The organism is Chloroflexota bacterium (assembly GCA_026713825.1).
In the GTDB taxonomy this organism is placed as follows: Bacteria; Chloroflexota; Dehalococcoidia; order Lucifugimonadales; family UBA1127; genus UBA1127.
This window is the reverse complement of record JAPONS010000081.1, coordinates 1-56,006: the sequence shown is the minus strand read 5'-3', so window position 1 is coordinate 56,006 and position 56,006 is coordinate 1. Positions and strand designations below refer to the sequence as shown.

Annotated in this window: 58 protein-coding genes (1 of these 58 running past the window's edge); 30 read left to right on the top strand and 28 right to left on the bottom strand. The window is 66.6% G+C overall.

The window, feature by feature from the left end; translation table 11 throughout:
- The 5 genes from dnaB to OXC99_10700 all read left to right on the top strand — a co-directional run.
- A protein-coding gene (gene dnaB, locus OXC99_10720; GenBank protein MCY4625455.1) for a replicative DNA helicase crosses the window boundary here: on the top strand, positions 1 to 788 show its 3' portion. Its footprint begins 601 nt before the window's first position; only the last 788 of its 1,389 coding nucleotides appear in the window; its start codon lies off the left edge, out of view; it ends in the stop codon at positions 786 to 788.
- On the top strand, positions 788 to 1,456 hold the full coding sequence (locus tag OXC99_10715; GenBank protein MCY4625454.1) for a DnaD domain protein: 669 nt from the start codon (positions 788 to 790) through the stop codon (positions 1,454 to 1,456). Before dnaB ends, OXC99_10715 begins: the two co-directional genes overlap by 1 nt.
- Entirely contained in the window at positions 1,377 to 2,777 is a 1,401-nt protein-coding gene (locus OXC99_10710) for an ATP-binding protein (GenBank protein ID MCY4625453.1), read from the top strand. The genes OXC99_10715 and OXC99_10710 overlap by 80 nt, the downstream gene beginning before the upstream one ends.
- Before the next feature lie 290 nt (positions 2,778 to 3,067).
- Positions 3,068 to 4,213 carry a glycosyltransferase family 4 protein gene (locus OXC99_10705; GenBank protein ID MCY4625452.1) on the top strand — a complete coding sequence of 382 codons (1,146 nt, stop codon included), beginning with the start codon at positions 3,068 to 3,070 and terminating at the stop codon, positions 4,211 to 4,213.
- An 11-nt stretch (positions 4,214 to 4,224) separates the two neighbouring features.
- Positions 4,225 to 4,836 (top strand): CDP-alcohol phosphatidyltransferase family protein, encoded by a 612-nt coding sequence (locus OXC99_10700; protein MCY4625451.1) that lies wholly within the window; start codon positions 4,225 to 4,227, stop codon positions 4,834 to 4,836.
- A gap of 284 nt (positions 4,837 to 5,120) precedes the next feature.
- On the opposite strand, the gene OXC99_10695 is transcribed toward OXC99_10700, so the two are convergent.
- Positions 5,121 to 5,492: a hypothetical protein gene (locus OXC99_10695; protein MCY4625450.1), complete on the bottom strand. Its 372-nt coding sequence runs from the start codon at positions 5,490 to 5,492 to the stop codon at positions 5,121 to 5,123.
- A gap of 165 nt (positions 5,493 to 5,657) precedes the next feature.
- Between OXC99_10695 and OXC99_10690 the strand changes: the two genes are divergently transcribed.
- Complete coding sequence (locus tag OXC99_10690; protein MCY4625449.1) at positions 5,658 to 6,215, top strand: DUF488 domain-containing protein; 558 nt, start codon at positions 5,658 to 5,660, stop codon at positions 6,213 to 6,215.
- On the top strand, positions 6,167 to 6,895 hold the full coding sequence (locus OXC99_10685) for a hypothetical protein (GenBank protein ID MCY4625448.1): 729 nt from the start codon (positions 6,167 to 6,169) through the stop codon (positions 6,893 to 6,895). The genes OXC99_10690 and OXC99_10685 overlap by 49 nt, the downstream gene beginning before the upstream one ends.
- Here the strand turns inward: OXC99_10685 and OXC99_10680 are convergent.
- The gene (locus tag OXC99_10680; protein MCY4625447.1) at positions 6,855 to 7,616 is read right to left on the bottom strand and encodes a hypothetical protein; all 762 of its coding nucleotides are present in this window, start codon (positions 7,614 to 7,616) and stop codon (positions 6,855 to 6,857) included. The genes OXC99_10685 and OXC99_10680 overlap by 41 nt on opposite strands.
- An 833-nt stretch (positions 7,617 to 8,449) precedes the next feature.
- Here OXC99_10680 and OXC99_10675 point away from each other — a divergent pair.
- Positions 8,450 to 10,450 carry an ABC-F family ATP-binding cassette domain-containing protein gene (locus tag OXC99_10675; protein ID MCY4625446.1) on the top strand — a complete coding sequence of 667 codons (2,001 nt, stop codon included), beginning with the start codon at positions 8,450 to 8,452 and terminating at the stop codon, positions 10,448 to 10,450.
- Positions 10,451 to 10,634: 184 nt separating this feature from the next.
- Positions 10,635 to 11,384: a class II aldolase/adducin family protein gene (locus OXC99_10670; protein ID MCY4625445.1), complete on the top strand. Its 750-nt coding sequence runs from the start codon at positions 10,635 to 10,637 to the stop codon at positions 11,382 to 11,384.
- Between the two features lie 293 nt (positions 11,385 to 11,677).
- On the opposite strand, the gene OXC99_10665 is transcribed toward OXC99_10670, so the two are convergent.
- Both OXC99_10665 and OXC99_10660 read right to left on the bottom strand, forming a co-directional pair.
- A complete protein-coding gene (locus OXC99_10665; protein ID MCY4625444.1) occupies positions 11,678 to 13,222 on the bottom strand; it encodes a hypothetical protein in 1,545 nt (514 codons plus the stop codon).
- A 119-nt stretch (positions 13,223 to 13,341) separates the two neighbouring features.
- Complete coding sequence (locus OXC99_10660; GenBank protein MCY4625443.1) at positions 13,342 to 14,538, bottom strand: hypothetical protein; 1,197 nt, start codon at positions 14,536 to 14,538, stop codon at positions 13,342 to 13,344.
- Positions 14,539 to 15,050: 512 nt separating this feature from the next.
- Here OXC99_10660 and OXC99_10655 point away from each other — a divergent pair.
- The 6 genes from OXC99_10655 to OXC99_10630 all read left to right on the top strand — a co-directional run bounded on the left by OXC99_10655 (position 15,051) and on the right by OXC99_10630 (position 18,102).
- Entirely contained in the window at positions 15,051 to 15,374 is a 324-nt protein-coding gene (locus tag OXC99_10655) for a hypothetical protein (protein MCY4625442.1), read from the top strand.
- Between the two features lie 17 nt (positions 15,375 to 15,391).
- The gene (locus OXC99_10650) at positions 15,392 to 15,541 is read left to right on the top strand and encodes a hypothetical protein (protein MCY4625441.1); all 150 of its coding nucleotides are present in this window, start codon (positions 15,392 to 15,394) and stop codon (positions 15,539 to 15,541) included.
- A complete protein-coding gene (locus OXC99_10645) occupies positions 15,525 to 15,860 on the top strand; it encodes a hypothetical protein (GenBank protein MCY4625440.1) in 336 nt (111 codons plus the stop codon). The genes OXC99_10650 and OXC99_10645 overlap by 17 nt, the downstream gene beginning before the upstream one ends.
- Positions 15,841 to 16,101, top strand: a complete 261-nt coding sequence (locus OXC99_10640; GenBank protein MCY4625439.1) for a hypothetical protein — start codon at positions 15,841 to 15,843, stop codon at positions 16,099 to 16,101. The genes OXC99_10645 and OXC99_10640 overlap by 20 nt, the downstream gene beginning before the upstream one ends.
- A 159-nt stretch (positions 16,102 to 16,260) precedes the next feature.
- Complete coding sequence (locus tag OXC99_10635; GenBank protein MCY4625438.1) at positions 16,261 to 17,679, top strand: hypothetical protein; 1,419 nt, start codon at positions 16,261 to 16,263, stop codon at positions 17,677 to 17,679.
- A gap of 96 nt (positions 17,680 to 17,775) precedes the next feature.
- Positions 17,776 to 18,102 (top strand): HTH domain-containing protein, encoded by a 327-nt coding sequence (locus OXC99_10630; GenBank protein ID MCY4625437.1) that lies wholly within the window; start codon positions 17,776 to 17,778, stop codon positions 18,100 to 18,102.
- Between the two features lie 33 nt (positions 18,103 to 18,135).
- Here OXC99_10630 and OXC99_10625 read toward each other — a convergent pair whose 3' ends face one another.
- Complete coding sequence (locus OXC99_10625; protein MCY4625436.1) at positions 18,136 to 18,768, bottom strand: hypothetical protein; 633 nt, start codon at positions 18,766 to 18,768, stop codon at positions 18,136 to 18,138.
- Between the two features lie 488 nt (positions 18,769 to 19,256).
- Between OXC99_10625 and OXC99_10620 the strand changes: the two genes are divergently transcribed.
- The 5 genes from OXC99_10620 (at position 19,257) to OXC99_10600 (ending at position 22,753) form a co-directional block, all read left to right on the top strand.
- Positions 19,257 to 19,823: a hypothetical protein gene (locus OXC99_10620; GenBank protein MCY4625435.1), complete on the top strand. Its 567-nt coding sequence runs from the start codon at positions 19,257 to 19,259 to the stop codon at positions 19,821 to 19,823.
- Between the two features lie 177 nt (positions 19,824 to 20,000).
- Positions 20,001 to 20,621: an HNH endonuclease gene (locus OXC99_10615; protein ID MCY4625434.1), complete on the top strand. Its 621-nt coding sequence runs from the start codon at positions 20,001 to 20,003 to the stop codon at positions 20,619 to 20,621.
- A 122-nt stretch (positions 20,622 to 20,743) separates the two neighbouring features.
- Positions 20,744 to 20,869 carry a type II restriction endonuclease gene (locus OXC99_10610; protein MCY4625433.1) on the top strand — a complete coding sequence of 42 codons (126 nt, stop codon included), beginning with the start codon at positions 20,744 to 20,746 and terminating at the stop codon, positions 20,867 to 20,869.
- Between the two features lie 320 nt (positions 20,870 to 21,189).
- Positions 21,190 to 21,885 carry a cation transporter gene (locus OXC99_10605; GenBank protein MCY4625432.1) on the top strand — a complete coding sequence of 232 codons (696 nt, stop codon included), beginning with the start codon at positions 21,190 to 21,192 and terminating at the stop codon, positions 21,883 to 21,885.
- 157 nt (positions 21,886 to 22,042) lie between these two features.
- Complete coding sequence (locus tag OXC99_10600) at positions 22,043 to 22,753, top strand: hypothetical protein (protein ID MCY4625431.1); 711 nt, start codon at positions 22,043 to 22,045, stop codon at positions 22,751 to 22,753.
- Between the two features lie 367 nt (positions 22,754 to 23,120).
- Here the strand turns inward: OXC99_10600 and OXC99_10595 are convergent, their stop codons facing one another.
- Together OXC99_10595 and glmS are read right to left on the bottom strand one after the other, a co-directional pair.
- Entirely contained in the window at positions 23,121 to 23,822 is a 702-nt protein-coding gene (locus OXC99_10595; GenBank protein ID MCY4625430.1) for a peptidase E, read from the bottom strand.
- Positions 23,823 to 24,164: 342 nt separating this feature from the next.
- Positions 24,165 to 26,000 carry a glutamine--fructose-6-phosphate transaminase (isomerizing) gene (glmS, locus tag OXC99_10590; protein ID MCY4625429.1) on the bottom strand — a complete coding sequence of 612 codons (1,836 nt, stop codon included), beginning with the start codon at positions 25,998 to 26,000 and terminating at the stop codon, positions 24,165 to 24,167.
- A gap of 563 nt (positions 26,001 to 26,563) precedes the next feature.
- On the opposite strand from glmS, the gene OXC99_10585 reads away from it, so the two are divergent.
- From OXC99_10585 to OXC99_10570, 4 genes are all read left to right on the top strand, one after another.
- Positions 26,564 to 26,893: an antibiotic biosynthesis monooxygenase gene (locus OXC99_10585; GenBank protein ID MCY4625428.1), complete on the top strand. Its 330-nt coding sequence runs from the start codon at positions 26,564 to 26,566 to the stop codon at positions 26,891 to 26,893.
- A gap of 121 nt (positions 26,894 to 27,014) precedes the next feature.
- Positions 27,015 to 27,317 carry a hypothetical protein gene (locus tag OXC99_10580; GenBank protein ID MCY4625427.1) on the top strand — a complete coding sequence of 101 codons (303 nt, stop codon included), beginning with the start codon at positions 27,015 to 27,017 and terminating at the stop codon, positions 27,315 to 27,317.
- Between the two features lie 92 nt (positions 27,318 to 27,409).
- Positions 27,410 to 27,835 (top strand): GNAT family N-acetyltransferase, encoded by a 426-nt coding sequence (locus tag OXC99_10575; protein MCY4625426.1) that lies wholly within the window; start codon positions 27,410 to 27,412, stop codon positions 27,833 to 27,835.
- Between the two features lie 16 nt (positions 27,836 to 27,851).
- Positions 27,852 to 28,889 carry a hypothetical protein gene (locus OXC99_10570; GenBank protein ID MCY4625425.1) on the top strand — a complete coding sequence of 346 codons (1,038 nt, stop codon included), beginning with the start codon at positions 27,852 to 27,854 and terminating at the stop codon, positions 28,887 to 28,889.
- 167 nt (positions 28,890 to 29,056) lie between these two features.
- On the opposite strand, the gene OXC99_10565 is transcribed toward OXC99_10570, so the two are convergent.
- Positions 29,057 to 29,662, bottom strand: a complete 606-nt coding sequence (locus tag OXC99_10565; protein ID MCY4625424.1) for a hypothetical protein — start codon at positions 29,660 to 29,662, stop codon at positions 29,057 to 29,059.
- Positions 29,663 to 29,878: 216 nt separating this feature from the next.
- Positions 29,879 to 30,373: a hypothetical protein gene (locus OXC99_10560; protein MCY4625423.1), complete on the bottom strand. Its 495-nt coding sequence runs from the start codon at positions 30,371 to 30,373 to the stop codon at positions 29,879 to 29,881.
- A gap of 381 nt (positions 30,374 to 30,754) precedes the next feature.
- Between OXC99_10560 and OXC99_10555 the strand changes: the two genes are divergently transcribed.
- Together OXC99_10555 and OXC99_10550 are read left to right on the top strand one after the other, a co-directional pair.
- Entirely contained in the window at positions 30,755 to 32,029 is a 1,275-nt protein-coding gene (locus OXC99_10555; GenBank protein ID MCY4625422.1) for a histidine kinase, read from the top strand.
- Positions 32,016 to 32,672, top strand: coding sequence for a response regulator transcription factor (locus OXC99_10550; protein ID MCY4625421.1), 657 nt, complete (start codon positions 32,016 to 32,018; stop codon positions 32,670 to 32,672). The genes OXC99_10555 and OXC99_10550 overlap by 14 nt, the downstream gene beginning before the upstream one ends.
- 99 nt (positions 32,673 to 32,771) lie before the next feature.
- Here OXC99_10550 and OXC99_10545 read toward each other — a convergent pair whose 3' ends face one another.
- From OXC99_10545 to OXC99_10525, 5 genes are all read right to left on the bottom strand, one after another.
- Entirely contained in the window at positions 32,772 to 32,894 is a 123-nt protein-coding gene (locus tag OXC99_10545) for a hypothetical protein (GenBank protein MCY4625420.1), read from the bottom strand.
- A 225-nt stretch (positions 32,895 to 33,119) separates the two neighbouring features.
- On the bottom strand, positions 33,120 to 34,262 hold the full coding sequence (locus OXC99_10540) for a DUF1295 domain-containing protein (protein MCY4625419.1): 1,143 nt from the start codon (positions 34,260 to 34,262) through the stop codon (positions 33,120 to 33,122).
- Positions 34,263 to 34,433: 171 nt separating this feature from the next.
- Positions 34,434 to 35,021: a TlpA disulfide reductase family protein gene (locus OXC99_10535; GenBank protein ID MCY4625418.1), complete on the bottom strand. Its 588-nt coding sequence runs from the start codon at positions 35,019 to 35,021 to the stop codon at positions 34,434 to 34,436.
- The gene (locus tag OXC99_10530; GenBank protein MCY4625417.1) at positions 35,018 to 36,280 is read right to left on the bottom strand and encodes a hypothetical protein; all 1,263 of its coding nucleotides are present in this window, start codon (positions 36,278 to 36,280) and stop codon (positions 35,018 to 35,020) included. Before OXC99_10530 ends, OXC99_10535 begins: the two co-directional genes overlap by 4 nt.
- Positions 36,277 to 36,690 carry a hypothetical protein gene (locus OXC99_10525; protein ID MCY4625416.1) on the bottom strand — a complete coding sequence of 138 codons (414 nt, stop codon included), beginning with the start codon at positions 36,688 to 36,690 and terminating at the stop codon, positions 36,277 to 36,279. The genes OXC99_10530 and OXC99_10525 overlap by 4 nt, the downstream gene beginning before the upstream one ends.
- A gap of 80 nt (positions 36,691 to 36,770) precedes the next feature.
- On the opposite strand from OXC99_10525, the gene OXC99_10520 reads away from it, so the two are divergent.
- Both OXC99_10520 and OXC99_10515 read left to right on the top strand, forming a co-directional pair.
- The gene (locus OXC99_10520; protein ID MCY4625415.1) at positions 36,771 to 37,025 is read left to right on the top strand and encodes a ribbon-helix-helix protein, CopG family; all 255 of its coding nucleotides are present in this window, start codon (positions 36,771 to 36,773) and stop codon (positions 37,023 to 37,025) included.
- A 9-nt stretch (positions 37,026 to 37,034) separates the two neighbouring features.
- Positions 37,035 to 37,478 (top strand): type II toxin-antitoxin system VapC family toxin, encoded by a 444-nt coding sequence (locus OXC99_10515; protein ID MCY4625414.1) that lies wholly within the window; start codon positions 37,035 to 37,037, stop codon positions 37,476 to 37,478.
- Positions 37,479 to 37,583: 105 nt separating this feature from the next.
- On the opposite strand, the gene OXC99_10510 is transcribed toward OXC99_10515, so the two are convergent.
- The 14 genes from OXC99_10510 to OXC99_10445 form a co-directional block, all read right to left on the bottom strand.
- Positions 37,584 to 39,560, bottom strand: a complete 1,977-nt coding sequence (locus tag OXC99_10510) for a heme lyase CcmF/NrfE family subunit (protein ID MCY4625413.1) — start codon at positions 39,558 to 39,560, stop codon at positions 37,584 to 37,586.
- Positions 39,561 to 39,695: 135 nt separating this feature from the next.
- Positions 39,696 to 40,229, bottom strand: coding sequence for a cytochrome c-type biogenesis protein CcmH (locus tag OXC99_10505; GenBank protein MCY4625412.1), 534 nt, complete (start codon positions 40,227 to 40,229; stop codon positions 39,696 to 39,698).
- An 88-nt stretch (positions 40,230 to 40,317) separates the two neighbouring features.
- On the bottom strand, positions 40,318 to 40,884 hold the full coding sequence (locus OXC99_10500; GenBank protein MCY4625411.1) for a cytochrome c: 567 nt from the start codon (positions 40,882 to 40,884) through the stop codon (positions 40,318 to 40,320).
- 62 nt (positions 40,885 to 40,946) lie between these two features.
- A complete protein-coding gene (locus OXC99_10495; protein ID MCY4625410.1) occupies positions 40,947 to 41,459 on the bottom strand; it encodes a DUF3341 domain-containing protein in 513 nt (170 codons plus the stop codon).
- Positions 41,460 to 41,476: 17 nt separating this feature from the next.
- Entirely contained in the window at positions 41,477 to 42,856 is a 1,380-nt protein-coding gene (gene nrfD, locus OXC99_10490) for a polysulfide reductase NrfD (protein MCY4625409.1), read from the bottom strand.
- Positions 42,857 to 42,957: 101 nt separating this feature from the next.
- Positions 42,958 to 44,355, bottom strand: a complete 1,398-nt coding sequence (locus OXC99_10485) for a hypothetical protein (GenBank protein MCY4625408.1) — start codon at positions 44,353 to 44,355, stop codon at positions 42,958 to 42,960.
- Positions 44,348 to 45,046 (bottom strand): 4Fe-4S dicluster domain-containing protein, encoded by a 699-nt coding sequence (locus tag OXC99_10480; protein ID MCY4625407.1) that lies wholly within the window; start codon positions 45,044 to 45,046, stop codon positions 44,348 to 44,350. The genes OXC99_10485 and OXC99_10480 overlap by 8 nt, the downstream gene beginning before the upstream one ends.
- Before the next feature lie 74 nt (positions 45,047 to 45,120).
- Positions 45,121 to 47,376 (bottom strand): molybdopterin-dependent oxidoreductase, encoded by a 2,256-nt coding sequence (locus OXC99_10475; protein ID MCY4625406.1) that lies wholly within the window; start codon positions 47,374 to 47,376, stop codon positions 45,121 to 45,123.
- Positions 47,377 to 47,396: 20 nt separating this feature from the next.
- Entirely contained in the window at positions 47,397 to 48,368 is a 972-nt protein-coding gene (locus OXC99_10470; GenBank protein MCY4625405.1) for a cytochrome c3 family protein, read from the bottom strand.
- 70 nt (positions 48,369 to 48,438) lie between these two features.
- Positions 48,439 to 48,789, bottom strand: coding sequence for a hypothetical protein (locus tag OXC99_10465; protein ID MCY4625404.1), 351 nt, complete (start codon positions 48,787 to 48,789; stop codon positions 48,439 to 48,441).
- 387 nt (positions 48,790 to 49,176) lie between these two features.
- Entirely contained in the window at positions 49,177 to 49,674 is a 498-nt protein-coding gene (locus OXC99_10460; GenBank protein MCY4625403.1) for a carbonic anhydrase, read from the bottom strand.
- Between the two features lie 96 nt (positions 49,675 to 49,770).
- Positions 49,771 to 51,414 carry a SulP family inorganic anion transporter gene (locus tag OXC99_10455; protein MCY4625402.1) on the bottom strand — a complete coding sequence of 548 codons (1,644 nt, stop codon included), beginning with the start codon at positions 51,412 to 51,414 and terminating at the stop codon, positions 49,771 to 49,773.
- 68 nt (positions 51,415 to 51,482) lie between these two features.
- On the bottom strand, positions 51,483 to 53,825 hold the full coding sequence (locus OXC99_10450) for a SulP family inorganic anion transporter (protein MCY4625401.1): 2,343 nt from the start codon (positions 53,823 to 53,825) through the stop codon (positions 51,483 to 51,485).
- 245 nt (positions 53,826 to 54,070) lie between these two features.
- Positions 54,071 to 54,289, bottom strand: a complete 219-nt coding sequence (locus OXC99_10445) for a twin-arginine translocation signal domain-containing protein (protein MCY4625400.1) — start codon at positions 54,287 to 54,289, stop codon at positions 54,071 to 54,073.
- A gap of 285 nt (positions 54,290 to 54,574) precedes the next feature.
- Here OXC99_10445 and OXC99_10440 point away from each other — a divergent pair, with 285 nt between their 5' ends.
- On the top strand, positions 54,575 to 55,066 hold the full coding sequence (locus OXC99_10440; protein ID MCY4625399.1) for a nucleoside 2-deoxyribosyltransferase: 492 nt from the start codon (positions 54,575 to 54,577) through the stop codon (positions 55,064 to 55,066).
- Between the two features lie 81 nt (positions 55,067 to 55,147).
- On the top strand, positions 55,148 to 56,006 hold an 859-nt coding region (locus OXC99_10435; GenBank protein ID MCY4625398.1), incomplete at its 3' end, for a methionine synthase.

Here is a 56,006-nt window from a genome sequence, read left to right as displayed (position 1 = left end):
TTGGCGGGCTGCAGCGCTCCGACCTGCTGGTGCTGGCGGCGCGGCCGGGCCTCGGCAAGACGGCGATGGCGCTGAGCGTCGCGCGGAACGCGGCGCGCTACGGGGCGACGTCGGCGATCTTCAGCGTGGAGATGAGCCGCGACCAACTGGGGCAGCGGCTGCTGGCGGCGGAGTCCGGCGTCGACAGCTACCGGCTGCGGCAGCATCTGTACTCGGAGCAGCAGGAGCAGCGCATCGTCGACTCCACCGGTGTGCTCTCGGACCTGCCCATCTACATCGACGACACGCCGATGCTGACGGTCATGGACCTGCGCAGCAAGGCGCGGCGGCTGCACCTGGAGCGGAACGTCGACCTGATCATCGTCGACTACCTGCAGCTGATGCAGGGGACGGACACGCGGGGCAACACCAACCGCGTGCAGGAGGTGAGCGAGATCTCACGCTCGCTGAAGGCGCTGGCGCGGGACCTGAACGTGCCGGTGCTGGCGCTGTCGCAGCTCAGCCGGGCGGTGGAGAACCGGCCCTCGCACCGGCCGCAGCTCTCGGACCTGCGTGAGAGCGGGAGCATCGAGCAGGACGCCGACGTGGTCATGTTCATCTACCGGGAGGACATGAACTTCACGCAGGAGGAGTGGGAATCCCGGTTCGTGGACAAGCCGTACCCCCGGGACATCGCGGAGCTGATCATCTCCAAGCACCGGCACGGAGCGCTGGGTTCCCTGCATCTGCGGTTCGAGAGCAGGCTGGCGAAGTTTGTGAGCCTGACGGACCGCCCGGAGCCCTCGTGATGGCGGCGCGGTCGCCAGACGTGGTGCCGGTGCCGGCGGCGCTCTTCGGGCCGCTGCTGGAGCGGGTGACGGATGTGACGTCACTGAGGTGCGCGCTGCGGGCCGTCTTCGTGCTGCACCGGAAGCAGTCGGCTCCTACGAGTCGGGGGAGGCCCTCGATTGTGACGGCGGCGGAGCTGGCGGCGGACCCGGTGCTCGGCCTGGGCGGCGACGACGTCGTCACGGAGCGTGCGCTGGCGGAGGCGGTGGAGGCCGGGGCGCTGCTGCGTGCTGGGGCGGGGTACTGTCTTGACACTGCGGCGAACCGGCGCGCGGTGGCGGCGGGGGCCGGTTGGCGGGGCGGCTGGCGCGACGACGGCGTCGGGCCGTGGGATCCCGCTCCCGCCCCTGAGGCTGCTCCCCGCCCCAACCTGTTCAAATTGTACGAGGAGAACATCGGGGGCATCACGCCGATGGCGGCCGAGCGGCTGAAGGACATGGAGACTGAATTCCCGCCGGAGTGGATAGCCGAGGCGATTGCGGAGGCGGTTGTGAATAACGCCCGCAGCCTGCGTTACGTGGAGGTTGTGCTGCGGCGGTGGAGGGATGATGGCCGAGGAGATGGAGCGGCTGGGGGACGTGCTGGCGCGGTTCGAGCAAGCGAGATCGTCCGGCGCCCCGTACGATAGCCCGGAGGAGGAAGAGGCGCCTGTCTGCCCCTTGTGCAACGACACAAGGTGGGTGCGCGTCGACGTGCCCTTTGGGCACCCTCGATGGGGCTCCATCGACCCGTGCTCGTGCTGGGAGCAGGAGGGCGCGCAGGAGCGCCGTGAACGGCTGCTGCGGTACAGCAACCTCGGGGTGCTGGCGCGCTTCACCTTCGACACGCTGGACGAGGAAGGGCGCAGCGAGGACCCGGACGACCGGCGGCTGTTCAGCGCGGCCGTCGAGGCCGCCAAGGCTTTTGCGGAGTCGCCGACGGGGTGGCTGGTGTTCGCGGGGCCGAGCGGGTGCGGGAAGACGCACCTGGCGGCGGCGGTGACGCACCGGGCCGTCGAGGCAGGGACTCCGGCGCTCTTCATGGTCGCGCCGGACCTGCTGGACCACCTGCGGTCGGCGTATGCGCCCAACAGCGACACTGACTACGACCTCCTCTTCGACCAGGTGCGGAACGCGCCGGTGCTGGTGCTGGACGGGCTGGGCGCGCAGGCGTCTACGCCGTGGGCGCAGGAGAAGCTGTTCCAGGTGCTGAACCACCGCTACAACCTGGAGCTGCCGACGGTTGTCACCCTCGCGGCGCCGCTGGAGACGCTGGAGGAGCGGTTCCAGACGCGGCTGGCCGGGGCGGGCGCGGGCCCGGGATCGGGCCCGGGGGAGGTGCACACGCTGGCGCTGCCCCGCTCCTCGACGGGGCGGTCGCTGGGATCGCTGCCGGAGCAGATGCGGGCGATGACCTTCGACGCGTTCTCGGTCGCGGGCAACGGCGCGAACTCGCGGCAACGAGAGTCGCTGCAGGCGGCGCTGGCGGCGGCGGTCAACATAGCTGATCATCCAGAAGGATCCTGGCTCGTTTTGGTCGGGAGGACGGGCGTAGGCAAGACGCATCTGGCGTCGTCGATCTGGAACGACCGGATGCGGAAGGGACAACCCGCCTTCTTCGCCTTCGTCCCCGAGCTGCTGGACCACCTGCGCTATACCTTTGGGCCCAACAGCCCCATCACATACGACGAACTGTTTGAGCGGGTGAAGGGCGCGGAGCTGCTGGTGCTCGACGACCTGGGCTCCCAGGCCACAACGCCGTGGGCCAAGGAAAAACTCTACCAACTGTTGGTACACAGGCATAATGCCAGACTCCCTACTGTAATCACAATGCTGCCTGACGATGAACTGGCTCCCCCATTGGCTTCCCGCCTGAAGGACGACACATTCGTCATGGGACTAGAGATTGCCGCGCCGGACTTCCGGGGGGATTCTTCGCCGCCATCAGCGTCCCCGCGGCGCGCGCGGTAGAGCCGACCCAGCCACTTAACGGCCGCACATTTGCCGCAGACCTCCTGCGCCCGTGGAATTGGTGTGGCAACGGCGGCATTCACCCCGGCAGGAAACACCTTCCCGTGAGCCACCTGTAGAAGATTCTGGTCAAGCAGATCCTTACCCGCAAGGAACCGGTGTCAGGGGCTGAAGGGCGAGCGCTACTTGACGGCGGACGCAGGCCGTCGGGGCTGTTTGCGCGCGATGGGCTTTTGCTACAATGCGCGTGTTCACGTTGCCTTCCCGTTGTGATACCCCTTGGGGTGTGTATGAAGATAGCCCTGGTTTCCCCGTATGACTTCGCCTTTCCGGGCGGGGTTACGGTCCACATAGAGCAGCTGGCGCAGGAGTTCATTCGCCAGGGGCATGAGGCCTGGATCATTGCGCCTTCCTCTCAGCCGGCTGATGCGCTTCCCTTCGACCGCTTTGTGCGGCTTGGCGTGCCGGTGCCGGTGCCGGCTGGGGGGTCGGTGGCGCGGCTGTCGCTGTCGCCGTGGCTGCTGCGGAACGTGCGGGAACTGCTGGAGCGGGAGCAGTTCGACGTGCTGCACGTGCATGAGCCGCTGACGCCGCTGCTGCCGTGGCTGGCGCTGCACTGCTCCAAGACCATCAACGTGGGGACGTTCCACGCGTACCACGGGCACAGCCGGATCTACCCGTGGGCGGCGCCGCCGCTGCGGCACTGGTTCAGGAAGCTGCACGGGCGCATTGCGGTGTCTCCGCTGGCGAAGATGTTTGTGGAGCGGCACTTTCCGGGCGACTACCGGGTGATCCCCAACGGCATCGACATCTCCCGGTACCACGAGGGGGTGGAGCCCTTTCCGCAGTTCCTGGACGGGAAGGTGAACATCCTGTTTGTGGGGCGGATGGAGAAGCGGAAGGGGCTGAAGTACCTGCTGATGGCCTACAGCCGGCTGAAGTGGCAGTTCCCGAACCTGCGGCTGCTGGTGGTGGGGCCGGGGACGCCGGACAAGGACAGCTACCGGGTGCTGGGCGAGCACAGCCTGGGGGACGTCGAGTTCCTGGGCGGGGTGTCGCAGGAGGACCTGGTGCGGTTCTACCGGACGGCGGACATCTTCTGCTCGCCGGCGACGGGGAAGGAGAGCTTTGGGATTGTGCTGCTGGAGGCGATGGCGTCCGGGACGCCGATTGTGGCGTCGCGGCTGGAGGGGTTCGCGACGGTGATGGAGGACGGGATGCAGGGGCTGATGGCGCCGCCGAAGGATGACGAGGCGCTGGCCGAGGCGCTGCAGCGGATGATCCAGGACCCGACGATGCGCTCCGCGATGGGGGCGTTTGGGGAGCGGCGGGCGTACGAGTTCCGCTGGGAGCGGGTGGCCGGGCAGGTGCTGGAGTACTACGAGGCCGTGCGGGAAGAGGTTGAGGGCAACCGGCCGGCGACGGCGGCGGTGTAGGCGATGGTGACGTGCAGATAGACCGGGCGAAGCTGCGGGCAACCGTCGCGCGGTACTACGAGGAGCCGATAGCGCGGGCGCTGATATGGGCTCGCATCGGGCCGAACGCGGTGACGCTGATCGGGCTGGCGCTGGCGGGGGTGACGGCGTACCTGATCGCCATCGACTGGCTGCTGTGGGGCGGGCTGATGCTGATCGTGTCGGGCGGGCTGGACTCGATCGACGGGGCGGTGGCGCGGATGAGCGGGAAGGCGTCGAGCGCGGGTGCGCTGCTGGACTCGGTCGTCGACCGGGCGGCTGAGGGGGTCGTGCTGTTCGGCGTGCTGTGGCTGGCGGTCGAGTCGGACGACGGGACGCTGGCACTGCTGACGTTCGTCGCGCTGCTGGGGTCGCTGCTGGTGAGCTACGTGGTGGCGCGGGCGACGGCGCTGGGGTCACCGCGGGCGGTTGGGCTGATGACGCGGCCGGAGCGGGTTGTGGCGCTGGCGGTTGGGCTGGTGACGGGGTTCCTGACGATAGCGGTGGCGGTGATTGCGGTGCTGGCGACGGTGACGGCGGTACACCGGCTGTGGTACGGGTTGTCGACGCTGCGGGCGGGCGCCGACGAGACGCCGGGGGCGTAGGGGCGCGGCGGTCGCGGGCAGCCACGAGGGTTGCCGCAACGGCGTCAGGGTTGGCGAGCGAGCCGGGCTTTGAGCGCTGGGTGTTCAGGGGTCCCTCCTTGGTGTGATTTCCCTCTTTGTGATGCCGTGGCTGGCGTGCGCTCGCGGTGCGGGCGCTTCCACCATTTGTTTGGATTCGTCGCTGGATGGCCCGTAGCTGCGGCCGAGGTTGTTTCGCATTTGTTTTGTAGGGGAAGTGTCGCATTTCAGCTACAAGGCAATTTTTTTGCAAAACACCCCCCTCCTCAGGGGCCGAACCGTATGCGATCGTCGGCGCGGGCCATGTGGTGGAGGACGGTCATGGTCTGCAGGATGAGCTTGGGGTCGGAGGTCGGGTCTGCGAGGAGGTCGTCGAGCCTGACGCGCAGGAGGGCGACCTCCTCGACAAGGGCGTAGGCGCGCCTGGCGTTGTCGTAGACCTCCTGCTGCTCGGGGGTGAGCCGCCTGGAGTAGAGGCCGTGGGTGCGGGCGTTCTGGTTGCCGATGGGTGCGCCGCCCTTGTTGGGGGAGGCCGGGGCGCCTTCGCCGGCGTCGGGCTCGCGGTGTTGGGCGGCGGTCACGGCGGTGAGGGCCATGGCGGTGAGGTCCTTTTCGAGGTCCTTGAAGGGGTCCGGCATTGGTGTCCTCCCGTGTGTGTGATGGGAGGAGGGTAGGGAGGGGGGAGGGTTAGGGGCAAGGGGGATGTGTCAGGGTTGGGGGGGTGCGTTGTGCTACTATATTCTGACTAGACAAGTAACTGGCTTGAGACCGAGGGGCCACAGCCCTGTTGCAGGAAACTCTGCGTGACAACCGTTTTTACAATTGGTCACTCCAATCAGTCGGCGGAGGCGTTCGACGCGTTGCTTGCTGGCCACGGGATAGAGCTCTTGATTGATGTTAGGTCGAAACCGTACAGCCGGTTTAGACACTTTAATACCGACAGGTTGAGTCAGCGGCTAGTTGGTTCCCGTATCCAGTATGAGCATTTGCCGGACTTGGGTGGGCACCCACCAGAGGATGAGTTTTACGAACGTGGTAGGGTTGTATATGAACGCGTCGCCATGAGGCGACAGTTCAAAAGGGCTATCGAGCAAGTTATGGACTTAAGTGAACAGTTTCGCCTTGTACTCATGTGTACAGAAGAAAATCCGGCGCGATGTCACCGCGATCCACTTTTGGCTCGAGAATTGTCTGAACGCGGAATCGACGTGCAACACATACGAAAAGATGGTTCATTAGAACCAGCCAATGCCATGGTGACAGAGCCAAGTCCGCAGATGATGCTCTTTGCCGGAACAGGAGAGGATTCTACGTGGCGTTCACCAAAGCGAATTCGACCAAAAGGCCGCCAAGGCCAATAGAGGTCGGATTCGCTCCCTCAATCCATAACGCAGTTGTTTTTGGTCATCGCGATGCAGACGGCCATCTTGCCGCTGAACAGACTCGCGATTACTTGATCCAAAGGGAACTTGAAGTCACTCAAGTTGTGTCTTCAGTAACGCAGAACTATTGGTTCTGGAAGCGGTTAAGGGGCATTGACCTCACCAGCTATGACGTGGTCGTCGTTGTCGACATCGCCTTCAGATTTGGTAATCCTGAAGAATCACTCAATTACTTGCTTGAGGTTGCCGACAATCATCCTGACATACAGTTCATTGCAATAGACCATCACCCACTAGCCCAACCCAAGACGCACCGAGACAACTTGGAGCTGTACGCAGTTTCTGATCCCTACGATTGTTGCTTGGGCATTCCTGATCCCGACCTTATGGCCTTAGCGGCCTTGTGCGATGGTGCCCCGACAAGAATCCCCAGCACACCTGCCTTGGAGAAGCGCGCTCGGGGAATGCGCCGTGCTGCGGCCGATATCTATGGGATTGCAGGGGAACAGCTCTTGAAGCTAATCCGGCAACGCAATTGGGCAATCTTGGAGGCACTAGCTGATGAGGACATGGAGATGCACAAGACAGCTCGCGGAGTGCGACGAGCTGTGAGCCAACCTAGTCCCCAGCTACAACTTGCGAAGAGTATTGCCCTTTGAGGGCGTCCCAGATGGGAGCTTGGATAGTATAAGTTACTCCGGCCTTCGCACGCTGGTCGCTAGGTGTTCCAAGAATTCTCTTTCTTAGTTTGGGGGTATGAGTGCTGAATCGAACCCTAAACTCTTCATTGGTTAGGAAATCTATAGGTATGTCGGCCAAATGCGCCGCAAGGTAACCCCGTGACAATTTACTCCGCTTTGCACGCTTAGGGTCTGTCCTAATCTCTAGAGAAGTGACTGGGCTCTGGCGCGTGGTTGGGAACGTGGGGAACGGTCCCATACCCAACGTTTCGGCAAAGACCTTTTCCTTAATCTCGACCCTGAGCCCAACGAGCACAAGGCCCTTTTGCCAACGGCGATTTAACTCAGTCTTCCATCCTGGCTTGTTTCCAAGTTCCCAAGCCAACGTCGCTAAACTCTGGTCATCCAGAACCTGAGGCAACAGTACAGTTAGGGCCTCGGTTGAGGGATCTCTCACGGCTTCTGTTGCGAGGTCTGCAATCTGAGTGGCAAGTTCAATGGGCTTGCCCGCGCCGCTGGATCCACGAGCGACCACTGTCATAAACCCCGTTCGATGGATGGGGCGGGCAAGCAGTTGTGCGAAGACGCATCCTACCTGTGGCCGCAGGAGCCAATCAAGATAAACTGCTTCCGTAAGGATGTCGTCAGCAATGAATTCAGCTTCGCTTGCGATTAGGTCATGATGCTTCAACTGCTGCAAATAGTCCCGGCGTGTTGGGAATGCCATTGTGCGTCCGTTGTCGTCCGCATGGGGCAAAGGTGAACGCGGTGTCTGCTTGAGTAAGTCTCGCATGTTTGCAAATCCAAAAGAGATTCACACCGGACAAGTGCTACTTGCTTCAAATGCAGTAAGTGATTACCTGAAGAACTACACAATTCAAGTTGGTGTAATTGACTACGATACAGTTGCGAACTCTCTCGGCGCAAGTCATCTTTGAAACATTTGTCTTGGAGTTTCCCTCGGCATCTCGGAAAGCCGCTCTTGCTGGAATGACGGTGATGTTGGGTGGTGAGGGCGATGGGGTAGGGTGATGGCGTGCCCCTCGCCCCTGGATACCGGCCTGCGCCGGTATGGAGAGTTGGGGTTGGCGGGTTCTTCGGCGGGCTTATTGTGGACGGGGACTCCCCCATCCTAACCTTCCCCCTGAGGGGGAAGGGACTCCCCGCTGCCCCGCCCCTCTGGATTCCCGCCTGCGCGGGAATGACGGTAGCGTTGGGTGGGGAGGGCGAGGGGGCTGGTGGATGGCGTGCCCCGCGCCCCTAGATACCGGCTTTCGCCGGTATGGAGAGTGGGGGTTGCAGGGGGATTAGGGTGAGAGGACTCCCCGCGGCCCTGCCCCTCTGGATTCCTGCCTGCGCAGGAATGACGGGCGGTTCCCGCTGTGGCGGGACGGGCGTTTCGCGAAACGCCCCTACGGAGTTCGTGACGTGGGTGGGTTTGTCGGGGTTCCCCCGCCTTCGCGGGGGCAGGCTCTGCCTGCGCAGGAACGACTGGGGGTGGTGGGGATAGTATGATGGGTTGGGATTTGTGTGATGTTATTTGCTTCTGACATATCGAAGGGGTTTGGGGATAGGTCGCTTTTTAGCGGGCTTACTTTGAATGTTGATGGTGGGGACCGGGTGGCGTTGGTGGGGGCCAATGGGTCCGGGAAGACTACGTTGCTGGATATTTTGTCGGGGGAGATGGCGCCGGAGTCGGGCAGCGTTTCGTGGCGGCGGGGGGTGACTGTCGGGTATTTGAGGCAGGAGCCGGAGTCGTTCAGCGGCAAGGCGCTGCTGGACGAGGTGCTAGCGGCGCGGGCGGAGGCGAAGGCGCTGGTGGCGGAGATCGCGGAGGCGCACGAGGCGCTGGCGTCGGAGACGGACATCGAGCGGCAGGGGGAGCTGCTGGAGCGGCTCGCGGAGCTCGACGAGGCGCTGGAGGCGGCGGGCGGCGAGGACCGGGAGCACGAGGCGAAGGCGATCCTGTCAGGGCTGGGGTTCAAGACGAGCGACTTCTCTCGGCCGATGGGCGAGTTCAGCGGCGGGTGGGTGATGCGGGCGGGGCTGGCGCGGACGCTGTTCCGTAAGCCGAATTTGCTGCTGCTCGACGAGCCGACGAACCACCTGGACCTGGAGGCGAACCTGTGGTTCGAGCGGTACCTGTCGGGGTTTCGGGGCGGGGTGGTGATCACGTCGCACGACCGGGCGTTTTTGAACCAGACGGCGACGAAGGTGCTGGCCATCGAGCAGGACGAGGTGGCGCTGTTCGTGGGGAACTACGACGAGTACCTGGTGGCGCGGGAGAGCGCGCTGGAGACGAAGCGCGCGGCGGCGGCTCGGCAGCAGCGCGAGATCAAGAAGCAGATGCGGTTTGTGGAGGCGTTCCGGGCGAAAGCGACGAAGGCGAGCCAGGTGCAGAGCCGGCTGAAGCAGCTGGAGAAGATGGAGATCATCAAGCTGCCCCGGGTGACGAGGAAGGTGCGGTACTCGTTCCCGGCGCCGCCCCGGAGCGGCAACGAGGTCATATCGCTGCGCAACGTGGGCAAGTCGTACGGGGCGGTCGAGGTGTACCGGGGGATGGAGCTGACGCTGGAGCGGGGGGACCGGGTGGCGCTGGTGGGGCCGAACGGGGCCGGAAAGACGACGCTGCTGAAGATCCTGGCGGGGGTCGAGCCGATCGACGCGGGGGAGCGGAAGACGGGGCACAACGTGGTCACGAACTACTACGCGCAGCACGTGCTGGAGCTGCTGAACGCGCGGAACACGGTCATCGACGAGCTGATGCAGGCGGCGCCTCGGGCGTCCGAGCAGAATTTGCGGACGATCCTGGGCGGGTTCCTGTTCAGCGGGGACGACGTGAAGAAGCCGATTGGGGTGCTGTCCGGCGGCGAGAAGGCGCGAGTGGCGCTGGCGAAGCTGCTGCTGCAGCCGACGAACCTGCTGCTGATGGACGAGCCGACGAACCACCTGGACATCGCGTCGCGGGAGGCGCTGGCGGACGCGCTGGGGGACTACCACGGGACGATCTGCTTCATCACGCACGACCGGACGCTGATCCGGCAGGCGGCGAACAAGATCATCGAGATCGACGGCGGTCGACCGACGGTGTACCCGGGCGACTACGACGGGTATTTGTGGCGGAAGCAGTCGGAGGCGGGCGCGCGCGAGGGCGTCGCGCGGGGGAACGGGGCGCGGGGGAACGGCGCGTCGAGCGCCGCCGGCGACGGGCGGGGGCAGGCGCGGACGCGGACGGGGAAGCCGATCAGCGACGACGAGGTGGAGCGGCGGACGCTGACGTCGGAGGCGCGGCGGCTGGCGCTGGCGATCGAGCGGGTGAACGCGACGCTGGGGGAGCGGGAGGGGCGGATCTCGGAGCTGGAGGCGGCGTTCGCGCGGCCGGAACTGTACAAGGACCCGGCGCGCGTGGCGTCGTCGGGGGAGGAGTACCGGGCACTGAAGGCGGAGGCGGCGTCGCTGTGGGCGGAGTGGGAGCGGCTGGCGTCGGAAGCGGAGGACGTCGAGGGGCGGCTGACGGCGCTGCGGGGGGCGTAGGGGGGCGCCTTCCAGAGGCCCCCTACGGCAGGCTCAGGACAGGCTTCGACGGGCGTGTGCGTTCGCCGGGGTTCCCGCCCCAGTATCGGGGTACGGGACAGGCTTCGCAGGAACGACGGGGCGGCGCGAGGGTATAATCGCGGGCAGGCTGACGGCAGTTTGGCACGACGGTGAGGAGATGGCGATGGCGGCGTCTGCGGAGAGGAATCGAGGGTATTCGGCGGGGGAGTGGGGGGCCCGGGTGGAGCTGGCGGCGGCGTACCGGCTGACGCACCACTTCGGGATGACGACGCTCATCTACAACCACATCACCGCTCGGGCGCCGGACGCGGAGGGGCAGTTCCTCATCAATGAGTACGGGCTGGGGTACGACGAGGTGTCGGCGTCAAACCTGCTGAAGATCGACATGGACGGGAACGTGCTGGACGAGGGGAAGCACCGGATCAACTACACGGGCTTCGTGATCCACTCGGCGGTCCACGGGGCGCGGGACGACGTGTCGTGCGTGATGCATACGCACACGCCGTACGGGATGGCGGTGTCGACGCTGGAGGAGGGTTTGGTTCCGCTGCAGCAGGAGGCGTACCAGTTTCACGACCGGGTGGCGTACCACGAGTTCGAGGGGGTGGCGCTGGACGTGGAGGAGCGGGAGCGGCTGGTAACGGACCTGGGCGACAAGAACGCGATGATCCTGCGGAACCACGGGCTGCTGACGGTGGGGAGCAGCGTCGGCGAGGCGTGGACGCGGATGTGGATGCTGGAGCTGGCGTGCAAGGTGCAGGTGCTGGCGCAGAGCACGGGGCAGGCGATCCGGCAGGCGCCGGTGGAGGCGATTGAGAAGACGGCGTCGCTGTTTGACGGGGCGAACGCGGCGCTGGAGTGGGCGTGGCTGCTGCGGCGGCTGGACCGGGAGGACCCGGGGTACAAGGAGTAGGTAGCTCTCGGTGGTCCCTTGCATAAATAGGTGGGTGTGAGTCAAAGGGTTTCCGCTTGTCGGGGTTCCTGCCTTCGCAGGAACGACGGGTGGGGCCCTTTTTCTTTGGGTGGGTGGGGTGGTTGGTGGAGGGTGTGCCCCTCGCCCCTGGATACCGGCCTTCGCCGGTATGGAGGCGTAGGGGGTGTGGGGGGCGGGAATGACGGTAGCGGGGAGAGGGATGGCGCGGGTGAGGGTGTGGCTGCTGCGGCGGCTGGACCGGGAGGACCCGGGGTACAAGGAGTAGGGGGGAGTTAGGGCGACGAGGGGCCTACTTCCTCAGGCATGCAGGCTTGGATGTTGATGGACCTAGCCGGGATATTGCGCAGCCACGCCTGAAAGGCGGCGTCCGTGGGAACGCAGACGCCATCGTTGCCGTAGAAATAGAAATATTTCAAACCCGACAGGCCGGTGAGTTCGTGGGGGATTGCGCCGACCAGTTGATTTGAGACGACGTTCAGGTATTCGAGATTGGGCAGGTTGCCCAACTCCGGCGGTATGGTCCCGCTGAACTGGTTATCGGCCAGGTTAATCCACCTGAGGCTGGACATCTCCCCGAGAAACGGGGGGATGGTCCCGCTCATCCGGTTGCTATCCACTGTCAGGACTTCCAGATTGGACAGCCTTACCAACTCCGGCGGGATATTGCCGGTCAAGTGGTTCTGATAAATCTGCAGGGATTCCAAGTTGGACAGGTTGGCGAGTTCCGGAGGTATGGTCCCGCTCAGTTGGTTATCGAAGAGGTTGATGTCCACCAGGCTGGCCATGCCGCCCAGCTCCGCTGGAATGCCGCCGGTCAACTTGTTGCCGAATAAGGACAAGAATTGCAGGTTTGACAACGCCGTAAGTTCCGTTGGGATTGAACCGGTCAAATCGTTGGTGTTGAGGGACAGACGGGTCAGGTTGGTCAGGGTGGCCAGTTCGACGGGGATTTCGCCGGTCAGATTGTTGCCCATGAGGTCCAGCTCGGTCAGGCTGGAGAGGGTGGCCAGTTCGACGGGGATCTTGCCGGTCAGATCGTTGCCGCCGAGCCTCAGGTGGGTGAGGTTGGCGAGGTGGGCCAATTGGACGGGGATCTCGCCGGTCAACTCGTTTGAATGCAGGTCAAGCTCCGTCAGGCTCGTGCGGGAGCCGAGCTCCAGAGGGATTTGCCCGATCAACTGATTGCGCCCCAAGTTCAGCACCTTCAGGCCGGTAGGGTCACTGAGTTCCGGCGGAATGCTCCCGGTCAGCTGATTGCCCTTGAACGACAGGCGGGTCAGCTTTTCGAGGGCGCCCAACGCGCCGGGAATCCGCCCGCGCAGGTTGTTCCCATCGAGGACCAATTCGGTGACGCGGCCGTCGTCGCCGGTGGTGACGCCGTGCCATGTGCCGCGGGGCTCGTCGCTGAGCCAGTTGGTGTTGTCGGTCCAGTTGTCGCCGCCGGTGGCTTCGTAGAGCGCTATGAGGGGGTCAAGCTCGAAGGCGATCAGCGCGTCGGAATCGAATATGACGGTTGCGGCGGCGATGGGCGTGACGGTGGGGACTGGCACGGGCACGGGCGTACCGGTTGGGGCATCGGGAGCGGGCGTGGGGGTGAGGGTGACGTCGGGCGTGGGCGTGGGGACGGGGACGGGCGACGGCGCGGCGTCGGGCGTGGGCACGACCTCGGGCACCTGCGTGGTGACGGCGGTGGCCGTGGGCGTGAGCGCCGGGGTGGGCGTCGGCGTGGGGGTGTCGCCGGGCGGGCCGCACGCCGCGAGGAGGGCTGCGGCGCACGCGGCAGCGAGGAGCGGGAGGCTGCGGAGGACGTTTGGCATGGGGGGATTGTAGTTGATTCGGGCCGAGGTTGGCGGCATGGGGATGTTAGTGGGGGGGAAAGGGTGCCCCGCGCCCCGCCTGGATACCGGCCTTCGCCGGTATGGAGGGGGTGGGGCGGCTAGCAGGTGTAGGGGATGTGGCCGGGGTATTGGGAGGCGGTTGCGTTGGCGTACCAGCAACTGTAGTAGGCGGAGGCCGCCTCGGCCACTCGCCAGAGGGACTGGGCTTGCTGGCCGAGGGTGGTGGTGAGGGAGACGCTGCAGCGGTGGGGTTCGCGGTGGCCGCAGTTTGCCTCGATGGCGTCCAGGTAGGCCTCCCAAGCGGTGGTGTAGGCGGCCAGCGCTGCGTTGACGTTGTCGCGCAGCTCTGCGTTGGCCGGGACGGTGTTCTTGTGGAACTCGATGATGTAGCCGTTGACGGCGGTGTGGGGCACCCAGCAGCCATCGGGGTGGGCGTGGGCATCGCCCTTGGGCCAGTAGTGGTGGACGCCGTCGACGACCTGGATGTCGACCACGCGGTGAGCGGTCCTTCCGACGGCCGCATCGCCCCAGCAGGCGCTGTTGTCGTAGTTGATGACGGCGCCGACGACGATCTCCCCGGGGGCGAAGTCGCGCATCCACGTGGCCGTGTCGAGGCAGGTGAGCACCGGCTCCATGCTGCCGGTGCAGAGGAAGCCCTCGACCTGCTGCCGCTGCATGGCGAGGAATAGCGGGCGGCGACGCTCCTCCAGCTCGGCAATCTCAGTGCGCAGGTCACCGGCACGGGTTTCCAGCTCCGTGACGTCGCCGGCCGCCTGCCGCAGGCGGCGGTGCTGCGCCTGGAGGGCGGTGTAGCCGGCGTCGCTGGCCTCGAACCGCTGGGTCATTTCTCCGAGCAGACCTTCCACCTCTGTTTTCTCCCCCGACAAGGCCGATATTTGCGACTCCGCCGCGACCAACTCCCCTTGAAGCGCTGCGTGGGCATTCGCGGCGGCCTGCAGGTCGTCGGCGAGGGCGGCGTTCCGCTGCAGGGCACCGTTGAGGTAGCCGGCGAGGGCGTCCCTGTCGGACTGGAGGCCGGCCTTGTCTCGCCGGAGGGCGGCGTTGTCCTGCCGGAGCCGGCCGTTTGCCGCGGACCGGGCGGCGAGGGCCGTGCCGGCATCCGCGAGGGTTGCCCGAGTCTGGTGCAGGGTCTCGGCGGTGTCTTCCAAAGACGTCCGCGCCGCCCGGAGGCTGTCGTTGGCGCGATCGAGCTCCCGATAGAGGTAGACGGACGCGGACGCCAGCAGGACGGCGGCGAGGCCGGCAAGGGTGAACAGGATACGTGTCCGGGACATGGCAACCCTCTTTCAATGTTGTGCGGGGCCGGGCTATGGCGGGGGCGTTGGGCGCGAACGAGGCCGCCGCACCAATGGTAGCGCGGGCGGGTTTTGGCGTCACGATGGGGGCGGGGGCCCTTCGATTTCCCTCAGGACGAACGGCCACCCTTGCCCCTCCCCATATTCAGGGGCGTCAGCGTGCGTCCCGTTTGTCGGGGTTCCTGCCTTCGCAGGAACGACGGGGAGGGGGTTGGAGTAGGGAGGGTGGTTGGTGGTGAGGATGCCCCGCCACTGGATACCGGCCTCCGCCGGTATGGAGGCGTGGGGGTGTGGGAGTGGCGACGTTGGTTGGTGGTGCGGGTGCCCCGCCGCCGCGCCCCTCTGGGTTCCTGCCTGCGCAGGAATGACGCGCGTGTGGGGGAGGGGGTGGGGGATGCCATGAGTGTGCCATTTCCGGCTTGCGTGTGGCGAATGTATGTTCTATTTTTGTTCTCATTCAGCTACAGGACTGACGTCCGGAGGAGCAGGGTTTGGACTACTGGACAGGAGCCTTGCTCCTGGAACGCGCGCTCATCGTTCTTTCCGCGGGATTTAACTCGATGCACTTCGTGCGGGAGCTTTGGCGGTTGTCGCGGAGTGACGGGGTGGCGACGGCGCGGGGGCGGGCCCGGCGGGCGGCGCTCGCCGCGATGGTGGTGATCAACGCGGCGCTGGCGGTTGGGGCGATGCACCCGCTGGTGGCGTCGCGGTTCGGGGCGGTGGGGCGGAGTCCGGGGCTGGAGGCCGCCGCGGTGGGGATCTCGCTGGCGGCGGCGCTGTACATGACTGCGCTGGTGATGCGCGAAAGGAAGTGAGGCAGGAGATGGGATCGTTGGACAGCGTAATCGGGTCGGAGGACTGGGACAAGGTGGCGTACATGCTGGCAATCGCGGTGCTGCGGGTGGCGGAGACCATCCCGCCGGAATCGCTGTCGGCGCTGCTGGCGCTGCTGTCGGAGGACGGCGATGACTGGGATGAGTGAGCCGCACGGGGACGAGGGATTTTACGCGGCGGCGCTGACGGAGGCGGAGCGGCTGCTGCTGCCCTCGGCGCGGGTGGTGGAGGGCGTCGACGAGGAGATGGCGGCGCTGCGGTCGCGGCTGTTCTCGATGTTGCGGGAGAAGCCGGAGCGGCTGGACCTGCTGTCCCGGGGGATTGGGTCGCTGGTGCGGATGGCGGCGCTGCGCTACCGAATGTCGCCGCAGTCCGAGGAGGACCTGGCGGGGAGCCTGGCGGGGTTGGTCAACAGCTTCGGCGCGGCGCTGGGACTGGGGGAGTTCCGTGACGCGGCCGAGGGGTAGGGGGGCGCTGGAGCGGGCGTTGCGGCGGCTGCGGCCGCGCTTCGGCGGGCTGGGGTGGGCGCCGCCGCGGTTCGGGCCGGACGCGGAGCTGACGCCGGTGTCGGCGTTTGACGTGCAGATGCGCGAGCGGGTGCGGGGGCTGGAGGAGGGGTTGAAGGAGGTGAAGGACCGGGTGAACGGGCTGATCTTTCTGGTGGTTGGGGCGGTTGTGGTGCAGGTGGTGCTGCGGTTTGTGGCGTGAGGGGGGGGCGTCCGGCGTCCGTTCGCCCTTCGATTTCCCTCAGGGTGAACGGCCACCCCCCGGCCCCGCACCCCCCTGGATACCGGCCCCGTATCGGGGTACGGGGCATGCTTTCGCCGGTATGGAGAGTTGGGGTCAGAGGTGAGGAAGGGGGTTGGGGTGTCGGGGTTGCCGGTGTTGAGGCGGTACCAGTCGCAGGTTGCCTTTGCCGTGTTCGAGAGCGCGCGGGAACGAAAGGGGTTGACGTTCACTGTCGAGATTGCGCGGCAGGGGGGCAAGAACGAGATCAGCGCGCAGACGGGCGTGTGGCTGCTCTCTGGGTTCTCCAAGAGGGGCGGGAGTCTGGTGAAGGCGGCGCCGACGTTCAGCCCGCAGGCGCTGGTGAGCCTCCGGCGGCTGAGGGAGCGGCTGAAGGATGCCCGTCTGCCGCTGGGGTGGCGGATGGAGGGCGGGAACATCGTGCGGGTGGGGCGGGCGCAGCAGACGTTTTTGAGCGCGGAGCCCTCGGCGAACGTGGTGGGGGCGACGGCGGACGTGCTGCTGGAGATGGACGAGGCGCAGGACGTGGACGCGGAGAAGTTCTTCAAGGAGTTCCGGCCGATGGGGGCGACGGGCAACGCGACGACGGCGCTGTACGGCACGCCGTGGGACGGGGCGACGCTGCTGGAATCGATGGCGGCGGAGAACGTCGAGATGGAGCGGCGGGACGGGATCCGGCGGCACTTCGCGTTCGACTGGGAGGCCGTGGCGGCGGTCGACCCGCTGTACCGGGCGTACGTGGAGGGGGAGCGGGAGCGGCTGGGGGGGGGGCACCCGCTGTTTCGGACGCAGTACCGGCTGCTGCCGATAGCGGCGGGGGAGGGGATGTTCTCGCGGTCGCAGCTGGCGCGGCTGGAGGGCTCGCACGGGCGGCTGCGGGGGCCTCGGCCGGGGTGTTCGTACGTGGCGGGCGTCGACGTGGCGGGGGAGCCGTGGGGGGAGAGCTCTGGATTGGGTGCGGATCAGGCCTTTCGACAGGCTCAGGGCGAACGGCCGGCGGAGCGGGGCGGGCGGGACTCGACCGTCGTGACGATTGGGGAGGTTGAGTACGGGTTGCGGGCGGACGCGCCCGTCGTGCGGGTGGTCGAGCACTACCGGTGGACGGGGGAGCCGCACCATGCGCTGACGGGGTCGCTGGTGGACCTGCTGCAGCGGAGGTGGCGGTGCCGGCGGGTGGTGGTGGACGCGACGGGGCTTGGGACGGGGATCGCGAGCGGGCTCGTGCGGGCGATGGGCGGGGCGGTCGAGCCGTTTGTGTTCACGGCGGGGAGCAAGTCGTCGCTGGGGTTCGATCTGCTGGCGGCGGTGAACTCGGGCCGGCTGAGCGCGTACGCGGGGGACGGGTCGGCGGAGCACGTGGAGTTCCGGCGGGAGATGGAACTGGCGCAGGCGCGGTACCGGGTGAACCAGACGATGGACTTCTTTGTGGAGGCGTCGCGGGGGCACGACGACTACCTGATGAGCCTGGCGCTGGCGGTGCGGGCGGCGGGGAGCGCGCCGCGGGCCGCTCGTGGCCGGGTGGCGTTCGACGGGGGATAGGGAAACCAGATGCCTCCTCCGTTCACCCTTCGATTTCCCTCAGGACGAACGGAGGAGGGGGACTTGGCGCGCGGGAAGGCCGCGATGGAGAGATGCGTGAGGAAGGGGAGCGCCGTGGGACGAAGGCAACGAGAGCTGCGACCGGAGGTCCTGCCCGAGAGCTACCAGTACCGGGACGACGGGTGCGAGGTGTCGCGGTCGTGCCTGCGGTGCCCGCGGGCGGTGTGCAAGTACGACGACCCGGACTGGCGGCGGCGGGGGAAGCGGGACCGGCGGGACGGGGAGATCCTGGAGGCGCGGCGTCGGGAGCGGCTGCCGGCGTCGGCGCTGGCGCGCCGGTTCGGGGTGAGCGAGCGGACGGTGTGGCGGGCGCTGGCGCGGGGGCGGGAGGGGGCGCAAGCGTCGCGGAAGCGGGCGGCGTGACGGGGGGGTATCTGCAAACTAGAAATGCCCGGCTCAGTAAATCATCCCGCTCGGGACCCCAAGACTTGTCGCAATGTTCTCAATTACTCCGAACAATCGGAAAACCTTGGTGTGGTGAGCTTCCATCCATCTCATGTCGGCAACTATCTCCAACTCCACGAAGTCATCCTCACTTGCTTCTCCAAATGCCTTGATGTTTCGTGGAGCATATCTCAATCTGGCTCCGGATTGAGTACCACGGTCGATGTGCTGACCCGCTTGAATGTAGGCGTGTCCTAAGGCGTTACGTGTGTTCGCCATGAAGTTCAAGTCATGAACTGTTTCTTCCGAGAGATAGGTAGCAAACGCTTCTTGAAACTTCTTGATTAATGGACGCATGTCTGATGTACGTAGATGGTCGTGTACCGCAACTACATACCATTCGGGTAACAGGTTACCCCTAGCGCTGTTTGCTTGCACGAATTCTGAAATGCGGTCTCGATGCTGAAATAGAACGAGGAGCCGGATGATGACGCTCTGCAACCACACGCAATCCATGAAGGCTACGCCAGGGTTGACGAACAAAGTCAAGAATTTTGTATCGTTTTGCCATTCAATGCTCCAACCCGTCTCCCGTTCCCGTCTCCGACGGTCAGATCTGGTCTCGCGGTTGGGTCTTTCAATCATGTTGAACCCTCAACTGTGAATGCGTATTGGAGCCTGTAAGGGGGGAATGCGCCCACTATGTAGTATACGTCCCTCCAAGAGATGGACGTTCTTGGTGTAGGTACGTGGCCGTCATCAAGCCCTTCAACGGGCTCAGGGCAAGTGGGCCTCGCCGCCCCTGGATACCGGCAAAAGCCGGTATGACGCTAGCGGAGGGGGAGGTTGCAGTCTTCGCGGGAACGACGGGAGGGGGCGTGGGGGTGCGCGGCGTGAGGGGGCCCAAGGGCTATTGACTGTGATTGCCGCTCTCCTCTAGTGTGCCGACATTCTGTTGTGGCCCGGGCCCGGCAGATCGAGGGGAAGGTTACGGAGCAGAGGGGGAGGGCTTTCTTGGCGCTTGAGTCTGAGTCCCCTCGCAGGCGCGGCGCTGGGGTAGCGGACAGCGTGGGAGCGTTAGCCAAAGCTAAAGGGAGTGTTGCACTCTGAAGATCGTACTGAAAGGTTCCAACATGGCAATCTTGGCATACGGCAAAACTATGGGGGAGTTGGTTAACCAAGGCTGGATCATCATAACCAATGAAGACTCAGGTGAAATCGTCGGAATAAGATCTGTCATCCAGCACTGGACCTCTTTGACTTGGGCCGAGCGAACCTACTACACCGCGAAATTCGGGTTCGATGAGAAAGGCATTCTGGACATTGGTCTGTCCGATCTAACCACGGCAGTTGGCTGGCCTGATCTCTTCCTTCGTCCTGCGTTGGGTGGTGAAATTGTAGTTCCAGAACACAGCCTGCCGGGCTCCAATGATCGCTTGCTGACAATCCTGTCACGAAGCCGAGTCGCGGTTATAGGCAGCCGTTGCGACGATACCGCATTGGCGCACATTGGCCCAGATGGCACAGTGATACTTACCAATGAGTTCTTATGGGGACTGCCCGACCCCCGAGATGGCAGCTACACTGACGTGAAAGAAGGGTACATCTGCCACTGGGAGGTCTCGATTGCAACTTGGTGTCCCGATGCACCTTGGTGGGCCCTCGGTCCAGAAGCTGAGGAGTTGAGCCAATACCCCTAACCCTTGCAGTTTTCTTGAGGAGAGCTGGAGATGCCCACTCGGTTGTCTTGGACACGCCAACACTTACTTGTAGCGTTTGCTTTGTACTGCCGTTTGCCTTTTGGTAGGTTCCATAGCGGGAATCCTGAAATTGTTAGGCTTGCTGATGCACTTGGTAGATCACCCTCCTCCCTCGCAATGAAGCTCAGCAATATTGCCAGCCTTGACCCCGCCATTACGTCCACCGGGCGCGTCGGTCTCAAAAAGGCGACTGCCGCCGACCGGGAAATGTGGAAGGAAATGGAAGGCGACTCGGCAAACTTTGCCTTAGAGTGCCAAAGGGCTCTGATGGATGCAGAGGGTCTAGCGGCACCAACAAGTGAAACGCTGGAATACGAGGTCATAGACCGCGTTGGGGAAGACAAGATAGTGCAAACCACGGAGCGGATTGGTCAGAGCTTCTTTCGTTCTATGGTCTTGAGCGCATACAGCGGACGGTGTTGTATCACTGGGTTGTCAGTCCCCACCCTTCTTGTGGCAAGCCACATAGTGCCGTGGCGTTTGGAGAAACTTCACAGGTTGAACCCTAGAAACGGCTTGGCGCTGTCGGCCCTGCATGACCGTGCCTTCGACGCTGGTCTAATCACCATCGAAGAGGACTTGACCGTGCGGATATCCGCCAATCTCGCTGCAGAGCGCGATGAGTTCTTTGCCACGGCTATTGAGTCTTACAGGGGTAAGCCGATTCATCTCCCTAAGAAATTCGGGGTTGGGGAGGAGTTTCTCGCCTTCCATAGGGAGAATATCTTTCAACGATAGACGTAAAGCTCGTCCCGCGGAACAGTTGATGATGCTGGCAGTCAGGACTACAGCAAGGGACGACTGGCGTAAAGCATCTGTTTACACTTCAGGAAGGCGTGTCTGTGAATCAATTCCAGGAAATGCTTAGTGCCAACGTTCAACTTGTAGTTCCAGCCTCCCTGCACCAGAGGTACCCCGCCGCTATAAGGCCTTCACTTCAAACGCTTGAGAGTTTCATGGGGGACATCCGCTTGCTCAACCCCTAGAACCCGTTCCCTCCGCGCTGCCGTGCAATGCCCGTAAGAGTTGTCCATGTGCGATGGGGACCCGGGGCCAGTCAGACGGTGTCCTCAGCCTTGTAGTGAACGAACGACGGTGTGGGGGCTCCTGGAGTTCACTGAGCCAGGCGAGCATTGTGTTGAAGAGCTGTGCTCGCGGGCTGCGGAACCGCGCGCAGCGTGAAGGGGGAGAACCCTTGCGGGCTATTGACTGTGATTGCCGCTATCCTCTAGTGTGCCGACATTCTGTTGTGACCCGGGCCCGGCAGTTTGCAAGGTAGGTTATGTGACAGAGGGGGAGGGCATTCTTGACGCTTGAATCTGATTCCCTTCGCAGGACGGCGCTGGTTTTGGTGACCGTCGGGTTGGTGTGGAACCTGGTGGAGGCTGTGGTTGCGCTGTGGGCGGGTGCGGCGGCGGGGAGCGTTGCGATGCTGGCTTTCGGGCTGGACAGCATCGTCGAGTTCCTGGCGGGCGGGGTGCTGGTGTGGCAGCTGAAGATGCGGCTGGACGAGTCGCAGGCGGAGGCGGCGGAGCGGCGGGCGCAACGGCTGCTGGGGCTGAGCTTCTTCCTGCTGGCGGGGTACATCGTGCTGCACTCGGGGGCCAACCTTGTGGGGTGGCTGCCGGAGCCGCAGCCGAGCCTGGTGGGGATCGCAATCGTCGTCGCGAGCGCCGTCGTGATGTCGGCGTTGTACGTGGCGAAGATGCGCATCGCGGCGCGGATGCAGTCGCGGTCGCTGCGGGCGGAGGCGATGGAGAGCCTGTTCTGCGACCTGCAGGACGTGACGATCCTGGTGGGACTGGGGCTCAACAGCCTGTTCGCGTGGTGGTGGGCCGACCCGGTTGCGGCCCTGTTCCTGGTGCCCTTCTTCCTCAAGGAGGGCAGGGAGAATCTTTCTGGCCACGATGATGAGGATGAGGAGGGCGGGACCCGCGTGTGTTTCTGCCTGAGCTGTTTCTTTGGCATGCGCGCGTGCCGGACGGTGTGTTGCGCGGCGTAGGCTTCGCGGGAACGACGGGGTTAGGGTGATATCGTGAAAGGAACGTGTGCATTTGGCGCGTTGTGTGTATTGATTTCGCTGTAAGCGGGCTGTTAGATTGCGGGCGGGTTGATGCGACGGGCGTCGGGGACGCCAGGGTCAATCGATGGGAGGGGAGATGGGCGCGATGTCTGCGAACAAGCTGGCCGGCTGGGCGCTGGCGCTGGGCGGGGCGCTGATTGTGGTGGTTGGGGTGTTCTCGCCGAACGGGCCGGTGTTCGGGACGGGGTTCGACGCGGGGGCGCTGGCGCGGGTGAAGAACCTGGCGGAGTACGCGTCGCTGGCGCACACGACGGCGATACTGACGGCGGTGGGATCGCTGCTGGCGCTGACGGGGTTCTGGCACCTGTTCCGCTCGGTCGACGGCAAGACAGCGGCGAGCGTGCTGATGCAGGGAGGCATCATCGCGATCACGGTGGCGTTCGTCGGCGTGATCCTCGGGCGCGGGCTGAACCACATGATCGTACACCAGCTGACCCATGGGACCCTGGGCCCCGCCCAGCTGGAGTTCATGGCGGTGACGATACAGTCGGTGCAGGCGGGCATTCGCGTGATGGGGGGCTTCGTGGGGTTCGTGGGCGCGCTGGCGCTGGCGGTCGGCGTCTACGGCCGGTATGCCGGCGGCGCGAGCAAGTGGCTGGCCGTGGTGGCGGCGCTCGCGGCGATTGCGGGCGTGGTGTCGCTACTGCTGGCGGAGCACATCCACGACCTGACGATCATGTACCGGGTGGCGGTGTACGTGGCGCTGCCGGTGTACGCGTGGTACGCGTGGCTGGGGTTGAGCGTGGCCCGTGGCGACGCGGAGCTGGTGGGGGAGGACGCGGGGTAGCGGGCCTTTCCCAACGGGCGTGGCCTGTCCGTCGGGGTTCCCCCGCCTTCGCGGGGGCAGGCTCTGCCTCCGCAGGAACGACGGGGTGGGGGCTTCGACGGGTGCAGGGCGAACGGCCCCTTCCCTCCCAAGGGTTCCGGCCTGAGGGCCGGACGGGCGATTCGCGAATCGCCCCTACGATGCCGACAGGGTTCGCTCGTCGGGATTCCCCCGCCTTCGCGAGGGCAGGCTCTGCCTGCGCAGGAAGACGGGTTGGGGGCTTCGAGAGGCTCAGGGCGAACGGCAGCTCACCACCTCTGGATCCCGGCATTCGCCGGGATGACGGTTGCGGTGGGGGGCGGACGGCCTCCCCTCGCTGAGGGTTTGGCTACCAGATTGGGACGGGGTCCAGGGAGGTCTCCACTACTTGGCCGTCCCGCAATTCCACTCGGTAGGCGTTGGCGCCTTCCCTGCCGCTGACCGCACGGTGCGGCTGTGTGCCGATGAAGTGGATGGCGGCGCCGTCGTCGACGGCGTAGCCGGGCGGGAAGCCCTCGGCGATGAGGCGGTGGTAGAGGGGCCGGCGCTGGTCCTCGGCGTTGTAGTGGGGGCAGTGGGAGTAGGGGAGGAAGCCGAGGCCGTCGTGGAGCGGATGGAGCTGGTTCTTGTCGTAGGAGTCGGTGGTGCCGCACTCGAACCAGCAGAGGGAGCCCGCGCTGCCGCCGCAGAGCACGACGGCGGCCTCCCAGGCCTCGCGCAGTGCGGCGTCGACGCCGTGGACGCGCCAGATGGCCAGCATGTTCGCCGTGTTGCCTCCCAGGACGAAGATGACGTCCTGGCTTACGAGGAACTCGCGGATGTCGCGCACCGTGCGGTTGAATAGCTCGAGGTGCGTGGGCTCGCAGACGCTAGAATGGAAGATGCCGTAGTACCGCACGAGGTCGGCGGGCGAGTCGCCGGTGGCTGTCGGGATGCAGCACACCCGGGGCTTGGGCTTGTCGACGAGGGAGAGGACGTAGCTGGAGAGCTGGTCCATGGCGGCCCCGGCGGTCCTGACCGCTCCGAATGCGACGATTTGCTTCTCTGCCATGTTCTCTCCTCCCGGCTGGCGCTCTGGCCGTCGTGTGCGGTGAGGGGAGCGTACCACATCGTGGCGCGGGGGCGGCGTCGTGGGGGCTGAGGTCGAGATGGGTGGACTTCCGCGGGGGCTGAGGCCCCCCGTTCCCCCTTCGATTTCCCTCAGGGCGAACGGCCCCGCTCCGCCCCTGGATCCTGGCCCCGTATCGGGTTGCGGGACATGCCTCCGCCGGGATGGAGAGGGTGGCGGCGTTGCTCAGGGTGAGCGCGTGGGGTTGGGCTTGTCGGGGTTCCGGCCTGGCGGCCGGACGGGCGTTTCGCGAAACGCCCCTACGACCCTACCGGGAGGGCGCGGCTAGTGCACCGTGACGCTTTTGGCGAGGTTGCGGGGGCGGTCTATGGGGCAGCCCTTGGCTAGAGCGCAGTAGTAGGCCATGAGCTGGAGGGCGACCGTGCCGACGACGGGCGTGAACATCGGCTCCGTGGGCGGCAGGCAGACGACTGACTGCGCGATGCTCTGGAGCTCGGCGTTGTCGCAGTCGGTGAGGGCGATGATGGGGGCGCCGCGGGAGTGGACCTCCTCGACGGCGACGAGCATGCGGTCGTAGGTATCGTCGCGGGGCATGATGGCGATGACGGGGGTGTCGGGGCCGAGGAGAGCGAAGGGGCCGTGCTTGAGCTCGCCGGACGCGTAGCCCTCGGCGTGGAGGTAGGCGACCTCCTTGAACTTGAGCGCGCCCTCGAGGGCGGTGGGGTAGTTGATGCCCTTGCCGATGATGAAGGCGTGCTCGGCCGACGCGAGGCGCGTGCCGAGCTGCTCGAGCTGGGGGGACATGGCGAGGGCCTGCTGGACGGCCTCTGGGAGCTTGCGCAGGGCGGCGGCGAGCTTGCGGCGCGGGCGCTCGGCGGGCGGGTAGAGGGCGAGGCCGAGGAGGTAGAGGCCGGCGAGCTGCGCGAGGTAGGTCTTTGATGAGGCGACGCTGACCTCCTGGCCGGCGCGGAGGTGGTGGGTGGCGTGGGCCGTGCGGGTGATGCTGCTCTCCGGCACGTTGGTGAGGGCGAGGGTGAAGTGGCCGGCGCGGCGGGCGTCGCGGGCGGCGTCGACGGTGTCGGCGGTTTCGCCGGACTGGGAGACGAGGACGCTCCACGCGCCGGGGCCGCGGTGCCTGGGGCGCACCATTTCGGAGGCCACGAGGGCCTGGACGCGGGTGTCGGTGAGGGAGGCGAAGAAGGTCTCGCCGACCATGGCGGCGTGGGAGGCGGAGCCGCAGCCGAGGAAGAAGAGCTCCTCCGGCTGCGGGTGGCGGTCGAGATCGAGGTCAAGGGTGACGCGGCCGTCGGTTGTGATGCGGCCGGCGAGGGTGTCGCGCAGGACGCGGGGCTGCTCGTGGATCTCCTTGAGCAGGAAGTGCGCGTAGCCGCCCTTGTCGACGTCCTGCGGGCCCCAGTTGACGTGGTGGACGCGGCGGCGGACGAGCTCCCCGCGGTGGCGGATCTCGACCACCCCGGCGGTGACGGTGGCGATGTCGCCGTCCTCGAGGTGGACGAAGCCGTGGGCGCGGTCGAGGACGGCGGGGACGTCGGAGCCGACCATGTTCTCGCCGTGGCCGAGGCCGATGATGATCGGGCTGCCGCGGCGGGCGACGGTGATGGCGTCCGAGCCCTCGAAGAGGACGGCGATGGCGTAGGGACCGTGGACGCGGGCGAGGGCCTGGGCGACGCCGTCGGGGGAGCCGCCGGACTCCTCGAACAGGTGGGCGAGGACCTCGGTGTCGGTCTCGGAGCGGAAGCGGTGGCCGCGGGCGCGAAGCTCCTCGCGCAGTGGGTAGTGGTTCTCGACGCTGCCGTTGTGGACGACGGCGACGCGGCCGGTGCAGTCGAGGTGGGGGTGGGCGTTGAGCTTCGAGGGGGAGCCGACGGTGGCCCAGCGGGTGTGGCCGATGCCGAGGGAGCCGGGGACGGCCGCTGCGCCACTCGCGGCGCCGTTGGCGTCCTCGATGGCGGCGCGGAGGTCGTCGACGTAGCCGACGGCCTTGGCGGTTTCAATGCGCCCGCTGAGGATGGCGACGCCGCAGGAGTCGTAGCCGCGGTACTCGACGCGGTGGAGGGCGTTCAGCAGGACGGGCAGCGCTTCAGCCGGCCCGACGTACCCCGCGATTCCGCACACAGGCTTCTCCTTGGTCTCATTCACCACTCCGCGCATGGTGCAGGGGCGTGGAGAGTATGGCGGGAGTGGATAGGAGACCAGTGTACACCGTGGGGCGCGGGGGCGGCGAGTGGGGGCGGGGGTGGGTTGGGGAAGACCACGACGCGCCAGGTATGGCCGGCGAGACCCCGAAAATACCTCGCCTCTGTTCGCCATTGGTGTGGTACGGTGAGACAGAACCGAATGGACGATGGCCATGCGTAGAGGTGAGACCTCAAACAGTTGTCGGGAGTTAGAGAGATGTCGCAGGAGTCTCTGAGCGCTGAAGCCACAACTTCGGCTCACATTAGATTTGAATATGCTTGGCGATACTTTGCCTTCTGCAAATGGCTAAGCTAAGGTTTCTCGCACTAGAGACCACTAGTAGTTCACTTGACTCATTTTCAGCACCATCGATGACGTGAGCGGGTGGGGGGTGGCTGACCACGCCCAACGGCATGGAAGACCGGCCTGAGGATGCCGAACGGGGGTTGGAAGAGCTTGAGGCGTGGCAGGCCCACGCGGCTTGGGCAAGCTCCGAAATGTGGACGGGCAACAGGAGGACGACAATGAGCGTAGTCAAGATCAACGCGATCACCCCGGCGGAGGGCGCGGGGGCGGAGCTGGAGGCGCGGTTCGGCAAGCGGGCGGGGGAAGTGGAGCGGATGGAAGGGTTTGAGGGGTTCCAACTGCTGCGGCCCGTGGAGGGCGAGACTCGGTACTACGTGTACACGCGGTGGCGCTCCGAGGAGGACTTTCTGCGCTGGGTGAACAGCGATGAGTTCAAGCGCGGGCATGCCCGGTCGGACGGCGGGACGCCGGTGGCGACACACTCGTCGCTGCTGTCGTTCGAGGTGGTCGAGTGGCCGGTGGAGGCGCCCGTCGAGTCGGGGTCGTAGCGGGACGCTGGTTGGCCGGCAGAGGTTTTGGTGAGGCTTCCATCCCGCATGGGCTTCACCGGGGCCGCGGGACGTTCTATCCTTGCTGTACGACACAGTCGATGACAGTGGAGGACGGCCCATGACTACGACGAACGACATGGAAGACCGCTTCGAGGACGCCGAGCGGGGGTTGGAGTGGCTGGAGAAGCTGGAGGCGCTGCAGACGCGCTCGGCGTCCAACCGGGCGGCCTTCGAGGTGGCGGAGTACGTGATGAAGCTGCGGTCGGCGGTGACGGCGCTGGCCGGGGAGCGGCCGGCGCTGGAGCTCGCGGAGGCCGTGGGCGCGGAGACGGCGGCGCTCGTCGAGGAGCTGCGGCAGGCGGGGGACAGCGACTACTGGAACACGCGGATCCGGCCCGCGCTGCTGAAGTTGGAGGGGTGAGCGGGGGCGTTCGGCTGGGGTGATGCTCGCCGGCGGCGGGGCCGTTGGCGAGGGCGCGGGCCGTCGGGGAAGCTGCGAGGGTGGTTTTCGATATGTCGACAGGGGAAGTGACGATCAGGGATTGCCGCCGAGAAGACGTTGCAAGCGTCCTTGCTCTATGGGCCGCTTCGCCTGCTGCGCCTACCCCAACCGACACGCCTGAAGACCTCGAGCGCGCTGTGTCTGAGCCCGGACTCGAGTTCCTTGTAGCAGAATCGAATGGCGAAATCACCGGCACCATCATTGGGGGCTTTGACGGATGGCGCGGGTCAATCTACAGACTCACCGTTGCAGAACAGTATCAGCGGCAGGGCATTGGACGTGCGCTCCTGGAGGAAGTGAAGGCTCGCTTCGCGCTCAATGGCGTGAAGGTGGTGGGCGCGTATGTCCGAAAGGACCATCCGTGGGCGTTGGACTACTGGGATTCAGTGGGCTTCAAGCTCGACGAGCGTTTCGTGATATTCATGCATAGGATGTAGCGCCTTGCGGTGCGCTGTGGCGGTCTGCATCCTGCTGGCCGCTGCGTTGCTTGCGTGCGACGGCGGCGATGCTCCCACGGACGAACGGACTCAGGACGTCGGGAAGGCCGACGCCGAGGCGGAGTGGGACGCGCTCGACAAGGAGCAGTGGGCCGACGCCAAGGACGGGGAGAAGTCGCTGCCGGCGGGCGACGTGGTGGAGCGGACCGTCGCGGTGGTGGAGGCCTCGGGCGGCGAGGTGCACTACGTCGAGCACGCCGGACGTGGGGAGCGCGCGGCGCTGGTGACGCCGGTCGAGTTTGTCGACGGGGAGACGCCGCTGGTCGTGTCGCTGCACGGGTTTGGGGGCGACTCGGCCTGGCAGTCGGTGTCCGTGCCGCTGCACATGCGCGTGAACTCGGACGGGTTCGCGCTGCTGCTGCCGAACGGGGTTCAGGGCGCCGAGGGCAGCCGCTTCTGGAACCCCACCGACGAGTGCTGCGAGGGCGGAAAGTCGGGCGAGGACGACATCGCGTACCTGACGGAGCTGGTTGCGGAGGCACGGGAGGCGTGGAACTTCGGGCCGGTGTACTTCTTCGGGTACTCCAACGGCGGGTTCATGGCGCACCACATGGCGTGCAAGGGGCTGCCGGGCCTCCGCGCCGTGGCGAGCCTCGCCGGCACGAGCTACGTCGAGGAATCGAGCTGCGACGGCGCTCCACCGGTGTCGGCGCTGCACGTCCACGGGACGGCGGACCGCGTGATCATGTTCCAGGGCGACGAAACCGAGGCGGGCGCGAAGGGCGAGCGAGCGTTCTACCTCGGGGCGCGGGAGATGGTCGAACGCTGGAGCCGCAAGGCGGGCTGCGAGTGGCCCTCGGACGCGCAGCCGTACGCGGACGTCGACCTGGACGAGCACGTGCCGGGGGCCGAGACGCAGGCGTACCGCGTCGAGACGGGGTGCGCCGGTGGGGTCACGGTCGAGCTGTGGGCGTCGTCGGGGAGCGGGCATGCGCCGGGGTACGGCGAGGGCTTCGTGGCCGCGCTGGTGGCGTGGCTGCTGGCGCGGGGGTAAGGAGTGGGCGCGACACGCCTCTCGACCTCACGCAGGGCCAACAGACGTGCAACACTCTGGGCTCCCGCCTTGGCAGGAACCCAGAGTGTGCAGGAGGAGGGACGAGGGGTAAAGGGGCGCATTTACCCCCGGAACGTCATTTCTTCCGCCGGCTTCCTGGCCGGGACCTAGCCCTCCGTCACGAAGAACTCTGCCCACATGCCCTCGAGGAAGTGGGCCTCCGGGTGGCCGTCATCGCCGATCTCGTCCGCGTCGACGATGTTGCAGAGGAGGACGTAGCGGCCGGGCAAGAGCAGGTACTCGCCGGAAGCGGCCTGACCGACGTCGAACTCCTCAATCTCGGCGATGAACTCGACGCCTTCCACGCCCTCCTCGGGCAGGAAGCCGCGCTCGTCCTGGTTCGCCTCGGCGATGGCGAGCAACTGCTGGATGGAGAGGTCGGTCTTGAAGATCACCATCTCGTGCGGGTCTGCGGGCCCGCCGTTGGAGGCGGTGAACTCGATGACGCCGGAGGGGACGGTGTTAGGGGTCACGGTCAGCGACCACTCGCCCAGGGCGACGCCGACGTGCCGCTCCTCGGCTTCCATCATGGACAGCTCTGCCTGGTACTTGGCCTCGGCCTCTTCGTAGCCCTTCTCGAAGCCGTCCTGGTAACCGGCGGCGCGCGATGCCGACACGGCGGCGTTGTGCTCGATCTCGGCGATGCCGGAGCTGCACGCCATGGCCGATGTCATTGCGAGAGCCAGGACAACCAGAAATACGAATCTCACCATGTAGCGCTCCTACTGGTACACAGAGTCGCTGCCTGCAGGTCGCCCCTGGAGTCCGCTCAGGGCCAGGGGGACGGAGGCCGGAAGCTCACCCTGACAGCCGCCCGGAACACCTTGCCCGCGGGGCACAGGGGCATCACCACGAGGCTTGTGCTGAAGTCGTTTCGACTTCTTGAAAGGGCGGGCCGCCGGGACGCGACGGCCCACCCCCGGCGTCAGCTAGTTGACGGTGAAGGTCGTGTACATCCCCTCGAGGAAGTGGCTCTCAGGGTTGCCTTCCTCGTCCAGCTCTTCGGGCTCGACGATGTTGCAGATGAAGACGTAACTGCCGGCCGAGAGCTCAAAGACGCCGGTCATTGCCAGACCGACGTCGAACTCCTCAACCTCGCCGATGAACTCGACGCCGCTCACGCCCTCTTCGGGCAGGAAGCCGCGCTCCTCCGGGTTCGCGATGGCGATCCGCTCCAGCTCGTCCTTGGCAACGGAGGTCTTGAAGATGACCAGCTCGTGCGGGTCAGCGGGGCCGCCGTTGGAGACGTTGAACCGGACCAAGCCGGCCGGGACGCTGTTGGGGGTGGAGGTGATGCTCCACTCGCCGAGAGCTACGCCGACGTTGGATACAAGCTCATAGCCCTCGGGAACCTCGTCGTCGCCGCAAGCCATGGCCCCAAATGTCAGCAGGACCACCAAGACCAGTGTGATGCCTCTAATCATGTCAGCCTCCCTCCTGCTTGGATGCGTCACGCCTGGGGAGCGTCCCACTCACCGAGCGCCACGCATGCCGCCTCGCCCGACCCGGGTACGAGAGGTTGCCGGAAACCCCCTCGAAACGACCGAGTCAAGGGCTCCCCGCCTGGCCCGCGCGAGGCCCTTGATTGGCAGCGCCCAGCGGGCAGCCGGGGAAGTGCGTAGTCTGTCGCCAGACCGCCACCTTGGGAAGCAATCGTGACTCCACAGGTACAATTGCTCTATCAGCAGGGGCATTTGCATCTTGCGGACAGTTGTCAAAGTGGGTAGGTTGTTGAAAAGTGCGCTAATCACCCAGCCGGACATCGTAAGAGCGCTCGAGAAGCCGTCGTTGGGGTGGTAGGCGAGATGCTCCACGGAACACTCATCAACCAGGGCCGGTTCATCCTCACCAGGACAACCAGCGCCCTGCGGGCAAACGACTGGTCACGCAGCCAGAGCGATTCCGATGGTCTGCGGTTCCTTACGAGCATTGCGGTCTGGGGACACTGGGCCGGCGTGGCTATCTTTCTGTATGAGATCGTGCATCACATCGGCGACGAATTTGCCGAGTTCTTCCTGTATGCAGTGTTGGTGTTCACGTTGGCCGGGATCAACGGATCCCTCCACTACCGGCTCTGGTCCAACAGAACGCTTACCTGGGATTGGCTTCTGATCCTCTTCACGCTGGACGCGGTGCTGGTGTCTGTGTGGCTGGCTCTGAGCGGCGGCTTCGACCACCCCTTCATCCATCTCTTCTACTACCCCGTGCTGGCGGCCTTCGCGTTGAGCCTCGGTTCCTTCAGACACTCCATGGCCCTGATGACCACTGTGTCCGCCGTCTACGTGGGAATCAGCCTGACGGCGGGCAACGGAATAGACCTTGCGGCCAATGAACATGAGACCGTCCTTGCCCGGGTTGCCGTCATGTATGCGGTTGTCGCCGCAGTCACGCTGGCCATGAGGTTCGAACGAGTGGGGCGCAGGCGGGCCGAGGAGCACGAGCGGGCCCTCGAGCGCGAGCGCATGGAGCTGTCCCACACCATTCACGACACCGCAGCCCAGTCCGCCTACATGATCGGACTGGGCATCGACTCGGCCAGAAACCTGGCCGGCAACGCGAACCCGGAACTGGCTGCCACGCTTGAGGAGACCTCTCACATGTCCCGGTCCATTCTCTGGGAACTGCGCCACCCCATCAACATGGGAGGCATCTACGAGGGGCGGGGGATCGGCAGGACCCTCAGGTCACACGCAACCAGCTTCACCAATATCACCGGTGTCCCGGCCGAGTTGAAGCAGACCGGATTCGAGCCGGAGCTGTCAACGCAGCAGACGAGTCTGCTCTTCTCGATTGCGCACAACGCGCTCACCAACGCCTACCGCCATGCGGAGGCATGCAGGGTGGCTGTTGACCTTGCCTTCGGCGAGGATGACATCCGCCTGTCGGTGTCGGACGACGGGGCCGGGCTTTCCGAGGGCTACGCGGAGCGCGGCAGTGGCTTCGCAAACATGGCCAGTAGCGCGGAGCGCCTGGGAGGGAGCCTCATCGTGGAGGAACGAGGGGCCATGGGCGGGGCGAGCGTGACCTGCGTGATCCCCATGCAGCGCGAACGAGAGGAGCGCCGCGATGGCATCGGGTGAGCGCCTCCGGGTGATGATCGTCGACGACCATTCGGTCCTGCGGTTCGGCCTGAAGCAGGTCCTCGAGCAGACGGGGGAGTTCGAGGTGGTCGGACAGGCCGCGGACGGCGAGGAGGCGGTGCGGGTGGCCGCCGAGGTGCTGCCCGACACCATCGTCATGGACGTGATGCTGCCGAAGAAAGACGGTGTGGCGGCGTGCAGGGAGATCATGGAGGCCCATCCCGAGACGCGGGTGGTCATGCTGACGGCCTCCACGGAGGAGGACGCGGTGGTGGAGGCCGTGGCCGCGGGGGCGACCGGCTACCTCCAGAAGGAAACGGGCCTGGACCGGCTGCTGGCAGTCGTACGCGGCGTTGCGCAGGGGGAGCTTCACGTGCCTGCCGAGGTTGTGCGGCGCGTGTTCAAGGGTATGCGCGGTAGAGAGACAGGCGATGCCGCGCAGAAGGCCGGCCTGACAACACGGGAAAGGGAGATCCTCATCTCCTTTGCACGTGGCATGTCCTACGCCCGAATAGCGGAGGAGCGGGGGATCAGGCCGGTGACCGTTCGCAACGCCGTCTACGGCATTCAGCAGAAGCTGAACGTCGCGTCGATGCAGGAGCTGGTGCTCTGGGCGGCGCGGAACGGCCTGACGGAGGGGTAGGGCGGGGACGGTGCGGGGCACGCGCCACGCCGCGGGCTTCGAGGAGGCGCTGGTGGCGTGACTGCCGACGCAGGGGCAGGGAGGCGGCCGCGGCGGGGATCAGAAACCGAGGATGTTCAGGAATCGGCCGAGGGGCGTGTGGCGGCGTTCCACACGTCGCCTCTCCTTGCGCGCCTGCTTGTCGTGCCACTCGCGCTTGTCTTCCTCGTTGATTCCCATCATCGCATCTGCACTCTTATGGAGACCCATATCCCGCAGGTGCTGCGCAGAGTTCACTCTCCAACGAAACGGTCCCGAATACCGCCCGGGCCAGTGGAAGAACATTCGTGACCTCCTCCATGCGATGGGAATTCGACGAGTGCAATTGCGCGCGCATCCCCGGGACCACCATGTCATCGCAGCGTACAGAGAAACCGACCAATGCGCAAACTGAGCTCGGCCCCCCTCCTAGTACACCCCGGGGAAGATGCGGTACTTCACGCGTGACTTGTACTCCGCCCATTTCTCCGGGCCGTACTTTTCTGCGCAGTGCCTGTCGTCGTCGCGCTGGCGGAAGGTGAAGAGGGTGACGATGAAGACGAAGTAAGTCCATGCCCAGGGGACGTCGAAGTGGCCGAAGACCAGGGCGATGGAGAGCGAGAGGAAGCCCTCTCCCATGTAGTTGAAGTGGCGGGCGACGCCCCAGAAGCCGCTGTAGAGGATCTTGCGGTCGCCGGCCTCGATGTACTTGGGCTCGATGATGCCGAGAAACTTGCGGTCGGGCCATCGCTTGAACGTGTACTTCTGCAGGTTGGCGCCGCGCGAGATGCTCCAGCCGAGCAGGAAGAGGGCGCCGGTGCCGATGAGCCACACGTACGTCCAGCCCGTCGAGAAGCCGGGGTCCGGGTAGGCGGCCATGCCCCACAGCGGGAGGATGAAGAGCCACCCGTAGACCACAAGGCCGCCCCAGAAGAGCATGAAGCCGAGGCGCTCGTGGATGAGGTCGTAGGTGTAGAGCTGGACGCGCTCGAAGATGAAGTAGTCGAGGGTGTAGAAGGTGAAGAAGGCGGCGTAGAGGTAGATGCCGGGGTTGGCGTTGCCGCCGAACTCCTCGTAGTGCCAGGCGGCGCCGGAGAGGGCGTTGAGGGCGAGCATCGTGCCGCCGACGACGTAGAACCACATCTTCACGTCGAAGTTGAAGCGGTCGCCCAGGAACGAGATCTCGCGGACGCGGCCGGTCCAGAACGCGGCGATGGGGTTGAGCGCGGTCTTGGGCGCGCCGAACACGGCGATGAGGGCGAAGATGAAGGTGACGACGGTGCCGCCGGCGATGGCGTACATGGTGGAGCGGTAGAACCAGTCGCGGGGCATGCCGGTGATCTCGGTCGCCCACACGGCGATGGCGAGGAGGAAGACGAGGACCCCGTTGAGGCGGTAATTGCGGGGCTCGCCGGTGGCCTCGTCGATGACGTAGCCGGGGACGCGCCTCGCGGGCAGGATGATCTGCGCGAGGGCAAAGGCGGCGAAGATGATGAGGGGGGTGAGGAACCCCCAGACCGCCTCCGTGGTGGAGAGATCGAAAAGGTGTTCAATGCCCAGCCACTCGATCATTGCCGCACCCCCCTTCCCCAACTTGGGGGGCATTATGGGTATGGGGACGGAGGCGGGTCAATGGCGCTCCCGCTGCTGGATACCGGCATGCGCCGGTATGGCGGCGGGGCCGAGGGGGAGGGGCGCTCCCGCTGCTGGATACCGGCATGCGCCGGTATGGCGGCGGGGCGGCTATGGCGTGGCGAGGAGCTCCTGCAGGACGGTATTCAGGGCGTCTTCGCTCATGGGGCCGACGTACTTGCGGACTATGCGGCCCTGGGGGTCTATGAAGTACTTTTCCGGGATGCCGGTGAGGCCGTAGTCGACGCCTATGACGCCGCGGGTGTCGGCGCCGGCGGGGGAGGGTGCGCCGGACTCCTCGATGAAGCGGGCGGCCTCGTCCTCGACGTCCCATACGGCGACGCCGACGAACTCGACGCCCTGCGGCCGGTAGCGGTCGTAGGCGGCGGCGAGGACGGGGGCCTCCTCAATGCAGGGCGGGCACCACGACGACCAGAAGTCGACCATGACGTAGCTGCCGCGCAGGCCGGAGAGGCGCACGGTCTTGCCGTCGAAGGTGGTGAGGGTGAAGTCGCGGGCCACCTCCGTCTGGACCTCGGCCTCTCCGAGGGTGCTGTTGATGGCGACGCCGGCGGGGACGCCGCCGCTGCGGGACAGGGCGACGCCGAGCACCGCAAAGAAGGCAATGAGCGGCACGGCGACGATCGCCATGACGATGAGGCGCTGGCGGTTGGCCCGGCGGTCGGCGTCCTGCGTCATCGCGTCTTCCTCGCAAGCTCGACCAGCCCCGCGCGCTGAAGCTGGTAGTCCTCCCTCTCCACGAGGCCCGACTCAAAGCGCTCGTCCAGATCGGCGATGGCCTTGATGATGTCGCCGCGGGCCATGTCGAGGGCTTCCGCGTCCTCCTGTCGCCTTGCGGCGTCGCGAGACGCGCTGCCCCACCGGCGGCGCAGCAGGATGGCGCCGACGAGCACGACGAGCACGAGGCCGACGGCGCCGGGGAGCGCGCCCCGGCGGAAGCCGTCGCTGCGGACGGCGGACTCGGCGCGCTGGAGGAGCGTGGGCTGCGGGAGCCCGGAGAGCCTGACGGCGGCGCGCATGCCGGGGGCGAGGGGGCCCGCCTCGAGCACCTGGTACCCGGTTTCGCCGATGGCGATGTCGGCGGCGGGGCGCATGCCGGGACCGGAGCTCTCTGCCACCCCCTTCACCACCATGACGCGGTAGGACTCCGCGCCCATGGGGAAGTTGGGCGTGTACTGTTTGATGGAGGACTCGTAGGGGACGCGGTAGACGTAGAGGATGTCGTGGTCGCCGGGCGGGACGGGCGCGGTGAGGGCGAAGCCGCGGTCGACCTGCAGGACGTGGCCGCCGGGCAGCGACGCCTGCACGTCGAGGTCCGCCGCGCCGTCGGGGAGCGAGAAGCGCACCATGCTCATGGGGCCGTCGGTCAGCGTGTCGGCGCGGAAGGTGCGGTCGCCGGTGTTGCGGAGCTTGACGGCCTCCAGCACGGCGAACTGCCGCCGGCTGCCGTCGGCGCCGGTGACGGCGAGGGTGTCGTCGACGAGGGCGAGGACGGCGAAGTCGGTGGTGATCTCGTACACCGTGAGCTCCAGCGGGCCTATGAGCGGCTCGCCGAGGGCGCGGCCGGCGTACTCGACGTCCAGGTAGGTGGCGCGGACCTCGTAGCCGGGGCGGCCCTGCGGGGGGAGGTCCGTGAAGGTGAAGGAGCCGTCGGGCTGCGTGGGGGTGTTGTGCTCGACAAGCTCGCCGGAGCCAAGCTGGTAGCGGAGGGTGACCCAGAGGCCGACGGGCGGCGACCCGCCCGCGGTGCCGTTGCGGACGACGCCGGAGACCGTCGAGGGCGACTGCCCGGAGATGGTCGTGGGCGCGCGCTCGTCCGACTGCGCCCCGACGCTCGCGGGCGACAGACCGCCCGTGGCCAGCGCGGCGGCGAGCATGCCCACCGCGAGCATGGCCGCTGCAAGCGGCGGGGCGACGGCACGGGCGAACGCTCTCACGGGGCCTCGTCCTCCATGCGCTGCAGGTGGGCGCGGGCCTCCTGCACTTCGCGTTCAAGCTCGTCATCCGGCGTAGACGCCTCGCCGAGGAGGCGCTCCTGCTCGCGGACGAGCAACGCGGCGGTGCGGCGGTACTCGCGCATCTGGCGCTCGAACTCCTCACCGTCGACCTGGCCGAGCTCGCGCTCCAACCGGAGCGTCTCGAGGGCGCGGTAGAGGCCCTCGCGCTGGACGCGGACGCCCTCGGCGTCGAAGGGCAGCGCGGGCTCGGCGTCGCGGCGCGCGCGCACGAAGGGCAGCAGCACGACGACGACGGCGGCGACGGCCAGCACGGCTCCGATGACTATGGCCCACACGCTATGCAACTCCCACGATGTGATGCTTCCAGTGTAGCGGACGGGGCTCGGCATTCCTATGGCCGCTACCGGTAAGCGGCAAGTTTGTTGAGGGGCACTTGATGAAGTTATGCAAGAATAGTATGCTATGCATCATGAGAACGACGATCTCCCTTGAAGAACAGCTGGCAAGGCAAATCCGTCGGGAAGCAGCGGCCCGCGGCATGAGCGGGAGCGCCTTCATTGCCAGCACGATGGACGACGCTCTGAAGCGTTCCAAGCCGCAAGAACCGCCGCCGTTTCACCTGGTGACTGTTCGCGGGGTCCGCCCCGTGCCCGGAGTGGACCTCGACCGGACGCGGGACCTGGACGTCCAGGATGACGAGACCCGGTATGCCCGCGGGCGGTGATGTGTCGTAATGCTGCTCCCTGACGTGAATGTTCTCGTCTACGCCCACGTGGAGGACTCCTCCCCCGAACATGCGGCGTACGCCGACTGGGTCACAAGGCTGGCGACCGGCCCTGAGCCGTTTGCCCTGTCTGTTCTGGTCCTGTCGGGTTTCGTCCGCGTGGTCACGAACCCGCGCATCTTCAATCCACCGTCCACCCTGGACCGGTCGTTCGCCTTCATATCGGCCCTGCTGGAGCGGCCGACGGCGCGTGTCGTGGGCCCCGGGCCCGACCACCTGGAAATCTTCGAGCGCCTGTGCCGCGAGGCCAGGGCCACTGGGAAGCTGGTCGCTGACGCCCAGCATGCGGCGGTTGCGGTGGAGCATGGGTGCACCATGGTCACAACGGACTCCGACTTTGGCCGGTTTCAGGGGTTCCAGTGGCAGCACCCGCTCCGCCCCGCCCGGCTCTAACGCCGCTCACCCTCGGTCGGACTTCGCGCCGGGGATGGGCTTGCTGAAAAGAAGGCAGAAGGGCTGCCCCCCATCCTAACCTTCCCCCAGCTGGGGGAAGGGACTTCATGTTGCCGGCACGGCGCGCATGGCGGGGAGGGCGGCGGCGGCGCGCTGGCGCTCCGGCCACAGCGAGACGACGGTGCCGAGCACCAAGATGGGCCCGGCAATCCACAGCCAGACGACCAGCGGGTTGATGTGGATGCGGAAGAGGGCGCGGCCGTCGGCCGAGAACTCGCTGGCGAGGATGTAGAGGTCCTCCACGGGCGTCTGCCGGATGCCCGCGCGCGTCGCGGCCATGGAGAAGGCCGGGTAGAAGGCAAAGCCGGCCTCGACCTGCTCCAGCGGCTGGCCGTCCTTGTAGACCTGTAGCTGCGCGCGCCGCTCGATCCGGTCGGGCTTCAGCGTGGCGGTGCTGCCGAGGAACTCTACCTCGTAGCTGCCGAGGGCTGCGCGCTCGCCGGGCGCGAGGGAGAAGTCGTCCTGCACGCTGTAGAACGACGAGCCCGTCGCCGCAAAGGCGATGAGCACGATGCCGATGTGGGCGATGTAGCCGCCGTAGCGGGGCCGGTTGGACATGATGAGGCGGCCGAACGCCGTGGGATAGCCCTCGCCGCGGGTGTGGCGCACCTGCGTGCCGCGCACCCACTCGCGCACGATGCCCGCGGCCGCGAGTCCGCAGACGCCGAAGGCGAGGGCGGGGAGGAAGGCCCTCGCGCCGAGGGCCACCGCGATGATGGCAGCAATGATCCCGATGATGATGGGGAAACGCAGCAGTCGCAGCAGCCCGCCGCCGGACGAGCGCCGCCAGGGTAAGAGCGGGCCGACGCCCATGAGGGCGACCAGCGCGAGGAATATCGGCCCCGCGACGATGTCGAAGTAGGGGCGGCCGACGGTGACGATGACGCCCTGGAAGACGTCGGTCACCAGCGGGTAGACGACGCCCCAGAGGGTCACCAGCGCGATCATCAGGAAGAGCACGTTGTTGAGCAGGAAGGCGGCCTCGCGGGAGAGCCGCGATTCCAGCGGGGCGTCGCTGCGGAGGCGGTTGTAGCGCCAGAAGAAGACGGCGAATGCGCCGATGAGGTTCACGCCCAGGAAGAGGAGGAAGATCCAGCCCATCGTCGACTGGCCGAAGGAGTGGACGGAGGGCACGGGGCCGCCCCGGTTCATGAACATCCCGTACATGGCGAAACCCCATGCCAGGATGATGAGGGCGATGTTCCACATGCGGAACATGCCGCGCCGCCGCTGCACCATGATGGAGTGGATGAAGGCCGTCAGGGGCAGCCACGGGAGCAGCCCGGCGTTCTCGACGGGGTCCCAGGCCCAGTAGCCGCCCCAGCCGAGGATGGTGTACGCCCACCACGCGCCGAGCAGCAGGCCGATGGTCAGCGTCGCCCAGACGACGAGGCCCCACGTGCGCGCCGTGTCGACCCACTCGTCGCCGGTCTGCCCGGCCAGCAGGTGGCCGATGGCGAAGGCGAAGGGGAGCGCGACGCCGATGAGGCCGGACATGAGCATGGGCGGGTGGAAGAACATGCCGGGGTGGGTCAGGAGCGGGTTGATGCCCTGGCCGTCGGGGGGCGTGACGGGGAGCTCGTAGAAGGGGTTGGCCATCGTCATCATCACTGCGACGAAGAAAACGGTGACGGCCATTAGGACGGCGGTGGTGAAGGGCAGGGCCGGGCGGACCTCGTCGGGCGCGAGGCGGATGGCGAGGGCGGCGGCGCCCGAGAAGATGGCGGCGATGAAGAGGAGCGAGCCCTCGTTGCCGGCGTAAAAGGCGACCCAAGTGAGCCACGGGTCCATGGCGCGGTTGCTGTTGCCAGCCACGTAGCGCAGCGAGAAGTCGTGGTCTACGAAGGCGAGGATGAGGACGACCATGCTGACGCCGAGCATGAAGGGCGTCAGGTAGGCGGCGTAGCGGGCGCTCAGGAGCATCTCGGGGGCGTGGCGCCACTGACCAACCAGCGAGCCGACGCCCGCATAGGCGGCGAGGGCCACCGCGAGGAGGAGCGTTATGGAGCCCAGGTCAGCCATGTGTTACGTGTTCTCCCCTTCCGTTGTTCCCGCGCAAGCGGGAGCCTACCCCTTGGCCTGCGACCCGCTGCCCCGCGCCCCTGGATCCCGGCTTTCGCCGGGATGGAGGAAGCGGGAGCCCAAGTTCGCCATCAGTTACGTGTTCTCCTTGCTGTCCTCGTCGCCCGTCGCCGGCCCGTCGCCGGCGAGCTCGCGATCCACCTGCTGCAGGTAGGGCGCGAGGTCGCCCTCGCCGCCGGCGAGACGCTCGGCGGGTTGCGGCTCCGGCGGGCGCCGGCCCATGAGCTGCGTCACCCAGAAGAGGGCCAGCAGCCCGAGCGCGATGCCCGTGGGCGGCACGGCCCACACCAGCCAGTGAAAGCCCTCGCGCGGCGGCGCGGCGAGCACCCGCTCGCCGTAGCGGTCGACGAAGAACTGCCGGATCTCCGCGTCGGTGCGTCCCTCGTCGATCTGCTCGCGGACGATGACCTGCATGTCCTTGGCGAGCTGCACCTGCGAGCGGTCGATGGTCTCGCCGGGGCAGATGGGGCAGATGAGGGACTGGTCGACGGCCTGCGCGCGCTGCTCCTCCGGTGACAGCGGCGAGACGGCGGAGGTGCAGGCCAGCAGCGCGAGCGCCGCCATGCTCGAGACGAGCGTTACAGGTGCAAGCCGCCGAACTGTCGCCACGTACGTCACCGCTCCGGGCGCGGACTAGTGCCGCGCGCACCAATAATCGTAGGACATGGGCACACTGCGGGGGAAGGCCGCGCCGTGGCTAGCTTTCCTGGAGCTGCCGGACATAGTCGACGAGCAGCCACCGGTCCTCGACTGACAGGAGGTTCCGGAAGGCGGGCATGACCAGCACGCCGTCGGTCAGGATGCCGTAGATGTCGCCGTCCGTCTTCTCGACAGTGGCCTCGTCGGCGAGGTTCGGTACGGGGACGTAGCTGTAGGCGGTCAGGAACTCGTTGACGCGGCCGTCGCCGGCGCCCTCCATGCCGTGGCAGTGGGAGCAGTTCCAGCGGTAGAGCTCGACGGCCTGATCGTAGCCTGCTGTCCCGGGTGCGGCCTCGCCGGCGCGCGGGTTGACGAGTGACGTGTAGTCCGAAGGGTCGACGTGGGGCGCGCGGGTCAGCGTGCGCTCGTCGCCGGCGAACTTGAACGGCACGGCGCCGGGCGGCGAATCGAGCCGCGGCGGCTCCTGGGGCCGGTAGGTCTGCGTATAGTGCATCTCCGCCGCCCAGTCGATGGGGGCGTAGCTGCCGCTCTTGGCAAGACACCCGGAGGCGAGCAGCAGCAACGCGATCGCCGCAAGGGCGAACACGACGCCACGACGTGCCACCGCTCGCCCAGGGGCGAACGGCCGGCGCGTGGGGCTGCCTCCGGTGTGCAACATTCGCAACATTAGCCGCTCACTGGCTCCAGTTGGACGTCTGCGGCGTTGGCCGACTTGAACAGGGCATCGACGCGTTCCGCCTCGCCCTCCGGGGCGACGACGACGAGGCCTATGTAGCCCTCCGTGATGCGGGGGTCGTACAGGTCGAGCTTGGCCTTGGGCAGGCGGGACTCGAAGATGACGCCGATGATGGTGGAGATGATGGCGCCCAGCATCGTGCCCTCGTAGGCGATGATGAACATGGCGGGCAGGGCGAGGATGGGCTTGCCGCCGGTCACCAGCGGGTAGGCGAGCTGCGTCCCCGCGGTCACCAGCACGGCGATGGAGAATCCGAGCATTGCGCCCATCAGCGGCCACACGTAGAGACGGTGGTTGGCCACCTTCTCGCCGAAGGCCCCCTCCGGGTACGGGGTGCCGGACAGCACCTCAAAGTCTTCAAGGCCGCTCTCGCGCAGCTTGTCGGCTGCGTCGACGGCCTCGTCGACCTCCTTGAACACTCCCAGAACGCTTCTGCCTGCCATAGCTCGCCTCGCTTAGCCTATTCCTCCCGGTACGCGGCCGGGACCATCACCTTGCCTACCCGAACGTGCGTCTCCAATGCGACCCCCTCCTTGGCGTCCGCCAGCGGGATGATGGGGAAGAACTTGGAGAACGTGAGAACGCCAAGGAACACGAGACAGAAACTGCCTGCGACCAGGATCAGCTCGATGGGACTCGGGTTGTACGAGCCCCAGTTGAATGTGAGCGGTTGTTTGCGCATGAGGCTGGGGATGATGATGATGAAACGCTCCAGCCACATGCCGATGTTGACCATGAGTGTCGTCCAGAACATGAGGGCCACGTTCGTCCGCACCTTCTTGAACAGCCACAGCGGCACGGGCACCACGTAGCCCATGAGGACGAAGATGATGAACGTCGCGCTGAAGGGCCACTCGAAGACCTGCAGCATCCGCAGCGAGAGCTCCGGCTCCTCGTTGGGGTAGATGCCCAGCAGGAACTCGATGACGAAGAAGTAGAACCACGCCGTCGCCACCACGATCATCAGCCGCGCGAGGGCGTCGAAGTGGTCGTCGCGGATGTAGTTCTCCCAGCGGAACATCCACCGCAGCAGCGCGAGCACCGAGATCACGCCGGCCACGCCGGAGTGCACGGCGCCGATGACGAAGTACGGCGCGAAGATGGTCGCGTTCCAGCCCTCGACGGCGATCTGCACCGCGAAGTCCCACGACACGATGCTGTGCACCGAGACGAACACGGGCAGGATGAGCGCCGACAGCAGGAAGCCCGCGATGATCTGCAGCTTCCACTGCCGCGTGTTGCCCTTCCAGCCGAGGCTCATGAAGCCGTACACCTTGTGCATGAGCCCAGAGGACCGGTCGCGGAGCACGGCCAGGTCCGGGATGAGCAGCAGGATGACGAAGAGCGTCGTGCCCGTCAGGTACGTCGAGATGGCAGTCGGGTCCCAGACGAAGGGGGACCGGATGTCGGGCCAGATGCCGCGGCCGAGGTCGTAGCCGGGGGGCATGGACCAGTAGATGCGCCACGGGCGGCCCGTGTGGAAGAGCGGGTGCAGGGCCGCGGTGCCCAGCGCAAAGATGGTGAGCACCTCCGCCGCGCGGGTCGCGGGGCGTCGCCACTCGGCGTTGCTGAGGCGGAGGATGGCCGAGAGCATGACGCCGGCGTGGCTGATGCCGACCCAGAACACGAAGTTGACCAGCAGGAAGCCCCACATGACGGGGCGGTTGATGCCGTACACGCCCGTACCGTGGTTGATGGCCCACGCGAAACCGCCGATCGCCACGCACACGCCAATGGCCAGCCCGCCCATCAGGAAGTAGAACCAGAGGGGCGTCGCCAGCACTGGCCGCAGCAGATCGCGGTTGATATCCCGCTCTGTCAGAACGGGGCGCAGTTGCATCCCTGTCGCCTAGCCTTTCCTGTTCCGGTCTTCTATCTTCATGCCCGTCCATCCTCCACCCCTCTGGGTTCCCGCCTTCGCGGGAATGACGGGGTGAGGGCCTATTCCGGTTTCGCCAGGATCTTGAGCGGCAGCCTCTTGAACGGCCGCACCACCTGCAGCATCGAGCCCTCTCGAATCTCCCAGAGATTGACGATGGGCACCACCTTGATGGCCAGCGTGAACACCAGCAGCGCGCCGGCGACGACGCCGAGCATCATGAGGGCGTCGCCGGCCCCGGGGGTCACCGCCGCCGGGACCTCCTTGAGCACATGGCCCGTGTACTCCTCCACCGAGTAGGAGGAGACGTAGATCCGTATCTTGTCGAAGAAGTGGCCAATGATGATGAGCGACCCCACGATCGTCGGCCCCAGGATGCTCTTGCGCACCGGGTTCCACATCAGGATGAAGAGCGGCGACGCGAAGCACAGGAGGATGGTGATGATGAAGATGGTCCTGTACGGGCCGAACCACATGAGCTGCAGCAGGTCCTGCTGCGCCGGCGTCTTGCCGTACCAGTAGATGATGAAGCCCGACCACCAGAAGTACATCCACAGCAGCGACGACGCGAGCATCAGCTTCGCCATGCTCCAGAACTGGTTGACGCCGATGTAGTCCTTGAAGAAGCCGAGCTTGCGCACGACGAAGGACGTCACGATGACCGTCGCCAGCGCGGCCTGCAGGCCGCCGAGGGCCTGCCACGCCGGGAAGACCGAGTCGCGCATGCCGGGCACCAGGCTCTGGGCGAAGTCGAAGCTGATGACGGTGTGCGCCCAGACGATGAACATGAAGTAGAGGGCGCCCAGGACGCCCAGCCCCGCACGTAGCGCGCGCCACTGCCGCTTGGAGCCCACCCAGCCGAGGGAGAGCCTCGAGTAGAGCGCGCCCCGGAGGCCGCCCACGCGGCCCTTGGCCAGCGCGAAGTCCGGGATGGCCGAGGCCCACAGCAGCCCGAAGCCGTTGATGACCACAAAGACCATCACCAGCGCCACGTACAGGTGCGGCGCGCCGACCGGCCAGCCCTCCACGATGGTGTCGTAGAGCAGCATCGTGTTGCGGTCGTCGGCGGGCGGCAGCGTCAGGAGCAGCGGGATGAGGATGACCAGCGCCACCAGGCCGACGGCGCCCCACATTTCGGCGATGCGCGACACGTAGCGGTTCCAGTGCGCCTTGCCGAAGCGAGGAGCAATCGCCACCAGCGGCGCCGAGAGGCTCGTCGTCATGATGAAGGCGAGGGCAGCGGCGAGGTAGCCCCACGGGTGGTGGGTGTCGAGCCCGCCGTCCGCGGCCGTCATCGCGAAGCCCACCACGCCGAGCGCCACCAGCGCGGCCAGGACCAGCACCACCAGCAGGTAGACCGGGCCGGTCCGTTCCGTCCAGCCCAGCACCTCGCCGGCGGCCTGTTCCGAGGACCGCTCCAGCAGGTCTACGTGGTGACCGTGTGGTCCGCCGTTATGCATGCTCCCCTTCCGATGCCGCGTAGGGGTCTATCTTGGCCAGGTAGTGCACGCTGGGTTCCGTGCCAAGGTGGTCCAGGATCCGGTACTGGCGGCCGTCCTCCCGCAGGTGGGCGACCTGGCTGCTCGAGTCGTTGAGGTCGCCGAAGACCAGGGCGTTGGTGGGGCAGGACTGCACGCACGCCGGGACGACGTCGCCGTCCTCGACCTCGCGGCCCTCGATGCCCGCGTCGCGCGTGGTGCGGCGGATGCGCTGGATGCAGAAGGGGCACTTCTCCATGATGCCGCGGCTGCGCACCGTCACGTCCGTGTTGAGCTGGTTGCGGAGGGGCTCCGGCCAGACCGGCTCCCAGAAGTTGAAGAAGCGCACGTTCCACGGGTCGTTGTTGGCGCAGAACCGCGTGCCGATGCAGCGGTTGTACACCTGGACGTTCAGGCCCTCGTTGTTGTGGTAGGTGGCAAAGACCGGGCAGACCGACTCGCACGGCGCGTTCTCGCAGTGCTGGCAGAGCATGGGCACAAAGCGCGCCTTCACGTCCGGGAACTCGCCCTCCCAGTACCGCTCGATGCGGATCCACTGGATGGCCCGCCGCTGCAGGAAGTGGTCCGGCTCATTGATGGGGATGTTGTTCTCTGACTGGCACGCGACCACACAGGCCTGACAGCCCGTGCACTTGTCGGCGTCCACCGCCATGCCCCATTTTCGCTCTACTGCCACCGGGTCCTCCTAAGCCCGCGCCCCACGCGGGCCTCATTGCTCTTGCTATGCTAGTGCGCGCCTCCGCCGTTGCCCGTCGAGATCTCGTAGACCGTGCGGTGCGGCAGCGTCTGCGCCACGACCATGCCCTCGAACTTGCGCACGCGCTCGCGACGGCCAGTCTTCTCGATCCGGACGCGCGTCGCGCCCCACGCGAACGCCCCCGTCGTCTCGTCGGAGACGGCGTCCAGGACCTCCATCACGTTGCTGCCGACGCCCTCGGCGTAGCGGCCGAAGCTGCTGTGCCCCTGCCCCATCGGCACGCTGACGGTGCCGGGGGCGGTCGCCGGGTTCACGTACACCTGCGCCTCGATGGCCCCCTGCGCGGACTCGACGGTGACGACGTCGCCCTCGCGGATGTCCAAAGCGTCGGCGTCGCGGGGGTTGACCTCCACCCAGGTGCTCCACACCGCGGTGGTGATGGGGTCCGGCGTGGCCTGGAGCCACGGCAGGTGCGCGTCGGAGCCGTCGCCCATCGAATGCGACGGGAAGGGCAGCAGGTGGAACGGGTAGGTGCTCGCGCCGCCGGAGAAGGCCGGCAGGGCCTTCCCGGGATCCGCGCTGAGGTCGGGGGCCTGCGGCGCCGGGGCCGTGGCGTTGGTGTCCCACCAGCCGCCGCGCTGCAGGATGGCGACCCAGAACTCCTCGAAGTTCGAGAACTGCTGCACGGAGCCGCGGTTCTTGATCCAGAGCTCCTGCGCCTCCGCGCGGACGGCTTCCTGAATGTTGGCCCACGGCAGTTTGATCGTCGTGCGCCCGCCCAGGTCGTCGACGAGTGCCAGCAACACGTCGCCGAAGGCCCGCCCCTCGACGAAGGGCATGACCACGGGCTGCTGCAGCGCGCCGGCCTCGTAGCCGGGGCCCGGCTCCGGGACGTCGTCGCCCCAGGCCTCCAGCGTTGCCATGTCGGGCAGCACCAGGTCGGCCAGCAGCGTCGTCTCGTCCATGAAGTTGGAGAAGCTGGCGATGAAGGGCACGTTCTCGCGCATGGCCCGCCCGAACTGCATGGAGCCGGGCGTGCCGTAGGCCGGGTCGACGCCGCGCACGAGCACCGCGTTGATGCGGTTGCCGCGGAAGTCGTCGGCCAGCCGCTGGAAGTCCATGAGGGGGTTGGTTGCGGCGCTGCTGACAACGTTGGGGATGGGAGCCGGCGGGTTGAAGATGACGCCGCCCTTCTTGCCGACGCTGCCGACCAGCGCGTTGAGCATGTAGACGGCCGTCATGTTGAAGAGGCCGTTGGTCTGCGCCGCGGCCAGCCCGCCGCCGATGGCGACGCCCGGCTGGTTCGCCGCGAAGTCGTGGGCCAGCGTCTCGATGACGCCAGCCTTGACGCCGGTGATCTCCTCGACGGTCTCCATCGGCAGCGCGTTGAACTCGATAGTCTCCCGCAGCGCGGCCATGCCGTCCGGGTTGCCCTCGCGGCTGTCGAGGATGACCTTGGCCATGGCCATGGCCAGCACGCCCTCCGTGCCGGGGTTCGCGTAGACCCACCGGTCGGCGTTGGCGGCGGTCAGGGAGAAGCGGGGCTCTATCTGCACCAGCTTCCCGCGCCCGCCGGTCTCGCCGCGGAACTCGCCGTAGTGCCAGTTGTAGTGGAGCGGCGCGTGCCAGTGGCTCAGGAAGTCCGCCCCAAAGGAGAGGACGTAGTGGGCGTTCTGGACGTCGAAGGTGGGCAGCCGGTCCTGGCCGTACATGCGGTTGAAGACCGTGCGCACCGCCGTCTGGTCGACGGCCTCGAAGGCGTAGCGGCGTAGCTGGTAGTTGTCGGCGAACTGCGAGACGACCGTGCCGAGCGTCCCGCGCAGGGGCCCCGTGATCAAGGCGATAGTGTCCGGGTTGACCAGGTGGTCGTTGAGCCGCGCGGCCAACTCGTCCAGAGCCTCGTCCCACGAGATGGACTCGAACTCGCCGGCGCCGCGGTCGCCGACGCGCCGCAGCGGCGTCGCGATGCGGTCGGGGTGGTAGAGCTCTTGCAGCACGGCCTCGGCCTGCGCCGAGTGCTTGCCGCGGCTCATCGGGTAGTCGGGGTTGCCCTCGATCTTCTTGGCGCGGCCCTGCATCACGCGAACCAGCACGCTCTCGACGCCCGTGTTGGGGCGGGCGAGGGTCGCGAAGTAGTGGTCGTCGCCGTAGACCAGGTCCTCGGGGATCATCACGGGACTCTCCGCGATGAACTCCCGGTCCGGGATGCGGCAACCGGCAAAGACCACCGCGCCCAGGAGCCCCAGGCCGGAGTACTTCAGCAGTTGCCGCCGCGTCAGCGCCATACGATTCTGGTCCTCAACCCCTAATAGTGACAGGTTGTGCAGTCCGTGGGCGCGTTGTTCTGCCGGTGGCAGTCGACGCAGAACCCCATCTGGAGCTGCTCAACCTGCGAAACCGTGGTCATGGCCCCCACGTCGCCGTGGCACACGCTGCACACGGCGCTGGCGGGGACGTTGTCCTTCTCCGAGAAGAAGCTGATGTGCGATTCATGCACGAAACGGACGTGGTCCGGCAGCCGGTGCACGCGCACCCATGCGATGGGCTCGCCCGTGTCCCACGCCGCGGCCAGCTTCACCACCTCCTCGCTCTGCGTCGCGATGACCTGGTGGCAGAACATGCACTGCTGGACCGGCGGGATGCTGGCCGCCGCGGCCGTCTCGACCGTCCGATGACAGAACACGCAGTCTATGCCCGCGCGCTCCACGTGCGGCGGGTGCGGGAAGGCTATCGGCTGCTCGGGCGTCACGACGAAGACCTGGTCGATGGGCCAGAAGTAGTGGCCCAGCACCTTGCCGCTGAAGATGGCGCCGCCCAGCAGGAAGCCGCCGCCCACGATTGACAGCGTGGTCACCAGCATGAAGGCGCGCATGCGTGACTGCATATCGCCGCCGCCGATGCGGCCGATGGACGCGCCCACGACGAGCACGCCGATGATGGCGATCAGACCCAGGACGATGGTCGCGTTGTGGCCGGTCACGATGAAGAGGCCGCCCAGTCCCAGCAGCGTGCCCGCGACGACGATGACGGCCAGCGTCGGGAGCCAGAAGGGCATGACGCCCTGCGGCAGGACCATGCGCCCGCCCAGGATCTGCCCGCCCCGGTCCAGGTAGCCCTCCAGCGAGCGAAGCCCGGCGATGGCGAGGACGGCGACGATGATGCCGATGCCGAGCACGATGGTGCCCGCCTCGCCGGCGACGAAGAAGACGTAGCCGAGAGGCAGGAAGAAGGCGGCGACGACCACCACCGCGGCGATGGGAATGAGCATCCGTGGCATCAGGACACCCTACCCTTGCAGTTGGCCTTCAATGCGCACTCCGTAGCTATGGTGTTGCCGGGATGCGGAGCTAGATCCACCATCGGTTGAAGGTCTCCTCTATGACGCCTCTTGCCCAGGACTGGGCCACAAAGAAGACGAACAGCAGGCCCACCGCCACGCCGAAGGCCGCCAGCAGCAGCCCCCACTGCGACAGCGCCCATGTCCCCTGCCCCCTGACCACCTGCGTGTGGAGCCTGCTCCACAGCGGGTCATGCCTGGCAACCTCCTCACCCCGGCTGTTCCACAGCGAGGGCAGGATGGCAAAGCGCAGCAACAGACAGGTGGCAAAAGCGAATACCAGCAGCGGGAAAAGCCAAAGCAAAGACACGAGGTGCCGGTACTCGATCCACTGCTGGTCAGTGATGAAATTCGGGTCCATCGACTCCCTGCCGTTTCAAACTTGTGAAGAATATCGCAACTGCATTGGGAGTGTCAACCGATTCCGTGCAACGGAACAGCTACGAACGGGGTGCGCCGGCGCACCCCCGCCGGCGACTCTGACACCGCCACGTTGCGCGAAACCGGCGCGCTCCCCTACCGTCGCTCCATGAACGACGCAGCCATGTGCAGCAACAGGGCCTTCCGCGGGCATGCGGGCGCGACCTGAAACGGGCCGAGTCCGGCTAAACACGGGGGGGTGTTGCTGTTGGGAAATTTTTCGAGCTGTAGCTGAAATGTGCCGCATCAGATACAAACGCGAGACGGTTGATTTACTGTCGCCTGCGAAGACGACGGCGGCGCAGGCGGCCGGTGGCGCACCGCCATCCTACGCGGCGGAGACCTCGTTGAGGCGGCCGGTTGCGCAGTCGTAGACGAAGCCGCGGACCTGGTCCTTGTTCGGGATGAAGGGGTTGGTCTGGATGCGCGCCATCGACTGCCGCACGTCGCCTTCGAGGTCGCCGAAAGCCTCCAGGGAGAAGGATGGGCGCAGGCCCGTGTCAGCCTGGATGGCGTCTTTCACGTCGTCGTCGCGGAAGGTGAGCATGCCGCAGTCCGTGTGGTGAATGAGCATGACCTCGCGGGTTCCCAGCAATCGCTGCGAGATTAGCAGGGAGCGGATGGCGTCGTCGGACACCACGCCGCCGGCGTTGCGGATGACGTGGGCGTCGCCCGCGCTGATGCCGAGCAGGCCGTGAACGTCGAGGCGCGCGTCCATGCAGGCAACCACGGCCAGGCCGCGGGCCGGCGGCAGGGGCAGGCCGCCCTTGTCAAAGCCGGCGGCGTATTGGGCGTTCCCCTGCAGAACATCGTCAATGGCTGACATGGCATGCCTCCTCTATGAGTCCTCCGTACGGTGCGCGGAGTGTAGCGCGTACCAGGGGGGATGGGCAAGGCGGAGCGGACGAGGGCGTATTTCGACCTACGCCGGAGTCGTCGTCGGCTCCAGCCCGAGAAGCCGCGCGGCGATCTCCCGCGCGCCGTCCATGTCCTCGGCGAAATGGTCCTCCGGGATGCGCTTCAGGGCGTTGAGGGACAGCATCGTCAATTCGGGCTGACTGGTCAGGCCCATCACGATGCACTCCGTGTCCTCGTTCAGGGCCGCGTCGATGAGCTCCTCCACCACCAGAGCGGCGCTGTCGTCCATGTAGGCGGTGCTGGTGAAGTCGAAGATGACCACCTCGTGCTCGCTGACGTCCTTGCTGATGGTGCTGATCAGCTTCTGGGAGGATGCGACGGTGAACGCGCCGCGTAGTCCGACCATTCCCACGCGGGCCGAGAAGTCGTCGGGTTCGACCGTGCCGGAGCGGTAGGCCCCCTTGAAGAAGACGCTGTCCAGAAGCGGAACGGAGACCACGCTGTCCAACTGCAGCCGCTCAAACTGCCGGGAGGTGGCCATGCCCGCCGCTATCAGGCCGATGGCGACGGCGGTCACCAGGTCCACGAACACCGTCAGGAACAGGGTAAGGGCCATGACCAGCAGGTGCTCCCGCTGCACCTTCACAATGCGCCCGAGGAACCGCCAGTCTATGATGTCCCAGCCCACCTTCAGGAGGATGCCCGCGAGGCAGGCGTGGGGGATGACCTCCACGTACTTGGCGAGGCCCAGCACCAGCGCCAGCAGGATGCCGGCCCGGACGACGCCGGAGACCTGTGTCCTGCCCCCGGCGCGGATGTTGATGACGGTGCCCATCGTCGCGCCGGCGCCGGGAAGTCCGCCGAGGAAGCCCGCCGCCATGTTGCCGATGCCTTGCCCTATCAGCTCCCGGTTGGCATGGTGCTGCGTCCGGGTCATCGAGTCCGCAATGAGCGACGTCAGCAGGCTGTCGATGGACCCCAGCATCGCAATGGTGAGCGCGGGGGTGATCGCACCAGCCAGGAGGCCCGGGGACAGGTCCGGCAACTGCGGCGCCGGCAGGCCCGTCGGGACGGAGCCTATGACGGGCACGTCGGTGAGCCACAGGACGCTCATCATGGTGCCGACGCCCAGCGCGACCAGCGTCGGCGGGAGGATGCGCCGGAACCGCGCGGGCCACAGGATGCCGACGGCCAGCGTGACGGCGGCGATGGCGAAGGCGGCGGTGTTGAAGTTGGCGATGCCCTCTCCCCAGCCCTTGATGGCGCCGATGGGTCCGCCTTCCGCCACCGGCATCCCCATGGAAGGCAGCGTCTGCAGCAGGATGATGATGATGCCGATGCCCGACATGAAGCCGGAGATCACGGAGTACGGGGTGAAGGCGATGAAGCGGCCGATGCCCACGACGCCAAGCAGCACCTGGAAGAGCCCGGCCATGATGACGATGGTGAAGGCGGCGGCGAGGTTGTCGGCGTGGAGGGTGACGACGACGGCCATCGCGACAGCCATGGGGCCCGTGGGGCCGGAGATCTGCGAGCGCGTGCCGCCGAACACCGCCGCGAAGAAGCCGACGGCAATGGCCCCGTATATGCCGGCCAGCGCCCCCAGCCCGGAGGCCTCGCCGAAGGCAAGCGCCACAGGCAGCCCCACCACCGCGGCGGTGACGCCACCGAACAGGTCTCCCTTAAACGATCGAAGGTATTCTTGCATGGCCCAACACTTAGCCAATAACCGAACTCTGCATTGACAAAGCCGCACACCATTGATGGCGGAACGTTTCAGGGCGGCGTTAGTGTATATCTCCCGTCAATATCCGTCAGCATGGGACGCATCACAGGGGTCACCCGGGCGGCGATGGGCACGGCAGGCCGTCCGGCGCGGGGGCATGGGCAGGTTGAGGCTGGGCGGACGCCAACCGGGGGAAGCAGGCGTCGAGCGGCGCTGGAAGATGGAGCCCTCGCCGGGAATGCCGTCGAGCTTGGAGGAACGGCGGCCGCTCTACCCCGCGGCCGCCTCTGTGAGGCGGCCGGTGGCGGCGTCCAAGATGAAGCCGCGGACCTGGTCCCTGTTCGGGATGAACGGGCCGGCGCCCGTATCAACCCCGATGGCGCGCAGGGTGTTTCGGCGGCCCGTCGTCGCGCGCTGCTGTCGTCGGTCTCCCCGGCTTGTTTCGGACCCCCGGCCTGCGAGGCCAGGTCGGCAAGCTGCCGCCAGTACGTCTCCGGGTCCAGGCCGCCCGCCGCAAATTGTGCGTCCAGCCGCGCCTTCTCGGACGCCAGCGCGTTGTGCCATGCCGCCGGCGCCGCGCCGCCGGGCCTTTGGAAAATTGCGGGGTCTGCATCGTGGGCGGCCGGGGGGCGGGCGAAGGGCCTGCGCCATAGCAGCAGGGCAGCCCCCGCGAGGACGACCAACGCCGCGCTGCCCAGGCCGGACAGCATGCCGCGCCGGAAGTCTTCTGCGGGCGCGGTGGACTCCGCCGCCTCCGGAAGGTCCGGCTCCTCCGCGGCCTCCATCCCCAACAGCGCCAGGGCAACCTCTCGGGCGGACTGCCTGTCAGGGACAATCCGGTCCTGCGGAATGCGGCTCAGGGCGTTGAGGGCCCTCAACGTCCTGGCCGGTTGCCCGGTCAGACCCATGACGATGCAATCGGTGTCTTCTGCCAGAGCGTCGTCGATGAGCTGCTCGATGACCAGCGCGGCGCTGTCGTCCATGAATACCGTGGGGGTGAAGTCAAAGATGACCACGTCGTGCTCGCTGATGTCCTTGCTGATGGCGTTGATGAGCTTGTGGGAGGAGGCTACGGTGAAGGCGCCCCGGAGGGCGACGATGCCCACATGGGCGGAGTGTTCGTCGACGTCCGGCCGTTCGGCGGCCCTGAGGAAGGCTTTGTCCAGCATGGGGATGGAGAGCACGCTTTCCAGCTGCAGCCGCTCAAACTGCCGGGAGGTTGCCATGCCCGTCGTGATCAGGCCGATGGCCACGGCGGTCACCAGGTCCACAAACACCGTCAGGGCCAGCGTGATGCCCATCACCAGCAGGTGCTCCCGCTGCACGCGCAGGATGCGGGTGAGGAACCGCCAGTCAATGATGTCCCAGCCCACCTTCATGAGGATTCCTGCCAGGCAGGCGAAGGGAATGACCTCCACGTACTTGGCCAGCCCCATCACCAGCCCAATCAGGACGAACGCGGGGATGACGCTGGAGACCCGCGTCCTGCCGCCGGCGCGGATGTTGACGATGGTGCCCAGGGTTGCCCCGGCGCCGGGCACTCCGCCCAGGAAGCCCGCCGCCATGTTGCCGATGCCCTGCCCCACCAACTCCCGGTTGGGGGCATGCTGGGTCCGCGTCATGGAGTCGGCGATGAGCGACGTCAGCAGGCTGTCAATGGACCCCAACAGCGCGATGGTCAGGGCGGGCTGTATGGCCCTGAGCAGGATGTTCACCGAGAGGTCCGGCAACTGCAGCACGGGAAGGCCTGTGGGCACGTTGCCGATGACGGGCGCCTCCGTCAGCCAGAGTACGCCCATCATTGTGCCGACCCCGAGCGCGACCAGCGTCGGCGGCAGGATGCGCCGGAACCGCACGGGCCACAGCACCGCAACGGCCAGCGTCACGGCGGCGATGGCGACGGCGCTGAGGTTGAGGTTGGTTATGCCCTCGCCCCAGCCTTTGATGGAGCCTATCACCCCGCCTTCCGCCACCGGCATCCCCATGAACGGGAGCGTCTGCAGCAGGATGATGATGATGCCGATGCCGGACATGAAGCCGGAGGTGACCGAGTACGGGGTGAAGGCGACAAACCGGCCTATGCCCGCAAGTCCCAGCAGCACCTGAAAAAGCCCGGCCATGATGACGATGGTGAAGGCGGCGGCGAGGTTGTCCGCGTGAAGGGTGACGACGACTGCCATGGCCACGGCCATGGGCCCCGTAGGGGCGGAAACCTGCGTCCGCGTTCCGCCGAACACCGCCGCGAAGAAGCCCACCGCGATGGCCCCGTACAACCCGGCCAGCACGCCCAGCCCGGAGACCTCGCCCAAGGCCAACGCCACCGGCAGGACGACCACCGCGGCGGTGACGCCCCCAAGCAGGTCTCCTCTAAACGATCGCAGGTACTCTTGCATGACCCAACACCCAGTCAATTACCGGACTCTGCATTGATTAAGCAACACAACAATTGATTATGAAATGTTTAAGGGCGGCACTAGTGTATATCTCCCGTCAATACCCGTCAGCATGGGACGCATCACGGGGTTACCGGGGCGGCGGCAGTGGGCACGGGAGACCGCCCGGCGCGGCGGGCATAGGCGGGCTGAGGCTGGGCGCACGTCGACTGGGGGATAGGGGAGGGCGTTGCGAGGGGGCGGGGCTACTTGCCGTGGTTGCGGAGGAACTCCTGGACGGCGCCGGGGCGCGGCTGGAAGATGGAGCCCTCGCCGGGAACGCCCTCGATCTTGTTGGAGCGGCGGAAGGGGTTGACCCGCAGCGGCAGGGATGCGATGGCGGCGACGGCGATGGCGGCGGCCCCAAGCCCCAGGACCTGCCGCCGGTCAAGGCCGCTCTTCTTGGCGTTCTCTGCGTTGTCCACGGTCCCTCCCTGTGTTGAGCGCCTTCCACTGTAGCGTGAGCCGCTGGCGGTGACAACCCCTTTCCAGCTTTGACGCAGAGGTCTGCTGCCCCAATGCCCAGGAGACACTCGACGTGCACCCGGCGAGATTCAGGACGCAGCCGTTGCGGCAGCGGGGCTTCATCAGCGTATTGTTAACCTGCGCGGTGTCCGTCCTGGCGCTTGGACCGATTCCCCGCCGTCCACCTTGCCGCTGCGGCCGCTATCGGCTACGATTGCACGCTATCTTCAAAGGGGAAGGCCATCATGGATGCCGAGGAAACGACCACTGGCCGCCGCAAGACTGTGTACCTCGCCAATGCCTACGGGTTCTCCACGCAGCAGCGCGCGACCCTGCTGCCGGAGTTGGTGTCGGCGTTGGAATCCCTGGGGCTTGAAGTATGGGAGCCCTTTGAGCGCAACAACCAGACGGCCAACATGGAGCCGGGGTGGGCCTACGGCGTCGGGCAATCCGACCTGCGGGACGTGCGGGAGGCGGATGCGATCTTCGCCGTGGTCAACGGGGCGCCGCCGGACGAGGGCGTCATGGTGGAGTTGGGCATCGCCATCGCCCTGGGGAAGCCGACGTTCCTCTTCCGGGACGACTTCCGGCGCGTCACGGACTCTGAGCGCTACCCACTCAACCTCATGCTCTTCACGGGCCTGCCCCAAGACGGGTGGGAGCACTCCTACTACACGTCCGTCGCGGAGATCCCCTCACCGGAGAAGGCGCTGGCCCGCTGGGCCGCCGGAGGGTAAGGGTGAGGCTGGGACAGGGGAGCGGCGGCGCCGCCGCAGCGTCCTTGTCGCGCGGTTAACCGCCGTGCCACACTACCGCCCATGAACCAGCACCCCCATACGGACGTCGTCGGCAGCATGCTGCGCCCGCCGGCGCTGAAGGCGGCCCGCGACGCCCTGGACGCGGGCACGATGCCGCCTGCCGAGTTCAAGCGCATCGAGGATAAGGCCGTCGACGACGCCGTCGCCGCGCAGGAGGCGGCGGGCCTCGAGGTGGTGACGGACGGCGAGATGCGCCGCCTCTCCTTCCAGAGCCAGCTCACGGAGGCCGTCGACGGCTTCGAGAACGCCGGCCTCGACGCCTTCCTCTGGGGCGACTGGCACGGCAACGATGCCGTCGGCGGCGTCAACCGGCCCCGGCCTGAGGGGCTCTCGGTGGCCGGGGCGCTGCGGGTGCGGCGGCGGCTCTCGACGGAGGAGTTCGCCTATCTGCGCGCCCGGACGTCGCGCATTCCCAAGGTCACGCTGTCCAGCCCCAGCCTCTTCGCCAGCGTGTGGCAGGGACCGGACCGCGCGGGCGCCTACCCCACCATCGAGTCATTTCTGGAGGACGTGGCCCGGATCATCCGTGACGAGGTGGCGGAGCTCGCGCGGCTGGGGTGCGAGTATATCCAGCTCGACGCCCCCCACTACCCGCTCGTGCTGGACCCGGCGTGGGCCGGCTTCTATGCCGAGCGCGGCTGGTCGGCCGAGGACTGGGTCGCCTACGGCGTCGCGCTGGACAACTGGGTGATGGAGAGATGGCCGGGCGTGACCTTCGGCTTCCACCTGTGCAAGGGCAATCAGGGCAGCCGGTGGCTGGCGGAGGGCGGGTACGACTCGATGGTGGACACGGGGCTGCGGCGGGGGAGGGGCCACCCGGCTCTTCCTGCGGGAGGCGGGCCCCCGCCCCGCCGCTCTC

Bases quoted from the DNA above. Each gene is read 5' to 3' on its own strand.
- OXC99_10460 (MCY4625403.1), bottom strand. From the start codon at position 49,674: ATGTCAGCCATTGACGATGTTCTGCAGGGGAACGCCCAATACGCCGCC.
- OXC99_10620 (MCY4625435.1), top strand. From the start codon at position 19,257: ATGGCAATCTTGGCATACGGCAAAACTATGGGGGAGTTGGTTAACCAA.
- OXC99_10475 (MCY4625406.1), bottom strand. From the start codon at position 47,376: ATGGCGCTGACGCGGCGGCAACTGCTGAAGTACTCCGGCCTGGGGCTC.
- OXC99_10595 (MCY4625430.1), bottom strand. From the start codon at position 23,822: ATGGCAGAGAAGCAAATCGTCGCATTCGGAGCGGTCAGGACCGCCGGG.
- OXC99_10450 (MCY4625401.1), bottom strand. From the start codon at position 53,825: ATGCAAGAGTACCTGCGATCGTTTAGAGGAGACCTGCTTGGGGGCGTC.
- OXC99_10455 (MCY4625402.1), bottom strand. From the start codon at position 51,414: ATGCAAGAATACCTTCGATCGTTTAAGGGAGACCTGTTCGGTGGCGTC.
- OXC99_10440 (MCY4625399.1), top strand. From the start codon at position 54,575: ATGGATGCCGAGGAAACGACCACTGGCCGCCGCAAGACTGTGTACCTC.
- OXC99_10585 (MCY4625428.1), top strand. From the start codon at position 26,564: ATGAGCGTAGTCAAGATCAACGCGATCACCCCGGCGGAGGGCGCGGGG.
- OXC99_10625 (MCY4625436.1), bottom strand. From the start codon at position 18,768: ATGATTGAAAGACCCAACCGCGAGACCAGATCTGACCGTCGGAGACGG.
- OXC99_10675 (MCY4625446.1), top strand. From the start codon at position 8,450: ATGTTATTTGCTTCTGACATATCGAAGGGGTTTGGGGATAGGTCGCTT.
- OXC99_10485 (MCY4625408.1), bottom strand. From the start codon at position 44,355: ATGCATAACGGCGGACCACACGGTCACCACGTAGACCTGCTGGAGCGG.
- OXC99_10645 (MCY4625440.1), top strand. From the start codon at position 15,525: ATGACTGGGATGAGTGAGCCGCACGGGGACGAGGGATTTTACGCGGCG.
- OXC99_10580 (MCY4625427.1), top strand. From the start codon at position 27,015: ATGACTACGACGAACGACATGGAAGACCGCTTCGAGGACGCCGAGCGG.
- OXC99_10555 (MCY4625422.1), top strand. From the start codon at position 30,755: ATGCTCCACGGAACACTCATCAACCAGGGCCGGTTCATCCTCACCAGG.
- OXC99_10550 (MCY4625421.1), top strand. From the start codon at position 32,016: ATGGCATCGGGTGAGCGCCTCCGGGTGATGATCGTCGACGACCATTCG.
- OXC99_10540 (MCY4625419.1), bottom strand. From the start codon at position 34,262: ATGATCGAGTGGCTGGGCATTGAACACCTTTTCGATCTCTCCACCACG.
- OXC99_10525 (MCY4625416.1), bottom strand. From the start codon at position 36,690: ATGCCGAGCCCCGTCCGCTACACTGGAAGCATCACATCGTGGGAGTTG.
- OXC99_10470 (MCY4625405.1), bottom strand. From the start codon at position 48,368: ATGCCACGGATGCTCATTCCCATCGCCGCGGTGGTGGTCGTCGCCGCC.
- OXC99_10520 (MCY4625415.1), top strand. From the start codon at position 36,771: ATGAGAACGACGATCTCCCTTGAAGAACAGCTGGCAAGGCAAATCCGT.
- OXC99_10565 (MCY4625424.1), bottom strand. From the start codon at position 29,662: ATGGTGAGATTCGTATTTCTGGTTGTCCTGGCTCTCGCAATGACATCG.
- OXC99_10465 (MCY4625404.1), bottom strand. From the start codon at position 48,789: ATGGACCCGAATTTCATCACTGACCAGCAGTGGATCGAGTACCGGCAC.
- OXC99_10560 (MCY4625423.1), bottom strand. From the start codon at position 30,373: ATGATTAGAGGCATCACACTGGTCTTGGTGGTCCTGCTGACATTTGGG.
- OXC99_10575 (MCY4625426.1), top strand. From the start codon at position 27,410: ATGTCGACAGGGGAAGTGACGATCAGGGATTGCCGCCGAGAAGACGTT.
- OXC99_10480 (MCY4625407.1), bottom strand. From the start codon at position 45,046: ATGGCGGTGGACGCCGACAAGTGCACGGGCTGTCAGGCCTGTGTGGTC.
- OXC99_10710 (MCY4625453.1), top strand. From the start codon at position 1,377: ATGGCCGAGGAGATGGAGCGGCTGGGGGACGTGCTGGCGCGGTTCGAG.
- OXC99_10665 (MCY4625444.1), bottom strand. From the start codon at position 13,222: ATGCCAAACGTCCTCCGCAGCCTCCCGCTCCTCGCTGCCGCGTGCGCC.
- OXC99_10660 (MCY4625443.1), bottom strand. From the start codon at position 14,538: ATGTCCCGGACACGTATCCTGTTCACCCTTGCCGGCCTCGCCGCCGTC.
- OXC99_10515 (MCY4625414.1), top strand. From the start codon at position 37,035: ATGCTGCTCCCTGACGTGAATGTTCTCGTCTACGCCCACGTGGAGGAC.
- OXC99_10510 (MCY4625413.1), bottom strand. From the start codon at position 39,560: ATGGCTGACCTGGGCTCCATAACGCTCCTCCTCGCGGTGGCCCTCGCC.
- OXC99_10535 (MCY4625418.1), bottom strand. From the start codon at position 35,021: ATGACGCAGGACGCCGACCGCCGGGCCAACCGCCAGCGCCTCATCGTC.
- OXC99_10545 (MCY4625420.1), bottom strand. From the start codon at position 32,894: ATGATGGGAATCAACGAGGAAGACAAGCGCGAGTGGCACGACAAGCAG.
- nrfD (MCY4625409.1), bottom strand. From the start codon at position 42,856: ATGCAACTGCGCCCCGTTCTGACAGAGCGGGATATCAACCGCGATCTG.
- OXC99_10615 (MCY4625434.1), top strand. From the start codon at position 20,001: ATGAAGCTCAGCAATATTGCCAGCCTTGACCCCGCCATTACGTCCACC.
- OXC99_10695 (MCY4625450.1), bottom strand. From the start codon at position 5,492: ATGCCGGACCCCTTCAAGGACCTCGAAAAGGACCTCACCGCCATGGCC.
- OXC99_10610 (MCY4625433.1), top strand. From the start codon at position 20,744: ATGCTTAGTGCCAACGTTCAACTTGTAGTTCCAGCCTCCCTGCACCAG.
- OXC99_10715 (MCY4625454.1), top strand. From the start codon at position 788: ATGGCGGCGCGGTCGCCAGACGTGGTGCCGGTGCCGGCGGCGCTCTTC.
- OXC99_10495 (MCY4625410.1), bottom strand. From the start codon at position 41,459: ATGGCAGGCAGAAGCGTTCTGGGAGTGTTCAAGGAGGTCGACGAGGCC.
- OXC99_10670 (MCY4625445.1), top strand. From the start codon at position 10,635: ATGGCGGCGTCTGCGGAGAGGAATCGAGGGTATTCGGCGGGGGAGTGG.
- OXC99_10705 (MCY4625452.1), top strand. From the start codon at position 3,068: ATGAAGATAGCCCTGGTTTCCCCGTATGACTTCGCCTTTCCGGGCGGG.
- OXC99_10600 (MCY4625431.1), top strand. From the start codon at position 22,043: ATGGGCGCGATGTCTGCGAACAAGCTGGCCGGCTGGGCGCTGGCGCTG.